The sequence below is a fragment of the Pseudomonas sp. BF-RE-25 genome (assembly GCF_019956105.1).
Classification (GTDB): Bacteria; Pseudomonadota; Gammaproteobacteria; order Pseudomonadales; family Pseudomonadaceae; genus Aquipseudomonas; species Aquipseudomonas migulae.
Window position 1 is genome coordinate 170,334 of record NZ_JAHBDB010000044.1, and the last position, 52,004, is coordinate 222,337.

The 52,004-nt window shown below is 61.3% G+C and carries 44 protein-coding genes (1 of these 44 only partly in view); 19 read left to right on the forward strand and 25 right to left on the reverse strand.

Annotation, left to right across the window (positions count from 1 at the left end; translation table 11 throughout):
* A protein-coding gene (locus tag KGB24_RS20280; protein ID WP_223415857.1) for a non-ribosomal peptide synthetase crosses the window boundary here: on the forward strand, window positions 1-10,200 show its 3' portion. The gene continues 2,799 nt to the left of window position 1, outside the view; 10,200 of the gene's 12,999 nt are visible here — the last part of the coding sequence; its start codon lies beyond the left edge, outside the window; the stop codon is at window positions 10,198-10,200.
* 182 nt (window positions 10,201-10,382) lie between these two features.
* Window positions 10,383-11,195 (forward strand): alpha/beta fold hydrolase, encoded by an 813-nt coding sequence (locus KGB24_RS20285; RefSeq protein ID WP_223415858.1) that lies wholly within the window; start codon window positions 10,383-10,385, stop codon window positions 11,193-11,195.
* Between the two features lie 121 nt (window positions 11,196-11,316).
* Here KGB24_RS20285 and dsbG read toward each other — a convergent pair whose 3' ends face one another.
* From dsbG to dsbD, 3 genes are read right to left on the reverse strand one after another with little or no spacing between them, the layout of a single operon-like run.
* A complete protein-coding gene (gene dsbG, locus KGB24_RS20290) occupies window positions 11,317-12,087 on the reverse strand; it encodes a thiol:disulfide interchange protein DsbG (protein WP_008033705.1) in 771 nt (256 codons plus the stop codon).
* Window positions 12,063-12,929, reverse strand: a complete 867-nt coding sequence (locus tag KGB24_RS20295; protein ID WP_223415859.1) for a TlpA disulfide reductase family protein — start codon at window positions 12,927-12,929, stop codon at window positions 12,063-12,065. Before KGB24_RS20295 ends, dsbG begins: the two co-directional genes overlap by 25 nt.
* Window positions 12,929-14,665 carry a protein-disulfide reductase DsbD gene (gene dsbD / locus KGB24_RS20300; RefSeq protein WP_223415860.1) on the reverse strand — a complete coding sequence of 579 codons (1,737 nt, stop codon included), beginning with the start codon at window positions 14,663-14,665 and terminating at the stop codon, window positions 12,929-12,931. The genes KGB24_RS20295 and dsbD overlap by 1 nt, the downstream gene beginning before the upstream one ends.
* 155 nt (window positions 14,666-14,820) lie before the next feature.
* Between dsbD and KGB24_RS20305 the strand changes: the two genes are divergently transcribed.
* The 5 genes from KGB24_RS20305 to KGB24_RS20325 all read left to right on the forward strand — a co-directional run bounded on the left by KGB24_RS20305 (window position 14,821) and on the right by KGB24_RS20325 (window position 19,328).
* Window positions 14,821-15,504, forward strand: a complete 684-nt coding sequence (locus KGB24_RS20305) for a response regulator (protein WP_008033711.1) — start codon at window positions 14,821-14,823, stop codon at window positions 15,502-15,504.
* Complete coding sequence (locus KGB24_RS20310) at window positions 15,501-16,826, forward strand: ATP-binding protein (protein WP_223415861.1); 1,326 nt, start codon at window positions 15,501-15,503, stop codon at window positions 16,824-16,826. Before KGB24_RS20305 ends, KGB24_RS20310 begins: the two co-directional genes overlap by 4 nt.
* A 216-nt stretch (window positions 16,827-17,042) precedes the next feature.
* On the forward strand, window positions 17,043-17,528 hold the full coding sequence (locus tag KGB24_RS20315; protein ID WP_223415862.1) for a GNAT family N-acetyltransferase: 486 nt from the start codon (window positions 17,043-17,045) through the stop codon (window positions 17,526-17,528).
* Window positions 17,529-17,605: 77 nt separating this feature from the next.
* The gene (locus KGB24_RS20320; RefSeq protein ID WP_223415863.1) at window positions 17,606-19,018 is read left to right on the forward strand and encodes an aspartate aminotransferase family protein; all 1,413 of its coding nucleotides are present in this window, start codon (window positions 17,606-17,608) and stop codon (window positions 19,016-19,018) included.
* An 82-nt stretch (window positions 19,019-19,100) separates the two neighbouring features.
* On the forward strand, window positions 19,101-19,328 hold the full coding sequence (locus tag KGB24_RS20325) for an MbtH family protein (protein WP_008033724.1): 228 nt from the start codon (window positions 19,101-19,103) through the stop codon (window positions 19,326-19,328).
* 1,162 nt (window positions 19,329-20,490) lie between these two features.
* Here the strand turns inward: KGB24_RS20325 and KGB24_RS20330 are convergent.
* Genes KGB24_RS20330 through KGB24_RS20365 form a run of 8 tightly spaced genes read right to left on the reverse strand, consistent with a single transcriptional unit; the run spans window position 20,491 to window position 26,724 of the window.
* Window positions 20,491-21,393 (reverse strand): metal ABC transporter substrate-binding protein, encoded by a 903-nt coding sequence (locus tag KGB24_RS20330; RefSeq protein ID WP_223415864.1) that lies wholly within the window; start codon window positions 21,391-21,393, stop codon window positions 20,491-20,493.
* Entirely contained in the window at window positions 21,394-22,293 is a 900-nt protein-coding gene (locus KGB24_RS20335) for a metal ABC transporter permease (RefSeq protein WP_003226663.1), read from the reverse strand.
* On the reverse strand, window positions 22,293-23,129 hold the full coding sequence (locus KGB24_RS20340) for a metal ABC transporter ATP-binding protein (RefSeq protein WP_223415865.1): 837 nt from the start codon (window positions 23,127-23,129) through the stop codon (window positions 22,293-22,295). The genes KGB24_RS20335 and KGB24_RS20340 overlap by 1 nt, the downstream gene beginning before the upstream one ends.
* On the reverse strand, window positions 23,126-24,052 hold the full coding sequence (locus KGB24_RS20345; protein ID WP_223415866.1) for a metal ABC transporter substrate-binding protein: 927 nt from the start codon (window positions 24,050-24,052) through the stop codon (window positions 23,126-23,128). Before KGB24_RS20345 ends, KGB24_RS20340 begins: the two co-directional genes overlap by 4 nt.
* Before the next feature lie 35 nt (window positions 24,053-24,087).
* On the reverse strand, window positions 24,088-24,660 hold the full coding sequence (locus KGB24_RS20350; RefSeq protein WP_223415867.1) for a DUF6162 family protein: 573 nt from the start codon (window positions 24,658-24,660) through the stop codon (window positions 24,088-24,090).
* Window positions 24,657-24,986, reverse strand: coding sequence for a hypothetical protein (locus tag KGB24_RS20355; protein WP_008032642.1), 330 nt, complete (start codon window positions 24,984-24,986; stop codon window positions 24,657-24,659). Before KGB24_RS20355 ends, KGB24_RS20350 begins: the two co-directional genes overlap by 4 nt.
* On the reverse strand, window positions 24,983-25,525 hold the full coding sequence (locus KGB24_RS20360) for a hypothetical protein (protein WP_008032641.1): 543 nt from the start codon (window positions 25,523-25,525) through the stop codon (window positions 24,983-24,985). Before KGB24_RS20360 ends, KGB24_RS20355 begins: the two co-directional genes overlap by 4 nt.
* Complete coding sequence (locus KGB24_RS20365; protein WP_008043032.1) at window positions 25,522-26,724, reverse strand: PepSY-associated TM helix domain-containing protein; 1,203 nt, start codon at window positions 26,722-26,724, stop codon at window positions 25,522-25,524. The genes KGB24_RS20360 and KGB24_RS20365 overlap by 4 nt, the downstream gene beginning before the upstream one ends.
* A 402-nt stretch (window positions 26,725-27,126) precedes the next feature.
* On the opposite strand from KGB24_RS20365, the gene leuC reads away from it, so the two are divergent.
* Window positions 27,127-28,548, forward strand: coding sequence for a 3-isopropylmalate dehydratase large subunit (gene leuC, locus KGB24_RS20370; RefSeq protein WP_223415868.1), 1,422 nt, complete (start codon window positions 27,127-27,129; stop codon window positions 28,546-28,548).
* Window positions 28,545-29,156, forward strand: coding sequence for a 3-isopropylmalate dehydratase small subunit (gene leuD, locus KGB24_RS20375; RefSeq protein WP_223415869.1), 612 nt, complete (start codon window positions 28,545-28,547; stop codon window positions 29,154-29,156). The genes leuC and leuD overlap by 4 nt, the downstream gene beginning before the upstream one ends.
* A gap of 97 nt (window positions 29,157-29,253) precedes the next feature.
* On the opposite strand, the gene KGB24_RS20380 is transcribed toward leuD, so the two are convergent.
* The 4 genes from KGB24_RS20380 to KGB24_RS20395 form a co-directional block, all read right to left on the reverse strand.
* Window positions 29,254-30,204 (reverse strand): LysR substrate-binding domain-containing protein, encoded by a 951-nt coding sequence (locus KGB24_RS20380; protein WP_317846488.1) that lies wholly within the window; start codon window positions 30,202-30,204, stop codon window positions 29,254-29,256.
* 21 nt (window positions 30,205-30,225) lie between these two features.
* Window positions 30,226-31,533 (reverse strand): C4-dicarboxylate transporter DctA, encoded by a 1,308-nt coding sequence (gene dctA, locus KGB24_RS20385; protein WP_032829031.1) that lies wholly within the window; start codon window positions 31,531-31,533, stop codon window positions 30,226-30,228.
* Between the two features lie 97 nt (window positions 31,534-31,630).
* Window positions 31,631-32,506, reverse strand: coding sequence for an alpha/beta fold hydrolase (locus KGB24_RS20390; RefSeq protein ID WP_008032629.1), 876 nt, complete (start codon window positions 32,504-32,506; stop codon window positions 31,631-31,633).
* A 200-nt stretch (window positions 32,507-32,706) separates the two neighbouring features.
* The gene (locus KGB24_RS20395; RefSeq protein ID WP_008032627.1) at window positions 32,707-33,165 is read right to left on the reverse strand and encodes a VOC family protein; all 459 of its coding nucleotides are present in this window, start codon (window positions 33,163-33,165) and stop codon (window positions 32,707-32,709) included.
* A 267-nt stretch (window positions 33,166-33,432) separates the two neighbouring features.
* Here KGB24_RS20395 and KGB24_RS20400 point away from each other — a divergent pair, with 267 nt between their 5' ends.
* From KGB24_RS20400 to KGB24_RS20410, 3 genes are all read left to right on the forward strand, one after another.
* Window positions 33,433-34,647 carry an SfnB family sulfur acquisition oxidoreductase gene (locus tag KGB24_RS20400; protein ID WP_223415871.1) on the forward strand — a complete coding sequence of 405 codons (1,215 nt, stop codon included), beginning with the start codon at window positions 33,433-33,435 and terminating at the stop codon, window positions 34,645-34,647.
* 2 nt (window positions 34,648-34,649) lie between these two features.
* On the forward strand, window positions 34,650-35,315 hold the full coding sequence (locus KGB24_RS20405; RefSeq protein ID WP_008032624.1) for a methionine ABC transporter permease: 666 nt from the start codon (window positions 34,650-34,652) through the stop codon (window positions 35,313-35,315).
* 75 nt (window positions 35,316-35,390) lie between these two features.
* Window positions 35,391-36,161 (forward strand): MetQ/NlpA family ABC transporter substrate-binding protein, encoded by a 771-nt coding sequence (locus KGB24_RS20410; RefSeq protein ID WP_008032622.1) that lies wholly within the window; start codon window positions 35,391-35,393, stop codon window positions 36,159-36,161.
* A gap of 116 nt (window positions 36,162-36,277) precedes the next feature.
* Here KGB24_RS20410 and soxR read toward each other — a convergent pair whose 3' ends face one another.
* Window positions 36,278-36,745, reverse strand: coding sequence for a redox-sensitive transcriptional activator SoxR (gene soxR / locus KGB24_RS20415; RefSeq protein WP_223415872.1), 468 nt, complete (start codon window positions 36,743-36,745; stop codon window positions 36,278-36,280).
* Between the two features lie 95 nt (window positions 36,746-36,840).
* Between soxR and KGB24_RS20420 the strand changes: the two genes are divergently transcribed.
* Window positions 36,841-37,206, forward strand: coding sequence for an antibiotic biosynthesis monooxygenase (locus KGB24_RS20420; protein WP_207286744.1), 366 nt, complete (start codon window positions 36,841-36,843; stop codon window positions 37,204-37,206).
* On the opposite strand, the gene KGB24_RS20425 is transcribed toward KGB24_RS20420, so the two are convergent.
* The 4 genes from KGB24_RS20425 to msuE form a co-directional block, all read right to left on the reverse strand.
* A complete protein-coding gene (locus KGB24_RS20425; RefSeq protein ID WP_008032617.1) occupies window positions 37,203-38,306 on the reverse strand; it encodes a sigma-54 interaction domain-containing protein in 1,104 nt (367 codons plus the stop codon). The two genes, KGB24_RS20420 and KGB24_RS20425, sit on opposite strands and share 4 nt — an antisense overlap.
* A 22-nt stretch (window positions 38,307-38,328) precedes the next feature.
* Window positions 38,329-39,516 (reverse strand): acyl-CoA dehydrogenase family protein, encoded by a 1,188-nt coding sequence (locus tag KGB24_RS20430; protein WP_032829030.1) that lies wholly within the window; start codon window positions 39,514-39,516, stop codon window positions 38,329-38,331.
* Between the two features lie 154 nt (window positions 39,517-39,670).
* A complete protein-coding gene (gene ssuD, locus KGB24_RS20435; RefSeq protein WP_008032614.1) occupies window positions 39,671-40,816 on the reverse strand; it encodes an FMNH2-dependent alkanesulfonate monooxygenase in 1,146 nt (381 codons plus the stop codon).
* A gap of 10 nt (window positions 40,817-40,826) precedes the next feature.
* Window positions 40,827-41,390: an FMN reductase gene (gene msuE, locus KGB24_RS20440; protein WP_008032612.1), complete on the reverse strand. Its 564-nt coding sequence runs from the start codon at window positions 41,388-41,390 to the stop codon at window positions 40,827-40,829.
* A 482-nt stretch (window positions 41,391-41,872) separates the two neighbouring features.
* On the opposite strand from msuE, the gene KGB24_RS20445 reads away from it, so the two are divergent.
* From KGB24_RS20445 to KGB24_RS20460, 4 genes are all read left to right on the forward strand, one after another.
* On the forward strand, window positions 41,873-42,142 hold the full coding sequence (locus KGB24_RS20445; RefSeq protein ID WP_008032610.1) for a hypothetical protein: 270 nt from the start codon (window positions 41,873-41,875) through the stop codon (window positions 42,140-42,142).
* A gap of 98 nt (window positions 42,143-42,240) precedes the next feature.
* Window positions 42,241-42,855, forward strand: a complete 615-nt coding sequence (locus KGB24_RS20450; RefSeq protein ID WP_008032608.1) for a LysE family translocator — start codon at window positions 42,241-42,243, stop codon at window positions 42,853-42,855.
* Window positions 42,856-43,016: 161 nt separating this feature from the next.
* On the forward strand, window positions 43,017-44,174 hold the full coding sequence (locus tag KGB24_RS20455) for a cysteine desulfurase family protein (RefSeq protein ID WP_008043024.1): 1,158 nt from the start codon (window positions 43,017-43,019) through the stop codon (window positions 44,172-44,174).
* Window positions 44,175-44,238: 64 nt separating this feature from the next.
* A complete protein-coding gene (locus KGB24_RS20460; RefSeq protein WP_223415873.1) occupies window positions 44,239-46,047 on the forward strand; it encodes an aminopeptidase P family protein in 1,809 nt (602 codons plus the stop codon).
* Here KGB24_RS20460 and KGB24_RS20465 read toward each other — a convergent pair.
* Entirely contained in the window at window positions 46,040-46,960 is a 921-nt protein-coding gene (locus tag KGB24_RS20465; protein WP_223415874.1) for a LysR family transcriptional regulator, read from the reverse strand. The genes KGB24_RS20460 and KGB24_RS20465 overlap by 8 nt on opposite strands.
* A gap of 104 nt (window positions 46,961-47,064) precedes the next feature.
* On the opposite strand from KGB24_RS20465, the gene KGB24_RS20470 reads away from it, so the two are divergent.
* On the forward strand, window positions 47,065-48,063 hold the full coding sequence (locus tag KGB24_RS20470) for a zinc-dependent alcohol dehydrogenase family protein (RefSeq protein WP_223415875.1): 999 nt from the start codon (window positions 47,065-47,067) through the stop codon (window positions 48,061-48,063).
* Here the strand turns inward: KGB24_RS20470 and KGB24_RS20475 are convergent.
* On the reverse strand, window positions 48,060-48,650 hold the full coding sequence (locus KGB24_RS20475) for a 2-hydroxychromene-2-carboxylate isomerase (RefSeq protein WP_223415876.1): 591 nt from the start codon (window positions 48,648-48,650) through the stop codon (window positions 48,060-48,062). The two genes, KGB24_RS20470 and KGB24_RS20475, sit on opposite strands and share 4 nt — an antisense overlap.
* Before the next feature lie 36 nt (window positions 48,651-48,686).
* Window positions 48,687-49,415 carry an SDR family oxidoreductase gene (locus KGB24_RS20480; RefSeq protein WP_223415877.1) on the reverse strand — a complete coding sequence of 243 codons (729 nt, stop codon included), beginning with the start codon at window positions 49,413-49,415 and terminating at the stop codon, window positions 48,687-48,689.
* Between the two features lie 92 nt (window positions 49,416-49,507).
* Between KGB24_RS20480 and KGB24_RS20485 the strand changes: the two genes are divergently transcribed.
* On the forward strand, window positions 49,508-50,068 hold the full coding sequence (locus KGB24_RS20485; protein WP_223415880.1) for a TetR/AcrR family transcriptional regulator: 561 nt from the start codon (window positions 49,508-49,510) through the stop codon (window positions 50,066-50,068).
* Window positions 50,069-50,077: 9 nt separating this feature from the next.
* On the opposite strand, the gene KGB24_RS20490 is transcribed toward KGB24_RS20485, so the two are convergent.
* The gene (locus tag KGB24_RS20490) at window positions 50,078-50,359 is read right to left on the reverse strand and encodes a hypothetical protein (protein WP_008032597.1); all 282 of its coding nucleotides are present in this window, start codon (window positions 50,357-50,359) and stop codon (window positions 50,078-50,080) included.
* A 169-nt stretch (window positions 50,360-50,528) separates the two neighbouring features.
* A complete protein-coding gene (gene rhtA, locus KGB24_RS20495) occupies window positions 50,529-51,416 on the reverse strand; it encodes a threonine/homoserine exporter RhtA (RefSeq protein ID WP_223415878.1) in 888 nt (295 codons plus the stop codon).
* Window positions 51,417-52,004: the final 588 nt, after the last annotated feature.

Consider the following 52,004-nt stretch of genomic DNA (forward strand, 5'->3'; position numbering starts at 1 on the left):
CAAACCGACATTCGCATCGGTGTACCAAACGCCAACCGTCCGCGCCTGGAAACCCAGGGCCTGATCGGCTTCTTCATCAACACCCAGGTGCTGCGTGCCGAGGTGGATCCGCGGTTGCCATTTGTTGAGCTGTTGGCGCAAACCCGCCAGACGGCCTTGGGCGCCCAGGCGCATCAGGACCTGCCGTTCGAACAACTGCTGGAAGTGTTCCCGAAGGCCCGCGAACAAGGCTTGTTCCAGGTCATGTTCAACCATCAGCAACGGGACCTGAGCGCACTGCGTCGCTTGCCAGGGTTGCTTGCCGAAGAACTGCCGTGGCACAGCCGCGAAGCCAAGTTCGATTTGCAATTGCACAGCGAGGAAGACCGTAACGGTCGCCTGAGCCTGTCGTTCGACTACGCCAGCGAGCTGTTTGATGCCACCACCATCGAGCGACTGGCCGAGCATTTCAGCAACCTGCTGCGGGCCATTTGCGAGCAGTCGACCATCACCGTCGGCGACCTGCAACTGTTGACCGCAAGCGAGCACGATCAGCAAGCCTCGTGGAGCGTCGCACCGTGCACACCGGCCAGCCAATGGCTGCCGGAACTGCTGAACGAACAGGCACGCCTGACCCCGGAGCGCACCGCGCTGCTGTGGGACGGCGGCAGCCTGGACTTCGCCGAACTGCACGCCCAGGCCAACCGCCTTGCGCATTACCTGCGCGACAAAGGCGTCGGCCCGGATGTTTGCGTGGCCATCGCCGCCGAGCGTTCGCCGCAACTGTTGATCGGCCTGTTGGCGATCATCAAGGCCGGTGGTGCCTACGTGCCGCTTGACCCGGATTACCCGACCGAGCGCCTGGCGTACATGCTCGGCAACAGCGGTGTCGAATTGCTGCTGACCCAAACCGAATTGCTCGACCGGCTGCCGGCCACCGATGGCGTCAGCGTGATCGCCATGGATGCACTGCACCTGGAGAACTGGCCAAGCCAGGCGCCGGGCCTGCATCTGCACGGCGACAACCTCGCTTACGTGATTTACACCTCCGGCTCCACCGGCCAGCCGAAGGGCGTCGGCAACACCCACGCGGCGCTCGCCGAACGTCTGCAATGGATGCAGAACACCTATCGCCTGAACGACACCGACGTGCTGATGCAAAAGGCGCCGATCAGTTTTGACGTGTCGGTGTGGGAGTGCTTCTGGCCGCTGATCACCGGGGCGCGTTTGCTGATTGCCGCGCCCGGCGAGCACCGTGATCCGCACCGCATTGCCCAACTGGTTCAGCAATACGGGGTGACCACGCTGCACTTTGTGCCGCCGCTGCTTTCGCTGTTCATTGACGAGCCGCTCACTGCCGAATGCACCAGCCTGCGTCGTGTGTTCTCGGGCGGCGAAGCCTTGCCGGCGGAACTGCGCAACCGCGTGCTGGAGCAACTGCCGGCCGTGCAACTGCACAACCGTTATGGCCCGACCGAAACCGCGATCAACGTCACTCATTGGCATTGCAGCACGGGCGATGGCGAGCGCTCGCCGATTGGCCGTCCGTTGGGCAACGTGATCTGCCGCGTGCTCGACAGCGAGCTCAACTCTGTGCCGGCCGGTGTGCCTGGTGAGTTGTGCATCAGCGGCATCGGCCTGGCCCGGGGGTATCTGGGGCGTCCGGCTCTGACGGCTGAACGTTTTGTCGTCGACCCGTTGGGCGAGCAGGGCGCACGTATGTATCGCACCGGCGACCGCGCTCGCTGGACCGCCGATGGCGTGATCGAATACCTCGGCCGTCTCGATCAGCAGGTCAAACTGCGGGGCTTTCGCGTCGAACCGGAAGAAATCGAAGCGCGTCTGCTGGCGCAGGACGGTGTCGCGCAAGCCGTGGTGCTGGTGCGCGAAACCGCCGCTGGCGGGCAGTTGATCGGTTACTACACGGCCAGCGAAACCAGTGAATCCGAAGACACTCAAACCGCTCGCCTGAAAGCCGCGCTGGCGGCCGAGCTGCCGGAATACATGGTCCCGGCGCAGCTGATGCGCCTTGACGAAATGCCCCTCAGCCCAAGCGGCAAACTCGATCGCCGTGCCTTGCCTGAACCGCAATGGCAGGTGCGCGAACACGTCGAGCCGGTCACTGAACTTGAACAGCAGATCGCCGCGATCTGGCGCGAAGTGCTGGGCTTGAAGCAGATCGGTCTGCGCGACGACTTCTTCGCCCTCGGCGGCCATTCGCTGCTGGCCACGCAAATCATCTCCCGCACCCGTCAGGCCTGCGACGTCGAATTGCCGCTGCGCGCGTTGTTCGAAAACAGTGAGCTGGGGGCATTCTCCCGGCAGGTTCAACAGATTCAGGCCAGCGGCAACACCAACAAACAACCGCCGATTGAAAAGGTCGACCGCAGCCAACCGGTGCCGCTGTCCTATTCCCAGCAGCGCATGTGGTTCCTTTGGCAGATGGAGCCGGACAGCCCGGCCTACAACGTCGGCGGCATGGCGCGGTTGCGCGGGGTGCTGGACATCGGGCGCTTCGAGACGGCGTTGCAAGCGCTGATCATGCGTCACGAAACCTTGCGCACCACGTTCCCGAGCATCGACGGCGTGGCGCAACAGCGCGTGCACCCGGAAACCGGGATGCGCATGGACTGGAAAGATCTTTCCGCGCTGGACGCCGACTTGCGCGAACAGCGGGTGCAGGCATTGGCCGACAGCGAAGCGCATCAACCCTTCGATCTGGAAACCGGGCCGCTGCTGCGCGCCTGCCTGGTCAAGACCGCCGAGCAGGAACATTACCTGGTGCTGACCCTGCACCACATCGTCACCGAAGGCTGGGCGATGGACATTTTCGCCCGGGAACTCAGTGCGCTTTACGAAGCGTTCGTCGATGACCGCGAATCGCCACTGGCGCCGCTGCCGGTGCAATACGTCGATTACAGCGTCTGGCAGCGTCAGTGGCTGGAGTCCGGCGAGCGTCAGCGCCAGCTCGATTACTGGACCGCGCAACTGGGCCGCGAACATCCGCTGCTGGAATTGCCCGCCGACCGTCCGCGTCCTGCGGTGCAAAGCCATCAGGGCGAGCTGTTCCGTTTCGACCTGAGCGATGATCTCGCGGCACGGGTCCGCGCCTTCAACGCGCAAAACGGCCTGACCCTGTTCATGACCATGACCGCCGCGCTGGCCGTGCTGCTTTACCGCTACAGCGGCCAGACCGACCTGCGCATCGGCGCGCCGGTGGCCAACCGCATTCGCCCGGAAAGCGAAGGGCTGATCGGTGCGTTCCTCAACACCCAAGTGCTGCGTTGCCAGCTCGACGGGCAGATGTCCGTTGGCGAATTGTTCGAGCAGGTGCGCCACACCGTGATCGAAGGCCAGTCCCATCAGGACCTGCCGTTCGATCATTTGGTTGAAGCGTTGCAGCCACCGCGCAGCGCTGCGTACAACCCGCTGTTCCAGGTGATGTGCAACGTGCAGCGCTGGGAATTCCAGCAGAGCCGCACGCTGGCCGGCATGACGGTCGAATACCTGGCGAACGATGCGCGAGCGACCAAATTCGACCTCAACCTGGAAGTGACCGACCTCGATCATCGGTTGGGTTGCTGCCTGACTTACAGCACCGATCTGTTCGATGAACCGCGCATTGCGCGCATGGCCGGGCACTGGCGCAATCTGCTGGAAGCGTTGCTGGCCGATCCGCAACAGCGCCTCAGTGAACTGCCGTTGCTCGAAACCATGGAACAGCAAAAGCTGCTCGACAGCCTGGGCATCGAACCGGGTGAACATCGACTGGATCAGTGCATTCATCACCTGTTCAGCGAACAGGCGCTGGTGCGCAAGGATGCGCCGGCGCTGACGTTCGCCGGGCAAACCCTGAGCTACGCCGAACTCGACAGCCGCGCCAATCGCCTGGCCTGGATGTTGCGCGAGCGGGGTGTCGGGCCGCAGGTTCGCGTCGGTCTGGCACTTGAGCGGTCGCTGGAAATGGTCATCGGCCTGCTGGCGATCCTCAAGGCGGGTGGCGCTTATGTGCCGCTTGATCCGGAATACCCGCTCGATCGCCTGCATTACATGATCGAAGACAGCGGCATCGGTTTGCTGCTCAGCGATGCGGCGATGTTCCAGGCACTGGGTGATCTGCCGACAACCGTCAGTCGCTGGTGCCTCGAAGATGACGCTGCCGAATTGGCCAACTACCCGGCCACCGAGCTACCGTTCATCAGCCTGCCGCAGCATCAGGCGTACCTGATTTACACCTCCGGTTCCACCGGCAAGCCGAAAGGCGTGGTGGTGTCCCACGGTGAAATTGCCATGCACTGCCAAGCGGTAATCGAACGCTTTGGCATGCGTGCGGACGACTGCGAACTGCACTTCTATTCGATCAATTTCGACGCCGCGACCGAGCGTCTGCTGGTGCCGTTGTTGAGCGGTGCGCAAGTGGTCTTGCGCGCTCAAGGGCAGTGGGACGCAGAAGAAATCTGCGGATTGATCCGTCGCCACCACATCAACATCCTCGGCTTCATCCCAAGTTACGGCAGCCAACTGGCGCAGTGGCTGGCGACTCAGGGCGAAACCTTGCCGGTGCGCATGTGCATCACCGGCGGCGAAGCCCTGACCGGCGAGCACTTGCAGCGCATTCGCGCAGCGTTCAAACCGAGCCTGTTCTTCAACGCCTACGGCCCGACGGAAACGGTGGTCATGCCGTTGGCCAGTCTTGCACCGCAGCAGCTTGAAGAAGGGTTGGGCAGTGTGCCGATCGGCAGCGTGATCGGTGCTCGCGTGGCGTACATCCTCGACGCCGATCTGGCACTGGTGCCGCAAGGCGCAACCGGTGAGTTGTACGTCGGCGGTGCCGGTCTGGCCCAGGGTTATCACGACCGTCCGGGCATCACGGCGGAACGCTTCGTGGCCAACCCGTTTGCAGCGGATGGCGGGCGGATTTATCGCACCGGCGACCTGGTGCGGCAGCGCGCCGACGGTCTGGTGGAATACCTCGGCCGCATCGACCATCAAGTGAAAATTCGCGGTTTCCGCATCGAACTGGGCGAGATCGAAACCCGTCTGCTGGACCATGATTCGATCCGTGAAGCCGTGGTGCTGGCGCTGGACGCCCCGAGCGGCAAACAACTGGTCGGCTATCTGGTCACCGACGTGGCTGAGCAGGACGAAACCCAACAAGCCCAATTGCGTGAAGCCCTAAAGGCTCACCTGAAATCGCAACTGCCGGAATACATGGTGCCGACGCACCTGATCCTGCTGGCGAGCATGCCGCTGACTGCCAACGGCAAACTCGACCGTCGTGCATTGCCGGCGCCGGACCCGGAGCTGAATCGTCAGGACTATGTGGCGCCAAGCAACGAGCTGGAACTGACGTTGGCGCAGATCTGGTGTGAGGTGCTGAACGTCGCGCAGGTCGGCCTCAACGACAACTTCTTCGAACTGGGTGGCGACTCGATCCTGTCGATCCAGGTGGTCAGCCGCGCGCGGCAGCAGGGCATTCACTTCAGCCCGCGTGACCTGTTCCAGCACCAGACTGTTCAAACACTCGCCGCCGTGGCCAGCCGCACCGAGCAGGTTACGGCCGAGCAGGGTTTGCTCACCGGCGAATCGCGTCTGACCCCGATCCAGCACTGGTTCTTCGACACCGACATGCCCGAGCGTCAGCACTGGAACCAGGCGTTGTTGCTGGAACCGACCGTTGCGCTGGAACCTCATCGCCTGGAGCAAGCGCTGCTGGCGGTGATCGAGCAGCACGACGCCTTGCGCCTGCGCTTCACCGAGGCCGGCGGCGCATGGACGGCGGCGCACCAGAAGGTGGGAGGTGCTCCCGTGTTGTGGCAAGTGCATGTGTCGGCGATGGATAAATGCGCGGCTTTGTTTGCCGATGCCCAGCGCAGCCTCGACCTCGAACAGGGGCCGTTGATGCGGGTGCTGCTGATCGATGGCCCCGAGGGCCAGCAACGGCTGTTCTTCGCGATCCATCACTTGGTGGTGGACGGCGTTTCCTGGCGTGTATTACTGGACGATCTGCAAACGGTGTATCGCCAACTGGCGGCTGGGCAGTCGGTGAAACTGCCGGCGAAAACCAGCGCCTTCAAGGATTGGGCGGCCCGCTTGCAGGCGTATGCCGGCAGTGAATCCCTGCGTGAAGAACTGAGCTGGTGGCAGTCGCAGCTGGCCGGGCCGGGCGTCGAATTGCCGTGCGATCGCCCTGAGGGCGGCCGGCAGAATCGTCATGCGCAAACCGTCAGCGTACGCCTCGACAGCGAGTTCTCTCGCCAGTTGCTGCAACAGGCACCGAGCGCCTATCGCACCCAGGTCAACGACCTGTTGCTGACGGCACTGGCCCGCGTGCTGTGCCGCTGGAGCGGTAATGAATCAGCGCTGATCCAACTTGAAGGCCACGGTCGCGAGGCGCTGTTCGACGAGATCGACCTGACCCGCACCGTCGGCTGGTTCACCAGCGCCTACCCGCTGCGCCTGACACCCTTCAACATTGAAGAAGCCGCCGGCCAGGGCGCCTCGATCAAGGCAATCAAGGAACAACTGCGCGGCGTCCCGCACAAGGGCCTGGGCTATGGCGTGTTGCGTTACCTCGCCGACGACCTGTGCCGCGAAGCCATGGCCGCGTTGCCGGTGGCGCCGATCACCTTCAACTACCTCGGCCAGTTCGACCAGAGCTTTGGTGCGGACGCGTTGTTCCGTCCACTGGATGAGCCGGTCGGTGCCGCCCACGATCCGAAAGCGCCGCTGCCTAACGAGTTGAGCGTTGATAGTCAGGTCTACGGCGGCGAATTGGTGCTGCGCTGGACCTTCAGCGCCGAGCGCCACGATCCGCAAACCATCAGCGAACTGGCGGACGCCTACCTCGGCGAATTGCAGAGCCTGATCGTGCATTGCCTGCATGACGAGGCGGGCGGCCTGACGCCGTCGGACTTCCCGCTGGCGAAGCTGACCCAGCCGCAACTCGATGCACTGCCGATTCCGGCCGCCGCCATCGAAGACGTCTACCCGCTGACCCCGATGCAGGAAGGCATGCTGCTGCACACCTTGCTCGAGCCGGGCACCGGCCTCTATTACATGCAGGACCGTTACCGCATCAACAGCGCGCTCGATCCGCAACGTTTTGCCGAGGCCTGGCAAGCGGTGATCGCCCGTCACGAAGCCTTGCGTGCATCGTTCTGCTGGAACGTTGGCGAAGACATGCTGCAGGTTATCCACAAGCCGGGCAGCACGCCGATCGAGTCCCTCGACTGGACGGCAATCGCCGAGGACGAGCAAGAACCCAAGTTGCAGGCGTTGCTGAAAAGCGAGCGTGAAGCCGGGTTCGATCTGCTGAATCAGGCACCGTTCCACCTGCGTTTGATCAAGGTTGGCGAAGCGCGCTACTGGTTCATGATGAGCAACCACCACATCCTCATCGATGCCTGGTGCCGCTCGTTGCTGATGAACGATTTCTTTGAGATCTACACCGCGTTGGGTGAAGGTCGAGACGCTCAGCTGCCTGTGCCGCCGCGCTATCGCGACTACATCGGCTGGCTGCAACGCCAGAGCCTGGCCGAAGCGCGGCAGTGGTGGAAAACCAACCTGCAAGGCTTCGAACGGACCACGCCGATTCCGAGCGACCGGCCGTTCCTGCGTGAACATGCCGGCGACAGCGGCGGGATGATCGTCGGCGACCGCTACACCCGACTCGATGCTCGCGACGGTGCGCAACTGCGTGAACTGGCGCAGGCCCATCAGTTGACCATCAACACCTTCGCGCAAGCGGCGTGGGCCTTGGTGCTGCGACGTTTGAGCGGTGATCGTGACGTGCTGTTCGGCGTCACGGTGGCCGGGCGCCCGGTGGAAATGCCGGAGATGCAACGCACCGTCGGGCTGTTCATCAACAGCATCGCGCTGCGGGTGAAGATGCCGGAAGACGATCAGCGTTGCAGCGTTCGCCAGTGGCTGAGCGGCTTGCTCGACAGCAACATGCAACTGCGCGAGTACGAATACCTGCCGCTGGTGAGCATTCAGGAAAACAGCGAATTGCCGAAGGGCCAACCGCTGTTCGACAGCTTGTTCGTGTTTGAAAACGCGCCGGTGGAAGTCTCGGTACTGGACCGTGCGCAGAGCCTCAACGCGACCTCGGATTCGGGCCGCACCCACACCAACTTCCCGCTGACGGCGGTGTGCTATCCGGGCGATGACCTGGGCTTGCACCTGTCTTACGACCAGCGCTATTTAGATGAGTCGACCGTTGAACGCATGCTCGGCGAGTTCAAGCGCCTGTTGCTGGCACTGGTCGAAGGTTTCCATGGCGACATGGCGGACTTGCCGCTGCTGGGTGCCGAGGAACAGGATTTCCTGATCCACGGCTGCAACCAGAGCGAACACGATTACCCGTTGGAGCAGAGCTACGTTGCGTTGTTTGAAGCGCAGGTTGCGCAGCATCCGCAACGGATCGCCGCCAGTTGCCTCGATCAGCAACACAGCTACGCCGAACTGAACCAGCGCAGCAACCGTCTCGGCCATGCGTTGATCGCGGCCGGTGTCGGGCTGGATCAGCCGGTGGCGTTGCTGGCCGAACGTAACCTCGATCTGCTCGGGATGATCATCGGCAGCTTCAAGGCCGGCGCGGGTTATCTGCCGCTGGATCCGGGGCTGCCAAGTCAGCGCCTGAGCCGGATCATCGACCTGAGCCGCACGCCGTTTCTGGTCTGCACCCAGGCCTGTCGCGAACAGGCGGTGGCGTTGCTGGAGGAATTCGGTTGCGCCAATCGGCCACGGTTGCTGGTGTGGGAGGAGGTGCAGGCGAGCGAATTTTCGGTGGCGAATCCGGGCATCTACAGCGGCCCGGACAACCTTGCCTACGTGATCTACACCTCGGGTTCGACCGGCCTGCCCAAAGGTGTGATGGTCGAACAGCGCGGCATGCTCAACAACCAATTGAGCAAGCTGCCGTACCTGAACCTCAGCGAGGCCGATGTGATCGCCCAGACCGCTTCGCAAAGCTTCGACATTTCGGTCTGGCAGTTCCTTGCCGCACCGTTGTTCGGCGCGCGGGTGGACATCGTGCCGAACACCATCGCCCACGATCCGCAAGGCTTGCTGGCGCATGTGTCAGCCCAGGGCATCACCGTGCTGGAAAGCGTGCCGTCGCTGATTCAGGGCATGCTCGCCCAGGAACGCATGAGCCTCGACGGCCTGCGCTGGATGCTGCCGACCGGTGAAGCGATGCCGCCGGAACTCGCGCACCAATGGTTGCTGCGCTACCCGGACATCGGGCTGGTGAATGCTTACGGGCCGGCGGAATGTTCGGACGATGTGGCGTTCTTCCGTGTCGACATGGCGTCGACTCGCGGCAGTTACTTGCCGATTGGCACGCCGACCGACAACAACCGTTTGTACCTGCTCGATGGCGCGCTGGACCTGGTGCCGTTGGGTGCGGTGGGCGAACTGTGCGTGGCCGGCACCGGTGTCGGGCGCGGTTATGTCAGCGATCCGTTGCGTACCGCGCAGGTGTTTGTGCCGAACCCGTTTGGCGCGCCAGGCGATCGTCTGTATCGCACCGGCGACCTTGCCCGTCGCCGCAGTGACGGCGTGCTGGAGTACGTTGGGCGCATCGACCATCAAGTGAAAATTCGCGGCTACCGCATCGAACTGGGTGAAATCGAAGCGCGTCTGCATGAGCAGCCGGAAGTGCGCGAAGCGGCGGTTGGTGTGCAGGAGGGCGTGAACGGCAAGCATCTGGTCGGCTATTTGGTCGCGACTGATTCTTCACTTAATCCGACTGAGCGCCTGGAGCGCATCAAGCAGCGCCTGCGCGCCGAGCTGCCGGAATACATGGTGCCGCTGCACTGGTTGTGGCTGGAGCGGATGCCGCTCAATGCCAACGGCAAACTGGACCGCAAGGCACTGCCGGCGCTGGAGATCGGTCAGTTGCAGAGCCAGGATTATCAGGCGCCGCGCAATGAACTGGAGCAGACGTTGGCGGGTATCTGGGCCGAGGTGTTGAAGGTCGAAAAGGTCGGTGTGCGCGACAACTTCTTCGAGTTGGGCGGGCATTCGCTGCTGGCGACGCAGATTGCGTCGCGGGTGCAGAAAGCCCTGCAACGGGACGTGCCGCTGCGGGCGATGTTCGAGTGCAGCACGGTGGAGGAGTTGGCTGAGTACATCGACGGGTTGGCGGCGAGTGACATCACCGAGGACAAGGTCGATCGGTTGAATGACTTGATGGCGGAGTTGGAGGGCCTGTAATTCTCTAGCGTCTGTAAGGGCCTATTCGCCAGCAGGCTGGCTCCCACATTTGAACTGTGTTCGCAGAACAAAATGTGGGAGCCAGCCTGCTGGCGATGGGGCCTCTTAAAGCACCACAAGGTTGACTGTGGAACCACAGCAGCACAGTCTCCCTGCTCCGGTTTTCACAAAGGAAACAGTCAATGCCCTTCGTTACGATTGACGGACAACCCCTTCACTACATCGATCAAGGCACCGGCCCTGCCGTACTACTCGCCGGCAGCTACCTCTGGGACCAAGCCATGTGGGCGCCGCAGATCGCCGCCCTGTCGCAGCAATACCGGGTCATCGCCCTGGACCTGTGGGGCCACGGTAAGTCAGGCTCGCTACCCGAAGGCACGCAATCGCTGGATGACATCGCACGTCAGGCGCTGGCCTTGCTCGATCATCTGCACATCGACCGTGTCACGCTGGTCGGTCTTTCCGTCGGTGGCATGTGGGGCGTGCGTCTGGCGCTGTCGGTTCCACAGCGGATCAACGGCCTAGTGCTGATGGACACCTACGTCGGCGTCGAACCTGAACCCACCCGCCAATACTATTTCTCGCTGTTCAAACAGATCGAAGACAGCGGCGTGATTGCACCGCAACTGCTCGACATCGTCGTGCCGATTTTCTTCCGTCCGGGCATAGACCCGCAGTCGGCGCTGTATCAGGATTTCCGCGCAAAACTGGCTGCGCTACCGCCAGAGCGTCTGCGCGAAAGTATCGTGCCGCTGGGGCGGATCACATTTGGGCGCGATGATGTGTTGCCGCGCCTGGGCGAGCTGGATGCTGAGGCCACGCTGGTGATGTGTGGTGATCAGGACAAACCGCGACCACCGTCGGAAACCATTGAAATGGCCGAGTTGATCGGTTGCCCGTATGTGCTGGTGCCGGAGGCGGGGCATATCTCCAATCTGGAGAATCCGCGGTTTGTGACCGAAGTGTTGCTGGAGTTTCTAGCCCGGAGAAATTAGTCGATCTTGCTGACGCCTTCGCGGGCAAGCCTCGCTTCTACAGAAGTTGTGTCGGTCGCGATTATTGTGAACGACACAACTTCTGTAGGAGCGAGGCTTGCCCGCGAAGAGGCCGGTGAATTCACTTCGGCCCGAGAATCTTCACCAGCTTGTCCGGCGACGGCGCGCCTTGTTGCTGTTGCAGCTCGCCCTTGTCGTCCATGTAGAAAATCGCTGGCGTGGCCTGCAACTCCAGGTCTTCCATCAACTGCATGTTCGCCGCCAGTTTCGCCTGAATCGCCGGCGGTACTTCTTTCAGCGCCTTGAGCGTACTGGCCTTGCCAGCCCCTTCGTGGTCTTGCAGGGCTTTTTGCGGATCCTTGGCGGCCAGCAATGCCGCGGATTTGCCCGGACTGTCTTCACGAATGATGCCGACCATGATGTGCCGCAACTGCACCTTGCCGGCCTTCACCCACGGCCGCGCCTGTTCCCAGAACACGTTGCAGTAAGGGCAGTTCGGGTCGCTGAACAGGTACACCACGCGCGGCGCATCCTTGTTGCCGTCACCGATCCAGTTGCTCGCTTCCATCTTGCCCCAGATTTCCTTGGCCATCGGCGCGTACACCAGTTTCTGCAACGGCGCGCTGCTCAGGTCTTTGCCGTCGGCGTCGTACAAATTGCCCAGCAACACATGTTTGCCATCCGGTGTCAGGTACAGCGCCATGCCACGGTTTTGGTACTGCGCGGCATAACCGCGCAAGCCATCGGGCGCATCGAACTGGCCGACGATTTTCGCGCCCTTGGCTTCGATCTTCTTGATCGCTTCGGGCAATTCTTCGGCAGCCTGTACCGACGGCAGGTGCAGCAGGGCGGCGCCCAGGGTCAGCGTCAGCAGGTGGCGGAGGCGGGGCATGGCAGTTTCCTTGAAGAAGTGGACGGTGTGGCCGGATTCGGGGTGTCAAAGTTTTCCAGGGCGCGGGCCAGGCTGGCGTCCGACAGTTCGCCCAGGTGACTGCCCAGCAAGCGACCGTCAGGGCTATAGAACAGCGTAGTCGGCAATGCCATCGAACCGACGGCCTGACCCAATCGACCGCTGCCGTCGAACAGTACGTTGGACAGGCTCAGGCCCTGGGTTTCCAGAAAGGTGCTGACGCTTTGCATGCTTTCCGCCTGATTGACGAACAGGAAGGTCAGGTCCGGGCGGTGTTGCTGAGCGTTTTCCAGCACCGGCATTTCCCGGCGGCACGGCGGGCACCAGGTGGCCCAGAGATTGATCACCAGCGGCCCGCCTTTGTAATCCGCCAGTTGCACCGTTTCACCGGCGGCATTGCGCAGGGTGATGTCTGGCAGGCGCGTGCCTTGTTCGTAAATGCTCAGGGAGAATGTCGCGAGCAGCCAGAACGCCAGGCCACTGGCCACGCCAAAGCCCAGTGGGCGACGTAAACCCGGTTGACGCCAGCCTCGATACACCGTGGCCAGCAGCAGCGCGATCACACCCGGCCAGGCGAGAAAACCACCGTCGCGCAGGTCGATGACTTGCCACGGATCGTCGCGATAGTGCTTCCAGTACAGCGCGACGAAACTGACTCGGGCCGCCAGCATGCCCAGCAGGAACAGGCTGAACAGCACCGACTCGGGATTTTCACCGCCACGCTTGGCCGCCCGCCAGCCGACAAACGTCGCCAGCGCCAGGGCACTGATCAGCAGCAGGTGGTTAAGCGCGATGGCAAACGTGCCGAGGGTAAAAGTCAGCATTAACGGGCGTCTCGGGTGGTGGTCCAGCGTTGCAGGAAGGTGTCGGCATCGACCTCGCCGGTGATGCGCTGGCTGCGACGTTCGATGCCATCGGCGCCGATCCACAGAAAACTCGGTGGCCCCGGCACTTTATAGCGGCCAAGCAGTTCGCGGCTGGCGGCATTGTCGGCGGTGACGTCCAGACGTAGCAAGCGCACATCGCTCAAGGCGTCGAGCACGCGGGGTTGGCCGAACACCTGTTTTTCCATGACCTTGCACGACACACACCAGTCGGCGTAGTAGTCCAGCAGCACCCATTGGCCCTGAGCTTGTGCGGCATCGAGCTCCCGTTGCAGAGCGGCCGGGTCCTTGATTGTGGTGAAAGCGTCGTGACCGACCGGGCGGGCGGCATTGCCCGCATTGGCAGCGCTATAGACCTGCAGCGGTTTCAACAGGTCATCACCGCCGCCCGCCGCACCGATCATCAACAGACTGCCCCACAAGCCGAGCAGCAATGAGCTGGCCCCGAACAGATGCGCGACTCGCCCGAAACCTTGCGACTGCTTCCAGGCGCTGTAGGCGGCAATCAGCAACAACGCACCGCACAGACCGATCCACAGCGATTCGTCCAGTACCGGGCGCAACATCAACAACGCGGTGGCGAGGAACAGGAAGCCGAACACGCCTTTGAGCAGGTTCATCCAGGCCCCGGGTTTGGGCAGGAAGCGGTTGCCGACGGTCACCAGCAACAACAGCGGCACACCGATGCCGATGCCCATGGCAAACAGAATCAACCCGCCGTGCAGTGCATTGCCGCTTTGCGCGATGTAGAGCAGGGCGCCGGCCAGCGGGGCGGTCATGCACGGACCGACCAGCAGGCCGGACAGCGCGCCCAGCACACCAGCGCCGATCAGGCTGCCACCGCGCTGATTGCGCGAGACGTTTTCCAGTCGATCGCGCACGGCGACCGGCAGTTGCAGCTCGAAGAAGCCGAACATCGGCAACGCCAGCAGCACAAACACGGCGGCGAAACTGCCCAGCAACCAAGGGTTTTGCAGCAGTGCCTGCAAATTCGCACCGAGCAGCGCCGCCAGAACGCCCATCGCCGCATACACCAGCGCCATGCTCACGACATAGCTGGTGGCCAAGGCAAATCCGCGTTTGGGCGTCGCGCCACTGCCGACGATCATACCGGCCAGAATCGGCAACATCGGCAACGAGCAAGGGGTGAAGGCCAGCAGCAGGCCCAAACCGAAGAACACCAACAAGCTCCAGCCCAACGCCCGTTGTTGCAGGCTGCTGGCCAAGGCTTGATCCGGCGCTTCATCGGCCGCCGAAGCGACAACACTGCCGCCCAGGTCCACGACCTGGGTTTGCGGCGGATAACACAATCCGGCATCGGCACAGCCCTGGAAGCCGACCTTGATCTGGCCGGTCGCGCCCGCCGGGATTTTCAGCTCCAGGCCCTGGCGATAAACCGGCTGTTCACCGAAGAATTCATCACTGTGAGACTCGCCTTCAGGTAACACAGGGTGCAGCTCAGCGGGCAACCCATCGAACTTCAGGCGTTTCTGATAAAGGTAATAACCGTCGGTGATCTGCCAATAGAGTTGCGTTTCACCCGACTCAAGGCGCTCGGACGTGAAGACGAACGCTTTTTCCACTGGCAGGAATTCAGGTTTGGTTTCGAACGGATTGGTTCCAGCCTGGGCCAGACCCGAGATCAAGAGAGCAAAAAACAAAAACAATCGACGCATTGGGTAAGCCTTGTCCCTGTGCAAGTGAGGTGCACAATGTGGGGCGGCGATTAACCGATGATTAACCGTGACGGCCTTGTGACAAAGGCACTTGCGGCATAATGTCCGCTTAATCGGCCACCGGCCTAATCACCTTTTTTTCAACAGGTCTCACCATGCACGTACTGGTTTGCGAAGACGATGAGCTGATCGCCAGCGGCATTGTCGCCGGCCTCACTGCCCAGGGCCTGACGGTGGAGCACGTCAACACTGCCTCGAAGGCCCGGGCCATGCTCAAGGTCGCCGAGTTCGACGTGATGGTGCTCGACCTCGGTCTGCCGGATGAAGACGGGCTCAAGCTATTGCAGCAGTTGCGCCATCATGGCCTGGAGATTCCGGTGCTGATCCTCACCGCCCGGGATTCGGTGACCGACCGCGTCGATGGCCTGCAAGCGGGGGCCGACGATTACCTGCTCAAGCCATTCGACCTGCGCGAACTCGCCGCACGCCTGCACACGTTGTTGCGACGGGTGGCGGGGCGCAGCGTCAACCTGATCGAACACGGCCGCTTGACGTACGACCCGAGCAGCCGCGAAACCATGCTTGGCGGTCAGCCAGTGGACCTTTCCCGTCGCGAACAGTCACTGTTGCAAGCCTTGCTGCACAACCGTGGCCGGGTGCTGTCCACCGAGCAGTTGAAAGACAGCGTCTATGGGTTCAACGACGAACTGGAAAGCAACGCCCTCAACGTGCATATCCATCACCTGCGGCGCAAACTGGGTAATGGCATTGTCGAGACCGTGCGCGGCCTGGGCTACCGCCTGGGGCCGGCCGATGATGGGGAGGAAGTGAAAAAGTGATGAGTCTGCGTTTGCGCCTGAGCCTGACGCTCGGCGCCGCATTTGCGCTGATCTGGGCCCTGGCAGCGGCCTGGATGCTCAGCGACCTGCGCAACCAGATGATGTTTTCCCTCGACCAGCGGCTGGTGGCATCGGCGCGCATGGTCGCCGGCCTGATGGAGCAACTGCCGCCGTTGCCGACCAAGGGCGAGGGCACCCATTTCAGTGCGGAACAACTGAATATTCCTGGTGGGATGGCGTGTCAGGTCAGCTCGTTGCGCGGCGAAATCCTCGCCCGCAGCCACACCGATCCACAACAAACACTGGAAGCCGAGAAAATGGGCTTCCACGATCAGATGATCGACGGCGCGCCGTGGCGCAGTTTCACCCTGGCCCGTGGCGATCTGCGCATCACCACGGCGGATCGGCAGATCGAACGTGAAGCGCTCAACATGTCGATCCTGCTGGCCGCTTCGGTGCCGGTGGGCGTGGCGTTGCTCGGTTGCCTGTGCCTGCTGTGGCTGGGGATCGGCCAGGGCCTGGCGCCGCTGAACCGCATGCGCGATGCCTTGATGCGACGCAGCGCCGACTCGCTGGAACCCTTGCAGATTCAGCCGCTGCCCAGTGAATTGCAACCGTTGCTGGACACTCAGAACCAGCTGTTCCAGCGCATCGGCAAGACTATCGAGCGCGAACGCCGATTAACCGGCGACGCGGCCCACGAATTGCGCAGCCCGCTGACGGCCATCAAGACCCACCTGCAAGTCGCGCGCATGACCGATGGCGCGGCACGGGATCAGTCCCTGGCGCGGGCCGAAGAGGGCGCCGACCGTCTGCACCGCACGCTTGAGCAATTGTTGTTGCTGGCAAGGGTCGAGGGCAGTCTGTCGTTCGACGACGGAGTGCAATGCAGCGCCGAGCAAGTGGCGAAACTGGCGATTCAGGATGCCGCCAGCGGTGATCGTCAGCGGATCAAATTCAAGCTGCCGCCGAAGCTCTCCCATGCGCCGGTACAAATGCCGGCGGTGCTGTCGATCGCGGCGCTGCGCAACCTGCTGGACAACGCCCTGCGCCATACCCCGAACGACGGTGCGGTAGAACTGAGCCTGGTAACCACCGGCAACCGCGTGCAGTTCGTCGTGCGCGACCATGGGCCAGGCATTGCCGAGGACGATATGCAACACCTGACCCAACGCTTCTGGCGCAACGGACAGAGCACCGGCTGCGGTCTGGGGTTGGCGATTGTCCAGGCGATTGTTCAGCGTTGTGGCTGCACGCTGCATTTCGACAGCCGACCGGATGGCTTGCGGGTTGAGCTGACGATGCCGTTGCAAACGGTCTAACAAACGACATACATCCTTGTAGGAGCAGAGCTTGCTCGCGAAGACGTCCGTACAGTTAACATCAACGTTGAATGTACGGACGTCTTCGCGAGCAAGCTCTGCTCCTACAGGGGGTGTGTTGCACATCAAATGTAACGTCTCGCCATTGGCGTTCTGACGGCCACCAGCGCTATCGTGCCCGGCAGCTTTTTCTCAATGGATTGAGGTTACAGCGCCATGGAAACTCCCCTACACATCTGCAAGGCAACCCCCGCCGACGCCGGTATCATCAGCCGGATCGTCGAGCGTTCCATTCGCGTCGGCTGCGCGCTCGATCATCGCAATGACCCGCAAACCGTCGCCACCTGGACCCACAACAAAACCGTCGAACACATTCAACCGTGGCTGACCGACCAACGGCTGTACCTGAACATCGCCCTGTTGCAGGACAAACCGGTCGGCGTCGCGATGGCGGCGATCAGCGGCAAGCTTGCGTTCTGTTACGTGCAGCCGGAATGGTTTCGTCGTGGCGTCGGGCAAGCGTTGGTGCGCGACCTTGAAGGCTGGCTGATCGATAACGGGCTGGCTCGGGTACGACTCAACAGCACCCGGACCAGCGAAGCCTTTTACCGGCATCTGGGTTATCAGCCCTGTGCCGAAACCTTCACCGTAGCCGGGCTTCGTGCCATCCCCATGCACAAGGGCCTGACCCCGCCTTCATAGAAAGCCGTGCAAGGGTCTAAATCCTCGGCGCCCTGATGCGTTTCCAGAACAGGAAAACCTTATTGAGGGGTCGAGAGATGTCAGTCGCTACCAGCCTTATGGAAGATCAGTCGGCCCGGATCGCTCCGGCGCCGGCCGAAACGCTTTATCAGTTCAACGAATCGCCATTGCTGGCGCGCCAGAGCCAGCAGGAGTCGAATGCCCGCAGCTACCCGCGACGCATTCCCCTGGCACTCAAGCGCGCGAAGGGCATTTATGTCGAAGACGTCGAAGGCCGCAGCTTCATCGACTGCCTTGCCGGCGCCGGAACGCTGGCCCTGGGGCATAACCATCCGGTGGTGATCGAAGCGATCCAGCAAGTGCTGACCGATGAACTGCCGCTGCACACCCTCGACCTGACCACCCCGGTCAAGGATCAATTCGTCCAGGACCTGTTCGGTCTGCTGCCGCCAGCCCTGGCTACGGAAGCAAAAATCCAGTTCTGCGGCCCGACCGGCACCGACGCCGTGGAAGCCGCGCTGAAACTGGTGCGCACCGCCACTGGTCGCAGCACCGTGCTGTCGTTCCAGGGCGGTTATCACGGCATGAGCCAGGGCGCGCTGAGCCTGATGGGCAGCCTGGGGCCGAAAAAACCGTTGGGCGCATTGCTCAGCAGTGGTGTGCAGTTCATGCCGTATCCCTACGATTACCGTTGCCCGTTCGGCCTCGGCGGCGCGCAGGGCGTGCAGGTCAACCTGAACTACCTGGAAAACCTGCTGAACGATCCCGAGGCGGGTGTGCAATTGCCGGCGGCAGTGATCGTCGAGGCCGTTCAGGGCGAGGGCGGGGTGATCCCGGCTGATCTCGATTGGTTGCGCGGTCTGCGTCGCATCACCGAAAAGGCGGGTGTGGCGTTGATCGTTGACGAAATCCAGAGCGGTTTCGCCCGCACCGGCAAGATGTTTGCCTTCGAGCACGCCGGGATCATTCCGGACGTGGTGGTGATGTCCAAGGCCATCGGCGGCAGCTTGCCGCTGGCGGTGGTGGTCTATCGCGACTGGCTCGACACCTGGTTGCCGGGCGCTCACGCCGGGACCTTCCGTGGCAACCAAATGGCCATGGCGGCGGGCTCCGCAGTGATGCGTTACCTGACCGAGCACAAGGTTTGCGAACACGCTGCCGCCATGGGCGAGCGCTTGAGCGAACACCTGCGCATTCTTCAGCGGGATTTCCCGCAACTGGGCGATATTCGCGGTCGCGGCTTGATGCTTGGCGTCGAACTGGTTGACCCGGCCGGCGTGCCGGATGTGCAGGGGCATCCACCGATCTTCGCTCGACTGGCGCCGCTGGTGCAGCGTGAATGCCTCAAGCGTGGGTTGATTCTTGAACTGGGCGGTCGGCATGGCGGTGTGGTGCGCTTCCTGCCGCCGCTGGTGATTACCGCTGCGGAAATCGATCGGGTGGCGGAGATTTTTGGCCGGGCGATGGCTGCTGCCACTGCCAGCCTCTAAATTTTCCGGGCCCCGCAACGTTCTTTCTACATAACGGCTGCGCACGCAGTGCAGCCCACCCTTACAGCGATGGAGAGACACCATGACGTCAGTATTCGACCGCGAGGACATCCTCTTTCAGGTCGTGGTCAACCACGAAGAGCAGTACTCGATCTGGCCCGACTACAAGGCCGTGCCGGAGGGCTGGCGCACCGTGGGCAAGAGTGGTCTGAAAAAGGAATGCCTGGCTTACATCGAAGAAACCTGGACCGATATGCGTCCGCTGAGTTTGCGCAAGAAGATGGAAGAGCAGGCGGCTGTGGCTCACTGAAGTCTTCGCACAAAAAGAAGCCCGCTGGACCGATAAGGTCAGCGGGCTTTTTTGCGCCTGCATGTTGTGACGTCGGGCACGAATTTGTAGGAGCCAGCTTGCTGGCGATGGCGGCCTAGTAGCCGACCTGTATTTTTGGGTCGAGTACATATCCATTCCTGCGGTAACGGCCGCTAATGGTTTCGCCCTTACGGCGAGTCCCTTTTTCAAACGCCAAAAAGGAACCAAAAGGCTTTGCCCCTGACGTGCGGCCCTTCGCCTAGGCTCAGGGTTCCCTCGCTCCGGTCCTGCTCCGTGGGCCCGCCGCCATCGGCCATCCCTGGCCGGGGGCGGCTACCGCGGCATCCTTGCCGCGGTGCCCACTGCGCAGAACCTCCACTCGGCCTCCCGACGGGGCAGATCAAAAGCCAAAGCAAAATCAAAAGCCAAAGCGAGGCGGCCTGCGAGCCGACCTGTCTCTATGACCCGACGCATTCCCCTGTAGGAGCCGGCTTGCTGGCGATGGCGTCCGTTCAGTCAACAAACTAGTGTCTGACCCACCGCTATCGTCGGAACGCCGCCCGCAGCAAGCCGGCTCCTACACGGGGATTGGGTTCACACGACTCAAAATTGTAGGAGCTGGCTTGCCAGCGATGGGCGTCAACGATAACGCGGGGTGTCTGAATGAACGCGGTGTCTGGGCGTTTTTCGCCGGCAAGCCGGCTCCTACAGGGAATCCCATACGCTTTTGATTTTCACCACTCATCAGGCCGAGCGTTAGCTCGCCTTCCGCTTTTGATCTGAGCGCCCCCTCGAGAGGCCGAGTGGAGGTTCTGCGCAGTGGGCAACCCGGCATGGATGCCGGGTTAGCCGCCCCCGGCCATGGATGGCCGATGGCGGCGGGCCCACGGAGCAGGACCGGAGCGAGGGTATGCCGAGCCTAGGCGAGGCACCGAACGAAAGGGGCAAGAGCCCTTGGTTACTTGGGGCTTTTCCAAGTGACTCGCCGTAAGGGCGAAACCAATATCAGCCGTTACCGCAGCAATGGATATGTACACCTGAAAGGAAATGGCCGGCTATCAGGCCGTCATCGCCGGCAAGCCGGCTCCTACAAGGGATTTGTGTAACGCCCATTGTAGGAGCCGGCTTGCCGGCGAAGAACGATAACGCGGTCCAACTGACGTCACGCCCCACTCAACCCCTTGATCACCAAATCCACATTCCCCTCCAGCTCAGCCACCGGATCCGCCGCGTCCACACTCAAAACGACCAACCGGCTCCCGGCCTCGGCAATCACCGCTTTCACTGCGTCCGACGGCTGCCGATGATGCAACACCACCGCCACGTCATTGTCCTTGAGCGTCACACCCAATTGCTTCAGCGCCTCCGGTGTCCACTCGGCGTCAGGCCGTGCATCGAGACCGATCAGTTCCAGATTGAGCCCGCCAATCAAGTAGCCAAAGTGATCGCTCAGGCTCATCACGCTCAGATTGTCAGCACTGGCCAGCCGCGCTTCGCTGTTGGCGCTGAACTTGAGCAAGCGCTGTTTCAGTGTCGCAAGGTTGGCCTCGATCACAGGCTTTGCAGCAGGTGCAAGACGCACCAGGTCCGCCGCCATCACATCCGCCATGCGCCCCATGTTGTTGCTGGAAAACCACGGCTGGCTGTTCAAGCCATCGACCTTGTTGCCCGGCTGCACGGCGATGCCGGGCAGGGCACCGTCCACCGGGCGAGCGGCGTCGACTTCGACGATGCGAATATTGCTGCGCCGGGCGATCGGGTACAGCGGATCATCCGCCCACAACGAACGCAGACCAATCACCGCATCGGCGTCAGTCGCCAGTTTGGCCAATGCCGGCGCGCCGCGCCCGGTGAAGTAAGCCGTCTGACGACTGCCGGGCAGGTTCGCCGGCGCCGCGCGTTCAAGGTTGACGTTGGTGCCCTTGAGCAATACTTCGCCCAGACCATAAGTGATCGGCAAGGACGCCAGCACATGCAACGGTTTGGCGCTGTCCGCCGCAAACGAGGTATTGACCAGCCCGCACAGGGCGACGGCCAGGGTCAGTTGACGCAGAGAAAAAGACATTTATCCGAGGTTCCCTTTCAGGCTGGGGACGACGCCGCGCGCAATGGCGGCGAGGGCGAAGGCGATACCGGCCACCAGAATGATCGCGGCGCCGGATGGGATCGGCAGGTCGAACACAATCGGCGCAAGAATCCCGCACAGCGTGCTGACCGTGGCGATCAGTACCGAGCACCAGAAGAATCCCTTGAGCGACTGGCTGAGCAATCGCGCTGCCGCTGCCGGAATCACCAACAGCGCACCCACCAGAATCGCCCCGATGACTTTCACTGCCGCCACAGTGATCAGCGTCACCAGAATCACGAACAGGTAATCCAGGGTCTTCACCGCGACGCCGCGCACCGCCGCCAGTTGCGGGTTGAAACTGGCGAGCATGATGCGGTTGTACAGCGGCAAGGCCAGCGCCATCACCAGCGAACCGACGATGGCCAGCACCAGCAAGTCATTTCCGTTGACGGTCAGCACCGAACCGAACAGCACGTTCTCCAGAATGTGCACGTTGATCTTGCCCGCCAGAATCAACAGCAGGCTCGCGCCCAGTGCCAGCGACACCGACAGGAACACGCCGATCAAGGTATCTGGCGCCAGCCCCGTACGGTTACGCAGGTAATTCAGCAATATCCCGAACAGCAGGCAGTAACCGAACAAGCTGCCATAGGGCCCGGTGTAGGGTTCGCCAAGCAGAATGCCAATGGCCACGCCAGTCAGCGCCGCGTGACCCACCGCTTCGGAGAAAAACGCGAAGCGCTTGACCACCACCAGCGTGCCCAAGCCGCCCAGCACAGGGCCGATCAGCAAACCGGCAAGCAGCGCGTTGACCACGAATCCATAGGCCAGCGCCTCAGGCAGATAACCCGAAGACGCCCAGCCCTGAACCATCAAGCGAAAGGCTTCGTAACTCATCAGACAGCGCTCCGTGGATGGGTCGAGAACAGGGTCAGCAAACGTTCCGGGGTCAGTGCCTGTTTCGGCGTGGCATCGAACAGTACCCGGCGATTGAGTCCGGTGACGCGATCCGCCAGACGCCCGACCGCTTCCAGATCATGCTCGATCCACAGCACGGTGATCCCGCTCTGACGCCAGTCGCCGAGCAGCCGTTCGAACACCTGAATGCCCGCCTCATCGAGGGCCGACATCGGCTCATCGAGCACCAGCAATTGCGGCGCCGGGATCAGTCCCTGTGCGAGCAACACGCGCTGACGTTCGCCACCGGACAAGGCGCCCATGCGCCGCTTGCGCTTGTCCTGCATGCCGACCCGTTCCAGCGCTTCGCCAATCGCTGCCGCGTAATGCTTGCTCAACCCGAGGAACGCCGGGCGTCGCTGGCACATCGCGGCCATGAAATCGTCGACGGTCATCGGCAAGCCGCGATCAAACTCCAGCGCTTGCGGCACGTAGCCGATGGTGCCGGGGGCGCCGGGCCATTGCAGGCTCAAGCGGCCCTGATGCGGCATCTGCCCGAGCAGGGTCTTGATCAACGAACTCTTGCCGCCACCGTTAGGGCCGACCAACGCATGCACACTGCCGGGCTGAACCTGGAAGGTGACCTGGTCAAGGATCGTCGTGCGCCCCAGGGTCAAACTGACCTCCGCAAAATCCAGCGTCGGCCCGGAAACCTGTAGGAGCCGGCTTGCCGGCGATAGCGGAATGTCATTCAACGATGATGTCGGCTGACCCGACGCCTTCGCGAGCAGGCTCGCTCCCACAGGGGATTCGCTGAGTGTTTCTTTAGCGGTCATTGCCCCGACTCCTGAATCGCCCGGACCACGGTGTTGAGGTTGCCGGTCATTTCCTTTTCATACTTGTCGGCGGTGTATTCGCCATAGGAAATGTGCGACAGCGGGTACAGCTTCACCCCGGATTCACGCTGGATGGTTTCGACGTAGGTGGACGGGAAATCCATCTCCGAGAAAATCACTTTCACGTCCAGTTCGCGCAGTTGATCGATGGTCTTTTTCAGCTGGCTCGGGCTCGGTTCGATGCCGTGGGCCGGTTCGACCACAGCGGTCACTTCCAGGCCGAACTCGCGCAGCAGGTAATCGTAAGCCGCATGAACCGTGGCCACGCGCAGTTCGGCGTTCGGCGCCTGGGTCAGTTTCGCCAGGGCGTCGGCGCGCATCTGCCGCAGGCGTTTGCCGTAGGCGCGGGCGTTTTGGGTGTAGGTCTTGGCGTTGGCCGGGTCGAGCTTGCCGAGTTCCCGCGCAATGTTATTGACCTGGGCAATGGAGGCGCTGATCGACAGGAAAGTGTGCGGGTTCACGACTTTGCCGGCACCGCGCGCGGCAACACCGGTGGCGGCCAGCAGCGGTACGTTTTCGTTGGCTTCGATCACGGCCACGTTCGGCGTTTCGCTGGCGGCGATCATGCGGTCGGCGAAGTCGTCATGACCGACGCCGTTGAGCACGATCACGTCCAGCCCGCTGATGCGCTTGATGTCTTCGGCGCGGGGCTCGTAGGCATGCGGGTTGAAACCCGCCGGAATCAGCGGCACCACTTCGGCCTTGTCGCCGACGATGTTGGCCACGTAGCTGTAATAAGGGTGCAGGGTGATGCCGATGCGCAGGCGCTTGGCTTCGTCGGCGCCGGCCAGTGGCGTCAGCAGCAAGGCAAGCAGGCCGATCAGCAGCGGCCGCAGGAATGAACGTGGAGATGAAATAGGCATGGGAAAGCGGTCTTCTCTCGGGTGAAGGCGAGGGTTCAGTGCCGGTGCTGGCGGGTCACGCCGGCATCGAATTGCGCGACGATCTGCTGCCAGCCGGCGCTTTCGAGCGCGGCGTCCGTGACGTCGGCCGGGGCTTTGAGGTCGGCGCCACGGTTGAGCCAGATGTCTGGCGCATCGTCGTCGGCAGTCAGGCGCATCAGAAACGAACCGGCCACGGCGGACGTCTGGCTCTGGCCGAAATACGCCTTGGCGTCGAGCAATTGCCAGGCATGCGCGCCACGGCTGACGGAACTGGCGTCCTGGGCAAACGGCGCAAAACCTTCGTCCGCCAGGGCTTCAGGTGTCGGCAGGGTTTGCTGTTCCTGACGCAGCAGGTGAATCTCGTCCAGCGTCACCCGCAGGTCGGCGTAGATGCCTTGCTCGGAGGCACTGAGGTCGCGGCGGGCATCCAGTTGATGGCTGCTGACGGTGCTGATTTCCTGGGACTCGTGACGCCAGGCGACAACCGAACCGGCGACCGCCAGGATCATCAGGCACAGCAACAATACATACAGGGTTTCATGGCCGGCACCGGCCGGGCGGACGACATGGGTAGTTGGCGTACTCATGGGGCTTGGATGTCCGCTTGGTCGATCTCGACGACGTGGCCGGGACCGGCATCGAACAGCACATAAAATTCGGCGCTGGGCTTCTTGAAGGTCAGTTTGGAATCGGCACCGAGCTTGCCCGGCACCAGGATGGTTTCGTCGTAGCCGATCACATCCAGGGTCACGCCCGGTGCGCCGCTGCCGTCGGAGAAACCGCCGGTGCACTGGATCTGCTCGGCGTCGATGGCCTTGCACTCGCACATCGGGTTGTGGGCCAGGGCGCTGGCGCTGAAGCCGGCGCACAGCACCAGCAAAACGGCGTGGAGAGGGCGAAATGCGTTGCTCATGGTTTGCCTCCTTGTTTGTTCAGCCACTCGAGGGTGGCGGGGGATGCCTGGCTCAGCGGGATGGACGCTTGATGCATCGCGCCGTCCCAGCCTTCCATGGTGATCCACAGCTCGGCGTCGGCCTTGGTTTTTTCCGGGATCGGCAGCATGGCGCCCATGCGGTAGGGCGTGCCGAAGAAAATCACCCCGGCGGCGCGCAGGCTGCGCGGTTTGCCGATGCGCAGGTAAGTCGCCTTGACCTGCTCGCGGCAGCTGTCGCACAGCGCCGCGTTGAAACTCTTCATGTAACCGGCCGGGCCATCGGGCCGCGGTGCTTCGTTGCGAAGTTCCGCCAGGCGCAGGCTCCACGGCCCGACCTGAACTTCACCGATTTCCCGCTCGCCCAGGCCGGTGTCCCCGCGAAACAGCGCGGCATCGGCAAAGTACTTGGGCATGAAACCCAGCGGCACCAGCAACAGCAAAACGTTGATGTGGAAGCGCCATTTGTGCCAGAAGCGGCTCAGTCTGGACCCCGGTTTTTCGGCGGCGAACAGGCTCATTGGCTGACCTCCGTGGTGTCGTGGCTCGTGACGTGAGTGGCATCGGCAGCGCGAGGACGTTTGTTGCTGCGCTTGAGGGCGTTAGCGGTGGCCAACGCAGTGCGCTTGGTCCAGATCAGCAGGCCGCTGAGGACCATCATGCTCAGGAGCAGGCCGAAGAAGAACCAGATCAGCTTGATCCAGAGCCCGCCGAAATCGCCGGTGTGCAGCGGCCGCATCGATTCGGTCACCAGCTCCAGCCCCGAGCGGTCCGAGAGCAGGCGGGTCACGGCGACGTCGCCGGTGTACGGGTTGATTTCGGCAGTCTGGAACATCAGCGGATACCAGCTGCGGCCACCCACCGAGAGGTAACTGTAGGCATTGGCGGGCAGGCTGATGAAGCTGTCTTCGAGGCCGGGAATGCGTGCCTTCGCTTCACGGATTGCCGTTTCCAGGCTGATCATCGGTGCCGGCGAGCCGTCGGCGGTGAGGGGCACGCTCTCACGCGGGACCACCGGCGCCACCGGGGCGGTGGAAATCGTGATCTGGTTATCGAACATGAACGCTTCGATCAGGAACCAGGTGCTGGTGACGGAAATCACCGCGATGAACCAGATCGACCAGATGCCGCTGAGGCGGTGAAAGTCGCCCCAGAAAATCCGCGCTCCGTGACGCAGGCGCAGGGTCGGTCGCAAAAAGCCTTTCCAGAAGCGCTTGTAGACCACCAGCCCGGTAATCAGCGAAGCCAGCAGCGGCAGGCTGAGAAACGACACCAAATACCAGCCCCAGCTGTAGCCATTGGTGAACGGCACCAGCCACCAACCGTGCAAGGCGCGGGTGAAGGCCCTGAAGTTGAATTGCGGAGCCGTGCCCTGGATCACGCCGCTGTACGGGTTGACGTAGACCACCACCGAACGGCCGTCGGGGTAGGTCACTTCCACGTCCAGGGCGAAATGCGTTTCGTCAGGTCGGCTGATGCTTTCGACCAGGATCTGCGGCTCGGCCTGCTTGATCGCGGCGATGAGCTGGTCATAGCTCAACAGCGGCGCATCATCGGAAGGTTGGCTGGCGCGCATTTGCGGGTTGGCCAGCCAGACGATTTCCTGGCTGATCACCGCCAGCGTGCCGGTCACACAGACGATCAGCACAAAAAACCAGATGGGCAGGGCCAGCCAGCTGTGGACCAGAAACCAGAGTTTTGAGCGGGATTTCTTCGACATGATTAAGGTCTTGTATCGATGAGAGGGCCTCTGCTGCGGGCTTCCCAGCGTGGGGTCCATGAAAAGTGCGGTCGTGGCTTTTGCCTACGCGAACCGCCTGCATCTATATAAGACGAATGAGAATCAGAAATCCCGAACCTCGATATGAAAGTAAATGTTTCGTATTCCTGTGAACGCAAAACCTTGTAGGAGTGAGCCTGCTCGCGATAGCGGTATTTCTGTCGATATCAATGTTGAATGACACACCGCTATCGCGAGCAGGCTCACTCCTACATACGGTGTTGCCTTGATCCAACACGAACCATGTTCCAAGGGATCACTCTGCGGCCATTGATGGGGCCGGGCGACTGCCTAAGATGGGGCGCAGACGCCTGAAACCCGCGAGCCTGAGCGAATATCCCCATGACTTCAGCAAGAACCCTTTACGACAAACACATCGATTCCCACACGGTGTGTCGCCTCGATGACCAGGGCCACGTCCTGTTGTACATCGACCGCCAGGTCATCAACGAATACACCAGCCCCCAGGCTTTCAGCGGTTTGCGCGAAGCCAAGCGCGGGGTCTGGCGCCCCGGCACCGCGCTGGCGGTGGTCGATCACGTCAACCCCACGGCACCCAACCGCATTGCGGCGATGTCGGACGCCGGCGGTGCGCGGCAAGTGTCGTACCTGGCGGAAAACTGCCGGGACTTCGGCATCGAATTGCTCGACATCCTCGACAAACGCCAGGGCATCGAGCACGTCATCGCCCCCGAACAGGGGTTCATCCTGCCGGGCATGGTGATTGCCGCAGGCGACAGCCACACCACGACTTACGGCGCCCTCGGCGCATTCGGTTTCGGTATCGGCACGTCGGAGATCGAACACCTGCTGGCGTCCCAGACCCTGGTCTACAAACGCTTGAAAACCCTGCGCGTGACGGTGGACGGCGAGCTGGCGCCGGGGCTGACATCCAAGGACGTGATCATGGCGCTGATCGGCCGGATCGGCGCGTCCGGGGCCACGGGCTACGCCATCGAGTTTCGCGGTTCGACCATCGATGCGCTGAGCGTCGAAGCGCGCATGACCATCTGCAACATGGCGGTGGAGGCGGGCGCACGGGGGGCGTTCATGGCGCCGGACGACAAAGTGTTCGCCTACCTCAAGGACAAACCCCGCGCGCCCAAAGGTGTGCTGTGGGAGCAAGCGGTGCAGACATGGCGCGCCTTGCACAGCGATGCCGACGCACTGTTCGACCGTGAAGTGTCGCTGGACGCCAGCGCGCTGGAGCCGATGGTCACCTGGGGCACCAGCCCGGATCAGGCCTCGCCGATCGGCGCCCGCGTGCCGGACCCGCAAGACATCAGCGACCTGATCCTGCGCCAGGACATGCGCCGCGCCCTGACTTACATGGGCCTCGAAGCGGGTATGCCGCTGAGCGACATCGTCATCAGCCACGCGTTTATCGGCTCCTGCACCAACGCCCGCATCGAAGACCTGCGCGACGCCGCCAGCGTGGTGCGCGGCAAACGCGTCGCCGAACACGTGCGGGCGATGATCGTGCCGGGTTCCACCGAAGTGCGCGATCAGGCCGAAGCCGAAGGCCTGGCAGCGATTTTTATCGATGCCGGTTTCGAGTGGCGTCAGTCCGGGTGCTCGATGTGCCTGGCGATGAACGACGACGTGCTGGCGCCGGGCGACCGCTGCGCCTCCAGCACCAACCGCAATTTCGAAGGCCGCCAGGGCGCCGGTGCCCGTACGCACTTGATGAGCCCGGCGATGGTCGCTGCGGCGGCGATCACTGGCCGCTTGACCGACATCCGTCATTTTGGAGCCCGCGCATGAGCCTGCAACCCTTCACTCAAGTCAGCGGCAAAGCCGCGCCAATGCTCGCGGCCAACATCGACACCGACGTGATCATGCCCAAACAGTTTCTCAAGGGCATCGACCGTTCCGGGCTGGATCGGGGTTTGTTTTTTGATCTGCGTTTTTTGCCTGACGGCCAAGCCAACCCTGCGTTCGTGCTCAATCAACCGGCCTGGCAGGGCGCGAGTTTCATGGTGGTCGGGCCGAATTTCGGCTGCGGGTCGAGCCGTGAACATGCGGTATGGGGATTAAAGCAGATGGGCATCCGCGCGCTGATCGGCAGCAGTTTTGCGGGGATTTTTTATGACAACTGCCAGCGTAATGGGGTGCTGCTGATTACGCTGGATGAGCCTGTGTTGCAGCGGCTCGGGCAAGTGGTCAGTCAGCCAGAGACGGCGCTGATCAACGTTGATCTGGAAACGCAGCAGATTCGTCTTCAAGGCGAGGTCATCCCCTTCGAAATCGACACCCTGCGCAAAACCGCGCTGGTGCTGGGCCTCGACGCCATCGGCAGCACCTTGCAGCGCAGCGAACAAATCAAAGCCTTCGAACACCAACACCTGACCGCCAACCCCTGGCTGAGCTGAAATCGCCTTCGCGGGCAAGCCTCGCTCCTACAGGGGATTGAGTCGCACCTGTAGGAGCGAGGCTTGCCCGCGAAGAGGCCCGCCCATACACCGCAAATCAAACCGACAACCCTTTGAAATGCTCCTGCAAAAACTCCACACACGCGCGCAACTTCCCGGAGTACGCCAGCCGCGTCGGGTACACCGCCCAGACGTTGGCGCTCTGGGTGTATCCGGGCAGCACCTGCACCAATCGCCCCTGCTCCAGCAACGGCTTCACATCCCACAGTGACCGCAACAACACCCCGCGCCCATCCAGTGCCCACTGCAAGACAATTTCGCCGTTATTGGACGACAACGGTCCGCTGACCCGCACACTCTCCTGGACCCCGTCGTGTTCCAGGTTCCAGATGCCGAAGGCGTTATCGCGCTCCTTGATCACCAGGCAATGATGCTGCTCCAGATCACCCAGCACCTGTGGTGTGCCATGGCGTTGCAGATAACCGGGCGCCGCGCACAACACCCGCCGATTGCTCACCAGTCGCCGGCCGATGTGCTGACCGGGGATGTCATCGCCGACACGGATCTCCAGGTCGAACCCTTCGCTGACGATGTCCACCACCCGATCAAACAGGTCGAGGCGAATCTCCAGGTCCGGGTAACGTTCGGCCAGCAGTGACAGGGCGGGCGCCACGTGATTGCGCCCGAAGCCGAAACTGCTGCACAAATGCAGACGCCCGCGAGGGCTGTCGTGGGCGTCGGAGAGTTCGTCGTGCAGTTGCTGGAAATCATCGAGAATCCGCAACGCCCAGCGCTGCACGCGCTCACCGTCCTCGGTCAGGGCGATGCGGCGACTGGTGCGGTGCAGCAGCCGCGTGCCGAGGGTGGTTTCGAGAATCTGGATGCGCTTGCTGACGTAGGCGGGCGACAGGCCCAGTTCATCCGCTGCGGCGGCGAAACCGCTTTTACGAATGACGGTAAGTAATACACGCAGGTCTTCGGGCAGGGGCACGGTGTCTTTCTTGGTGGTCATGACAGAACGGGCACTGGCGGCATGAGCCGCCAGCATAGCATCGGTGTGAACGTTGACTTACTCAGCAGACAGCTTGGCCGCCGCCGCTGCTGCCCGAGCGTGGCGCCCGCGTTTGAGGGCAATCGGCGCCATCTTGCTGCGGTCCAGTTCACCTTCCCAGGCGGCCACCACCAGCGCTGCGACGGCGTTGCCGATGATGTTGGTCAGGGATCGGCATTCGGCCATGAAACGGTCGACACCGAGGATCAGCACCATCGCCGCCACCGGCACGGTCGGCACTACGGCCAGGCTCGCCGCCAGCGCCACGAACCCCGCACCGACCACCGCACCCGCGCCTTTGGAGGTGAGCATCGCCACGGCCAGCAAGGTCAGTTGCTGCTCAAGGCTTAAGTCAATGTTGGTCGCCTGCGCCAAAAACAGCACCGCCAGCGTCATGTAAATGTTGGTGCCGTCCAGGTTGAAGGTGTAGCCGGTCGGCACGACAATCCCCACCACGCCTTTGGAGGCGCCCAGGCTTTCGAGTTTCTGGATCAACTGCGGCAGTGCCGATTCCGAAGAGCTGGTGCCGAGTACGATCAACAGTTCAGCCTTGATGTACGCCAGCAGTTTGAAAATGCTGAAGCCGGCATAACGGGCAATGCTGCCGAGCACGCACGCAATGAAAATCAACGCGGTCAGGTAGAACGTGCCGATCAGCTTCAACAGCGGCAGCAACGAGCCGAGTCCGTACTTGCCGATGGTGAACGCAATCGCGCCAAACGCCCCGATCGGTGCGACGCGGCTGATGATGCCGACGATGCGGAAAAACACTTCGCTAGCCTGATTGATCACGTTCACCAGTGGCCGGCCCTTTTCACCGACCATCACCAGCGCAATGCCGAACAGCACCGAGACGAACAGCACGGGCAAGATTTCACCCTTGGAGAAGGCATCAAAAAAAGTCGTCGGAATCACGTGCAGCAAAAAACCGGTGATGCCTTCGCCGTGTTCGGCCTGACCGACAAAACCGGCAATCGCCGACGAATCCAGCGTCTTCACATCAATGTTGAACCCCGCGCCCGGATGCAGCGCATGCGCCGCCAGCAGGCCGATCAACAGCGCAAGGCTGGAGACGATTTCGAAGTACAGCAGCGCCTTGCCACCGACCCGGCCGACCTGTTTCACATCGTGCATGCTGGTGATTCCGGAGACCACCGTGCAGAAGATGATCGGGCCGATGATCATCTTGATCAGCTTGATGAAACCGTCACCCAACGGCTTGAGGTCGATGCCGATCTGCGGCCAGAAATGGCCGATCACAATGCCCAGCGCGATGGCGATGAGCACCTGCACGTAGAGGGTTCCCAGCAGTTTCTTGATGGTCATTTTTATTATCTCGAGACGGTTTTTGGGCATGACGATCCCGCGCAGGCCAGTGACGGCCTGCGGCGGAAAGTGGATTCAGATCAGTACGGCGCGGCTGTCAGCGCAGGAAAGCCAGGACTTCGGCGAGCAGCAGCTCGGGGGCTTCTTCGGCGATGTAATGGCCGGCGGGCAGCGCTTTGCCGCGCACGTCGGTGGCCACGTGTTGCCATTCCTTGAGCGGTTCGAAGCAGCGGCCGACCGTGCCTTCGGCACCCCACAGCACCAGCAGCGGTAAGTTCAGATGATGGCCGGCGTCGATGTCGGCGCGGTCGTGATCCAGATCGATGCTGGCGCTGGCCCGGTAGTCCTCGCAGATCCCGCGTGCGGTGCCCGGCTGTTTCAGGCAGCGCAGGTATTCGCCAAAGGCCTCGGCAGTGAACGGCTTGAGCCCGGCACTGCGACTGCCCATCACGCTGCGCAGATAGGATTCGGGATCGGCCTCGATCAGGGTTTCCGGCAACGGAGCGGGGCGGATCAGGAAGAACCAGTGCCAATAGGCGCGGGCAAAGGCTTCATTGGTTTGCGTGTACATCGACAGCGTCGGCGCGATGTCGAGCAACACCATGCGTTGCACGGCCTGCGGATGATCCAGCGCCAGGCGATGGGCAACCCGGGCACCACGGTCGTGCGCAAGCACCGAGAACTGCTCGAAGCCCAGGGACTTCATCAGCTCGATGCTGTCCTTGGCCATTTCCCGTTTGGAATAGTTGGTGTGATGGTCGTTGGCCAGCGGTTTGCCGCTGTCGCCGTAACCGCGCAGGTCGGCAGCGACTACGGTGAAGTGCGCGGCCAGTTGTTCGGCAACCTTGTGCCAGATGACGTGGGTCTGCGGGTGACCGTGCAGCAACAGCAGGCCCGGCCCGCTGCCGCCGATGCGGTAGGCAATGTCCACACCGTTGACGTGGCGCTGGTCTTTGAGGAATCCGGCGAACATGGGATGACTCCTTGTTGTAGTTGCCTGCATCCTGAAATTGTTCGGCGACTACGGCAAGGCGCAAAGCGTGGTGCGCTTGTTCATGAAGTGTGTTGTCTCGGAGGCCGCCTTCGCGGGCAAGCCTCGCTCCTACAAAAGCACAACCGGACCTGTAGGAGCGAGGCTTGCCCGCGAAGAGGCCGGATCAAGCACTGAAAATCTCAACCCTGCTGAAACATCTCCTTGGCCCGCTGCTCAATCTGCGCCTGGGTCAAATCTTCCTTGCGCGTGGCCAGAAACCACAAATGCCCATACGGATCTTTCAACGTTCCCGAACGGTCGCCGTAAAACTGATCCTTGACCTCGGACACCACCGTGGCGCCTGCCGCAATCGCCTGTTTGTAGGACTTGTCCACATCGTTCACATACAGGTGCAAGCCCACGGACGGTGACTTGTCCGGATTGCTCAACGGCCCCTGATCGCACGGCGTGCCGAGCATGATCGGGCAGTCGCCGATGCGCAGTTCGGCGTGGCCGATGCTGCCGTCGGGCATGGACAGGCGCATGACTTCGGTCGCGCCGAAGGCTTTCTTGTAGAACTCGATGGCTTCGACCGCTTTTTGAATGCCCAGATAAGGGGTGATGCTGTGATAACCCTCTGGAATGGGTTTGACGCTCATGACGATTCTCCCTGTCTATTGTTGAATTGAAGGTAGTCCTTCGCCGGTTTCCGACCGGATAACTATAGGCCAGCGCCTTTTACACATCCGAGTGCCCGACGAGCAGCAGCGCCACTGTTCGGCCATAAACAGTGAAGCAGCAGAATGCTCGGGTTTCTCACTGAATAACCGTTGAAACCCCCCGAAACTGCCCGAAAACACAGGGCCGGGCGGTCAGGCACAGAAGCTGCAATGTCCTCCGGTAAACACTGTTGCCGAGAGACTTGTATGCCTGAATCTGCCGTTTATCCGATCAACCCGCCGGCCGCCCATCGGATCGCCGATGAAGCCGAAGCCTTGCGTGTGGCCGAGCGCGTCGCCGAGGTCTTGCTGGAGCAGGACGCCGAGCGCGACCGTACGCGCCAGGTGCCCGCCGAGATCGTCGACCTGTATTCCAACAGTGGCTTGTGGGGCATCAGCGTTCCAAAGGAATTTGGTGGCGCGCAGGTGTCCTACGCGGTGCTGGCGCAGGTCATTGCGATCATCTCGGCGGCCGATCCGTCCCTGGGGCAGATCCCGCAAAACCACTATTGCCTGCTGGAAGACATCCGCCTGCAAGGCACGCCCGAGCAGCAGGCACATTTCTTCGGCCTGGCGCTGCAAGGTCATCGCTTTGCCAATGCGCTGTCGGAAACCGGCGGCAAAAACGTGCAGGACATTCAGGCGACCGTTCGCCGTTATGGCGACGGGCATGTGATCAACGGTCGCAAGGGTTATTGCACCGGTTCGCTCTACGCCCATTGGCTGGCGGTGCTGGCGCTGGATGAAGAGCAGAGGGGCCAGTTGTCCTTCGTCGAACGCGGCACCCCAGGGCTGGTGATCGTCGACGACTGGGACAGCATCGGTCAGCGCACCACGTCCAGCGGCACGGTGCTGGCCGAGGACCTGCACGTCCCGGCATTCAACGTGTTCCCGACGTATCGTTCCTATGAAAGCCCGACTCTGGCCGGCCCGTTCGCGCAATTGACCACCGCCGCCATCGACGCCGGCATCGCCCGCGCAGCGCTGCGTGACACCATCGCCTTCGTGCAGCAATTCGCCCGGCCATGGATTGATGCGGGTGTTGAAAAGGCCAGTGAAGATCCGCTGACCATCATTCAGGTCGGTGGCCTGGAGATTCGCCTGGAAGCTGCCGAAGCCTTGCTGGAACGCGCCGGTTGGGCGCTGGATGCGGCGCGCCCGGCACCCAATGAAGACAACGTCGCCCGAGCGTCCCTCGCGGTGGCCAAAGCCAAAGTGCTGACCACCGAAATCGCCATCGAAGCCACCAACAAACTGTTCGAACTCGGTGGCACCCGTTCGACCTTGAAGAAGCACAACTTCGACCGGCACTGGCGCAACGCACGGGTGCACACCCTGCATGACCCGGTGCGCTGGAAATACCACGTGGTCGGCAACTGGCTGCTCAACGGCGTTAAACCGCCGCGTCACGACTGGTCCTGATCATGGCCGAATGGTTCAAAAACATTTACTGGGCGGACATTGGCCAGGCCTGTCTCGACACCTTGAGCATGCTCGGTGCCGCCCTCGGTTTTACCGTGCTGCTGGGGTTGCCGCTGGGGGTGGTGCTGTTCCTCACCGGCAAGCGCCAGTTGCACGAAGCCATCGGCGTTTACCGGGTGTTGTCGGTGATCGTGAACATGCTGCGTTCGCTGCCGTTCATCATTTTGCTGATTGTGTTGATTCCACTGACAACGCTGCTGGTCGGCACTTCGCTGGGCGTGCCGGGGACCATTCCGCCGCTGGTGGTTGGCTGCACGCCGTTCTTCGCGCGGCTGGTGGAAACCGCCTTGCGCGAAGTCGATCGCGGCGTCGTGGAGGCGACCCAGGCCATGGGCGGCACCACCTGGCAAATCATCCGCCACACCTTGTTGCCCGAGGCTCGTGGCGGGTTGCTGGCGGCGGTCACCGTCACCGCAATCGTGCTGGTGGATTACACGGCGATGGCCGGGGTGATTGGTGGCGGTGGCCTGGGCGACCTGGCGATCCGCTACGGCTACCAGCGATTCCAGACCGACGTGATGGTGGTCACCGTGGTGCTTTTGCTGATCCTGGTCCAGGCCCTGCAAATGACCGGCGACCGATTGGTGGCGCGCTACAGCCGACGATAAACATTCGACTCAACAAAAAAACTCAGGCCTTACGTCCGCCCCACGACGGCCACTCTATCTGCCTAGGAGCACAACATGAAAAAGACCTTGGCCATTCTGGCTGCCCTTGTGTCGTTGAGCGTTCACGCCAACGAAAAACTCACCGTCGGCGCCACGCCGGTGCCGCACGCGGAGATCCTCGAGTTCGTCAAACCCACCCTGGCCAAGGAAGGCGTGGACCTGGACATCAAGGTCTTCACTGACTTCATCCAGCCCAACCAGCAGCTTGCCCTGAAGAACCTCGACGCCAACTATTACCAGTACCGGCCGTTTCTCGATGACTACAACAAGACCCGTCACACCGATCTGGTGCCGGTGGTCGGTGTGCACATCGAACCGTTCGGGGCCTATTCGACCAAGATCAAAAACATCGCCGAACTGAAGGATGGTGCCACGGTTTCCATCCCCAACGACCCGGTGAACACTGGCCGCGCACTGGTGCTGCTGCACGAGGCCGGGCTGATCAAACTCAAGGACCCGAGCAACACCCTGGCGACTCAGCGCGACATCGCCGAAAACCCTAAGCATTTGAAAATTCGTGAACTGGAAGGTGCGTTGCTGGCGCGTTCGGTGAGTCAGGTGGACCTGGCGTTCGTGTTTGCCAACTACGCTCTGGAAGCGGGGATCGACACCAACAGCGCGTTGATCGTCGAGAAGGGCAAGAGCCTGTACATCGAATTCCTGGTGGCCCGCCCGGACAACATCAACGACCCGGGTTTGCAGAAACTGGCCAAAGCGTTGAATTCCGATGAAGTGCGGCAGTTCATCTTGACCCGTTATAAAGGGCAGATTGCGCCGGGGTTCTAATCTTCAGCCATTTTGAGGACGCCATCGCTGGCAAGCCAGCTCCTACAGGGGGCGCGTGTTATTCGAAAACTACGCAAATCCTGTAGGAGCCGGCTTGCCGGCGATGGCCGCGCCGCTTATTCCGGATCTGTCCCAGATTCCAACAGCTGCGCCCCCGGCCCCCGATCACCCAACACATCACCAAAATTACGCAACGGACACGCCTCCATCGACAAACACCCACAGCCGATGCAGCCGTTGAGCGTGTCCCGCAGCAAGGTCAACTGATTGATTCGCTCATCTAGCTCCCGGCGCCATTGCGCCGACAACACCTTCCAGTCCGCCGCCGTTGGCGCGCGGTTATCCGGCAGGGTTTTTAACGCCTCGCCAATCTCCGCCAGCGGAATCCCCAAGCGCTGCGCCACTTTGATCAACGCCACCCGCCGCAACACTTCACGCGGATAGCGCCGCTGGTTGCCCTGATTGCGCGTGCTTTTGATCAAACCCCTGGCTTCATAAAAATGCAGCGCCGTGACCGCCACGCCGCTGCGGGCGGCGACTTGGCCGACGGTGAGTTCTTTATGCAGTTGTTGCGAGGTGATCATGTGAAAAATGTCCCTTGACCTCTAGTTAACTCGAGGTTTTACCCTGCAGGCCTTCGGATCGCAAGATCCGGCTTACACGTCAGTGGGGACTCTTCATGCAAGCGCCAGAGAAAAATCGAAGCTTCACCCAATTGATCGAATTCGAGATCGAACCCCATCAACAGTCCGCCCTGGTGTCGGCGCTGTCGTTACAGACCGAACGCCTGGCCCAGCGTTACAGCGGTTTTCTCAGTGCGAGCATCCAGGCCAGCGACGATGGCCGGCGGGTGCTCAATTACCTGCAATGGCAAACGCGTGAGGCGGGGGAAGCCGCGTTTCAGGGTTTTGAAAGCGGCGAGCAGGATTTCTGGCAACTGATCCGCGCCCATCAGGCGAAAACCGTGACGTTCGGCTCGTTCCAGGTGCTGCACAGCCTGGAACGCAGCCACGACAACGCGCTGCATTGCAATTTAGTGGGCTAAATCGACAGCTGCATCAAGCGCTCGCCCTGCACGTTTTCCGTGGGCCGGCGCTTGTTCACCGCCAGTTCGCCGATCTTGATCAGGCGCGTGCGTGTGACGTTGCGGCTCAAACCCAGCAGTGCGGCGGTGTGCACCTGGTTGTAATGGCTGAAACGGTAAGCCGCGCGCAGCAAGGCGTCCTCGACTTTCTCGTGCAGCGCGCCGGCCTGTTCCTCGAACAGCTTTTGAAACGCGCGGTCGAGCAAGGCTTCCGGTGAATCGTCGAGCTGGCTGTGGTAATCGTCCTGACGCTCGATGCGCATGTTAGACAGACGCAGGTCATCGCGCTCGATCACGCCGTTACGGCAGATCAGCAAGGTGTGGTGAATGACGTTTTCCAGTTCGCGGATGTTGCCCGGCCAACTGTAACTGCGCAGTTTCAGTTCGGCTTCCTTGCTGATGGTGATGGTGCCGTAGCCGAGGCGCTGACTGTAGGCTTCGACGAAGTGACGGGTCAGCGGCAGGATGTCGCCGGGGCGATCACGCAGCGGGCTCAGTTCCAGGCTGACCACGTCGAGGCGGTAATACAGGTCCTCGCGGAAATGCCCGGCGTTGATGGCTTTTTCCAGTTGTACGTTGGTCGCCGCCAGCACGCGCACGTTGATTGGAATGCTTTTGCGCGAACCCAGGCGCACCACTTCGCGCTCCTGCAACACCCGCAGCAACTTCACCTGAATCGCCATCGGCAGATCACCGATTTCATCGAGGAACAAGGTGCCGCCGTCGGCCTCTTCGAACCAGCCGGCCTTGGCGCTCAAGGCACCGGTGAACGCACCTTTTTCGTGGCCGAACAACTCGGCCTCGACCAGGGATTCAGAGAACGCGCCGCAGTTGACGGCCACAAACGGGCGGTTGCGCCGGGCGCTGAGGTTGTGGATATGCCGCGCCACCAGCTCCTTGCCGGTGCCGGTTTCGCCGATGATCAGCACGCTGGCTTCACTCGGCGCGACCTGTTGCAAATGCGCGAGCAAGGCCTGGGATTTCGGGTCTTCGAACACTTGCGCGGTGGCGCGGATCGACGTGGCCAGGGCGGGCGAGGGCGGTAAGGTCAGCAGTTGCATGGGGGCAGGCTCCATGAGAAGGCTATGAATAGAAAGTCGGAATCGGCAGGGACTGGTTCAACGCCCAGTCGCCCAGTTCATGGAGTTTGTAATCCACCGGGTCGTGCAGGGTTTGCGTGCGCAGGTTGCGCCAGTGGCGGTCCAGGCGCAGTGAGGCGTGAGTCGAGCGCGCACCGGTCACTTCGAACAGCCGGCTACAGAGTTCGAGGCCGTTGCGCGTGGCGGCGACCTTGGCCGTGGCAATCGCGGTGGCGAGGTGTCCACGTTCTTCGGCGCTGAGGTTCGGGCCTTTCGCCCAAGCCTTGTCGAGCAAGTCGGCGGCGCGTTCCACCAGCAAGCGAACGCCTTCGAGCGCAACCCAGAATTCGCCGTAATGGCCGAGCACATACGGGTCCTGACGCACATCCTGAGCGCTGGATTTGTGCCACGGGCGGGTTTCGGTGAGGGTGTATTGCCGCGCTTCTTCGAAGGCACCTTCGGCGATGCCGAGGAACATGTGCGTGAATGTCAGCTGCGCGATCAATGGCCGCAGGCAGGCGAACGGTGTGCTCAGCGGACCCGGATCGAGCAGCAATTCCGATTCTTCCACGCGCACCCGCTCGAACGAAGCGCTGCCGCTGTCGGTCTGGCGCTGGCCCATGTTGTTCCAGTCGTTGTGCAGGGTGATGCCGCTGCGACCGCTGGGGATGGCCGCAATCAACAGCTTGCCGCCGGCGCTTTCATCCACCGCCGAGGCGATCAGCATTTCCGAATCGCTGGCGCCGGAGCAGAAACTTTTCTTGCCGGAAAACTCGCGCCAGCCACCGAGTTTTTTCACCACGGTGCGGGTGTCCAGCGGGTTGAGGGCATTGCCCCAGAACCAGTTCTTGCGTGCGGTCTGTTCGAACCACGGCTGCCACTGCTCGGGTCGGGCGAACAGGCGCACGGTGGCGAGCATCAGGTGATGAAAGCCGAAGACGTGGGCAATCGAACTGTCGACCTTGGCGAATTCGCGCACGATGGTCAGGGTTTCGCTCCAGCTGGCGCCGAGGCCGCCGTACTGGGTGGGAATGCTCAACGCGAGCAGACCGCTTTGGCGCAGGGCGTCACGCTCGGCTTTCGGCGTACCGCCACGTTCGTCGCGCTCGACCGCGGTCAAGGCAAACTCGGCGGCCAACTGGCGGGCGGTTTGCAGGGGGGATAACAGGGCGCTTAGCGGCTTGGCAGTCACGCGGGGTTCCTCAATAAATTCAACACCGATTCCCTGTAGGAGCGAGCGGTGCGGCGGTCCGACTTGCCCGCGAAAGCGTCGTATCAGCCAACATCCATTTTGAATGTCCGGACGCTTTCGCGGGCAAGCCTCGCTCCTACAGGTAGTAGGTGGGTCAGGCCGTGGCTTTGGCGGGCAGCACATCATTGGCGATCATTTCGCCAAACGGCCCGGTGAGGTTGGTCACGCCACGCCCCGCCAGGCTCGCGTACGGTTCAGGCAACAGCGGGAACACCAGCTCGGCAAAGCGATACGCCTCTTCAAGGTGCGGATAACCGGAGAAGATAAAGCTCTCGATCCCCAGGTCCGCGTATTCCTTGATCCGCGCCGCCACTTGCTGCGGGTCACCCACCAGCGCCGTGCCGGCACCGCCGCGCACCAGGCCGACACCGGCCCACAGGTTGGGGGCGATTTCCAGGTTGTCGCGACGTCCGTCATGCAGCGCCGCCATGCGCCGCTGGCCTTCGGAGTCAAAGCGCGAGAACGACTTTTGCGCGGCGGCGATGGTCTCGTCGCTGATGTGCTCGATCAGTTTGTCGGCGGCTTTCCACGCCTCTTCGGCCGTCTCGCGAACGATCACGTGCAAGCGAATCCCGAACTTCACCGTGCGCCCGTTGCGTGCTGCGCGCTCACGCACATCAGCGAGTTTTTCCGCGACGGCGGCCGGTGGTTCGCCCCAGGTCAGATAGACATCGACCTGCTCGGCGGCGAGTTCATGGGCGGCTTCAGAGGAACCACCGAAGTACAACGGTGGATAGGGTTTCTGCACCGGCGGATAAAGGGCCTTGGCGTTTTGCACTTGCAGGTGTTTGCCTTCGAAGTCCACCGCTTCGCCTTGCAGCACGCGACGCCAGATCTGCAGGAATTCGTCGGTGACTTCATAACGCTCGCTGTGGTCGAGGAAGATCCCGTCGCCACGGTTTTCGTCCGGGTCGCCACCGGTGACCACGTTGATCAGCAAGCGGCCGTTGGACAGACGATCCAGTGTCGCGGCCATACGCGCCGAGACCGTCGGCGAAATAATCCCCGGACGAATTGCCACCAGATAGCGCAGGCGTTCGGTCAGCGGCACCAGCGCCGAAGCGATGACCCAGGAATCCTCGCAGGAACGCCCGGTGGGAATCAGCACGCCGTGATAGCCGAGGCTGTCGGCGGCCTGCGCGACTTGTTTCAAATAGTTGAGCGTTACCGGGCGAGCGCCCTGGGTGGTGCCCAGGTAATGGCCATCGCCGTGGGTCGGCAGAAACCAGAAAACATCCATGAAAAGATCCTTAAGCGATTTTCAGCAGATTTTTGGGGTGCACGCCGAACAACGGCGCGGCGCGTTCTGCAGCAAGGCGAATGCGGGCCTTCAAGGGCTCACTGGTTATTTGGTAATTGGCGAAATCGGCCTCGGTGGCGTAGACACCGATCGGCAGGGTCAGCGCCTGGAAGAAACTGAACAGCGGGCGCAGTTGGTGATCGAGCACCAGCGCATGCCGTTCGCTGCCACCGGTGGCGGCGAGCAACACCGGCGTATTGATTAGCGCGTTCAAGTCGATCAGGTCGAAGAGGTGTTTAAGCAGGCCCGGATAGGAACCGCGATAAACCGGCGCGGCGACGATCAGCAGGTCAGCGTTTTCGATGGCTTGCAGCTCGGCTTCGATGTCGGCGCTCAGCTCCTGGCGCGACAGGGCTGCGCCCAGTGGCCGGGCGATGTCGCCCAGTTCGATCAGCTTGCTCTCGATCGGCAATTGCCCGGCCAGTTCGGCCAACAGCGCCTGGGTCAGCACCAACGTGCGGGACGGACGCCAGGTACCGCCGGAGAGGGCAACGACTTTCAATGGACGCGACATGATCAGTTCCTTTTTAAACAGTTGCTCAGCGAGCAGTGAGTAGTCACAGGGCTTGAGCAAGAGATGTACCAATCCTTCGAGCCCACGATTTACGTGGCTTGCAGCGCATTGATGACTGCGTGCTGTTCGATTTTAAGGACTGTTTGTTGAATGACTGTTGCCTGGCAAACAGTTGCGTGGGCAACAGTTGTGTAAGGCGATGGGGTTGTTATAAAGGCTGTTTGTTATTCCTCAAAAGATCATTGAAAGATATTTATAGATCATTAGGAAATATGCACGTCCCTTGTAGGAGCCGGCTTGCCGGCGATGAGGCCCGAGAGTCATACGGTGTTCTTACGGTCGTCATCGCCGGCAAGCCGGCTCCTACAAGGTGGGGCAATTCGGCTTCAATACCCACTATCGAGAGCGTTGATTTCTGCCCATTCAAAGGCGCGAGTAGCCTGTGTTCATTGCCCCGAACCCAGATGCCAGGACGCCAGACCATGAAACCTCTACTCGCCACTTTCCTGCTGCTCGCCGTCTCCGTTCTCGCCGGATGTGCCAGCCACGTATCCCCGGAACTGCGGCCCTACACCGCCGAGGAAACCCGTGAACTGGCACTGGAATCGCTGAATCGTCGCGGTTTGTCCTTCGATGAATACCACGCGAAAAAAGCTGAATTGCTCGGTCAGCCACAGAAATCCTTCAGCTTCGACAAACAAGGCGAAATGAACGCCGAGCGCACTGTTCAACTGCACGGTCGCCCAAGCTGAGCGACTGTACTGCTCGAAGTTTCACCCAACTGTCCATGGGTTTCCCGGCAGGCGTGCGATAGGGTCAATACCTGAATGACCCTGACGGACTGCCACCAATGACGCTCTCGCTCGATCTGCTGCTGGGCTTCGCCCTGTTCGCTCTCGTTACCTCGATCACCCCCGGCCCGAACAACACGATGTTGCTGGCATCGGGCGTGAACTTCGGCTTTAACCGCACCATCCCCCACATGCTTGGCATTACCTGCGGGTTCTTCGTCCTGGTGGTGGCGGTGGGTTTTGGTCTGGGTGCAGTGTTTCAAAGCTATCCGTTGCTCTACACCGTGCTGCGCTACGTTGGCGCGGCGTATTTGTTGTACCTGGCGTGGAAAATCGCGCATTCCGGGCCGGTATCCGACGGCGAGAACGGTGAAAGCAAACCGATCAGCTACCTCGGCGCGGCCGCATTCCAGTGGGTCAACCCCAAGGCCTGGATCATGGCCATCGGTGCCATCAGCACCTACACGCCGATGCAGGGCTATTTCACCAACGTCATCGTGATTGCGGCGGTTTTCGCCCTGATCAACCTGCCGAGCGTCGGCGTCTGGGCTGCGTGCGGCACGCTGCTGCGCAACGTGCTCAAGGACCGCCGCTGGTTGCGCGTGTTCAATTGGGGCATGGCCGCGTTGCTGGTGGTTTCGCTGTATCCGTTGATGCTGGAAAGCTTTAGCTGACGCATTGCTTCAACCGGTTGCCCGATGCCTGTTAAGCTCGACTTCAGGAGCGTTCCTACGCACTTTCAAGTGAAGTCGTACTTTCTTAACGCATCCGATCAGGTATTGCTGGCGCACGGGTTGCCAGCACCTGATCCCGGAACAAGCTCTGCGAGTCTTTTATGAATAAACGTCCGTTGTATTTCGACTACGCCGCCACCACGCCGGTGGACGAGCGGGTCATCAAGGTCATGGTCGAGTGTCTGGGGTTTGCCGGGAACTTCGGCAATCCTGCGTCCAGCTCCCATGCATTCGGCCAACAGGCCCGGCAATCGGTCGAGCAGGCGCGACAGCAAGTCGCCGGGCTGGTAGGGGCGCAAGCCGACCAGATCGTCTGGACCTCCGGCGCCACCGAATCGAATAACCTCGCCCTCAAGGGCGTGGCCCAGGCTCGCGGGGTGTCCGGCGGGCACATCATCACCAGCCAGATCGAACACAAGGCGATTCTCGACACCGCAAGGCAATTGCAGGATGCCGGTGTTGCCGTGACGTATCTGGTGCCCGACGCGCAAGGTCTGATTACCCCGCAAGCGGTCAGCGAAGCGATGCGCGAGGACACCTTTCTGGTGTCGCTGATGCTGGTCAACAACGAGTTGGGCACGGTCAATGACATCGCCGCCATCGGCGAGGTCGTGCGGGCCCGCGAGGCGTTGTTCCATGTCGATGCGGCCCAGGGCGCGGGGAAAGTGGCCATCGACCTGGCGCAATTGCCGGTGGACCTGATGTCGTTCTCGGCGCACAAGATCTACGGTCCCAAAGGCATCGGCGCGCTGTATGTCGGGCCTCGCGCGCAACAGCGTTTGCAGGCGCAGATTCACGGGGGCGGCCATGAAGGTGGCTTGCGTTCCGGGACCCTGGCGACTCACCAGATTGCCGCCATGGGCGTGGCGTTCGCCTTGGCCGCGCAACTGTTCGATGAAGAGAAAGCCACGATTGCGCGCCTGCGCGAGCGCTTGCTCGAACACCTGTCGGGCATTCCCGGCGTGCGCCTCAATGGCAGCGCGACCCAGCGCATCCCTCATACTTTGAGCCTGACCTTCAGTGAAGGCGAGTTCAACTCCGCGGCGTTGAGCGCATCGATTGCGTTTTCTGCGACCTCGGCCTGTAATTCCGCGAGCAATGCGCCGTCTCATGTGCTGCTGGCACTGGGGCATGACGCCCGCTCGGCGAGCCGCACCATTCGCTTGAGCCTGGGGCGTTTCACTACCGAGCAGGACATCGACCAGGCGGCACAACTGATTAAAGCGGCCTGCGCCAGTGCCCCGGCATTCTGGCAATAAGGCCTCAAGTGCCGACGTTGATCGGCACTCAACAATAATGATGAAGTGATTAGCAGGAGACATGATGAGTACGCAGCCTTCGATCAATGGATCGGTGCCCGAGCGCCTGGCGCACACCCGCAAGCTGATGAGCCGGGAGGGCATTCACGCCCTGCTGGTGCCGTCGGCCGATCCGCACCTGTCGGAATACCTGCCGGGCTACTGGCAAGGACGGCAATGGCTGTCGGGCTTTCATGGCTCGGTGGGCACGCTGATCGTCACGCCGGATTTTGCCGGCGTCTGGGCCGACAGCCGTTATTGGGAGCAAGCGACCAAGGAGCTTAAAGGCAGCGGCATCGAACTGGTCAAGCTGCAACCGGGTCAACCCAGCCCGCTGGACTGGCTGGCCGAGCAAACCCCTGAAGGCGGCGTCGTCGCGGTAGACGGTGCGGTGATGGCCGTGGCCTCGGCACGTACGTTGGGAAGCAAGCTCGAAGAGCGCGGCGCCCGTTTGCGCACTGACATCGATCTGTTGAGCGAAGTCTGGAGCGATCGTCCGACGTTGCCGAACGAGCCGATCTATCAGCACCTGCCGCCTCAGGCGACAGTCAGCCGTGGCGAAAAACTCGCCAACCTGCGCGAGGTGTTGAAAGAGCGTGGCGCCGACTGGCATTTCATTGCCACCCTCGACGACATCGCCTGGCTGTTCAACCTGCGCGGCGGCGATGTGTCGTTCAATCCGGTGTTCGTCTCTTTCGCCTTGATCAACCAACAACAGGCAACCCTGTTCGTGGCCTTGAGCAAAGTCAGCGCCGAGCTGCGCGCGGTCCTCGAAAAGGACGGCGTGACCCTGCGCGATTACAGCGAAGTGGCCGACGCCTTGCGCGCAGTGCCGAGCGGCTCGAGCCTGCAAGTCGATCCGGCACGCGTCACCGCCGGTTTGCTGGATAACCTGAACAGCGGCGTGAAACTGGTCGAAGGCCTGAACCCGACGACATTGGCCAAATCGCAGAAAAGCCTGGCCGATGCCGAGCATATCCGTAAGGCCATGGAGCAGGATGGCGCGGCGCTGTGCGAATTCTTCGCCTGGCTGGAGTCGGCGTGGGGCCGTGAACGCATCACCGAACTGACCATCGACGAACACCTGACCGCAGCGCGTACGCGTCGTCCGGATTACGTGTCGTTGAGTTTCAACACCATTGCCGCGTTCAACGCCAACGGGGCGATGCCGCATTACCACGCGACCGAAGAAGAGCACGCGGTGATCGAGGGCGACGGTCTGTTGCTGATCGACTCCGGCGGCCAATACCTGGGCGGCACCACCGACATCACGCGGATGGTGCCGGTCGGTACGCCAACCGCTGAGCAGAAGCGCGATTGCACGCGAGTGCTCAAGGGCGTCATTGCGCTGTCCCGTGCGCAATTCCCTCGGGGCATTTTGTCGCCGTTGCTGGACTCTATCGCCCGTGCGCCAATCTGGGCGGAAAACGTTGATTACGGTCACGGCACCGGGCACGGCGTCGGCTACTTCCTCAACGTTCACGAAGGCCCGCAAGTGATTGCCTATCAAGCTGCTGCTGCGCCGCAAACCGCGATGCAGCCGGGCATGATCACCTCCATCGAGCCGGGCACCTACCGTCCGGGTCGCTGGGGCGTGCGGATCGAGAACCTGGTGTTGAACCGTGAAGCGGGGAAGAGCGAATTCGGTGAGTTCCTGAAATTCGAAACCCTGACCCTGTGCCCGATCGACACGCGCTGCCTGGAACCGTCGTTGCTGACTCAGGACGAAAAACAGTGGTTCAACGCGTATCACGCCGAAGTGCGCGAACGCTTGAGCCCGCTGGTCGACGGTGCAGCCCTTGAGTGGCTGAACACTCGAACTGCTGCTATCTGATCGGCTTGAGTTCAGGCGCTGCTTCCAGCGCCTGGCTCATGTAGTCGACAAAGGCTTTGACCCTGGCGGATTGGCGACGATTCGCCGGGGACACAGCATGCATCGGCAGTGACTGCGCGGTGTAGTCCTGCAAAATCGCAGTCACCCGCCCGGCTTTCAAGTCTTCGCTGAACAGCCACACCGGCGACAACGCAATCCCCAGTCCCCCCAGCACCATCTCGCGGATTGCCTCCGAGTTGTTGCTTTGCGCATTGCCCTTGATCCGCACCTCGTGGCGTTGATTGTTTTTCTCGAAAACCCATAGATTCTGACTGTTCAACAGATTGAACTGCAGGCAGTTGTGCCCGCTCAGTTCTGCCGGTGTGTGCGGTTGGTCGTGTTTTTTGAGGTAGGCGGGCGCTGCGACAGTTACGCGGTGGGTGGTGCCGATGTGACGGGCGATCAGGCCGCTGTCATTCAGTTCGCCGATTCTGAAGGTGACGTCCAGTCCTTCGCTGACCAGGTCCTGGTTTTGATCACTCAGTTGCAGGTCGATTTCTATGTCGGGATGGCGCTCAAGGAATTGCGCCAGGCGCGGGGCAATCTGCAAACGCCCGAAGCTGACCGATGAGCCGATGCGCAGGTGACCGGCAATGCGCTCCCTGTCGGACTGGAAACTGTGCTCGGCCGCATCGACGGCTGCGAGGATTTGTCGACATTCGTCGTAGTACCGCTGACCTTCATCCGTCAGGGAAAGCTGGCGGGTGCTGCGTGCAATCAGTTTTCCGCCCAGTCCGGTCTCCAGCGCCTTGAGCACTTTGCTGATGGTGGGCTGGCTGGTCTGCATCTCTCGGGCAACGGCAGAAAAGCTGCCGCGTTCGACGACCCTTACGAAGATCGCCATTGCATTGAGTTTGTCCACGGGAGTTCTCATTGATGCCGGATAGGCATGGTCACTATAGCTATTTGGCGTCTTATCAGCATGAGTCGGTTGGCCGAAGATTTATCCCACAGCCACCTCTGACGGAAATATGCGAAATGACTGACTCACTTGAAATGCACGCTCTGATTGTCGACTCGGCCAACGCGCCGCTACGCTTGGTTTCCATTCAACGGCCGGTGCCGGAAGCAGGGCAGGTATTGGTCCGGATCAAAGCCAGCGGGGTAAATCCACTGGACGGAAAAATCCGTTCGGGCCAGGCCGCCCACGCGCGTCAGTCATTGCCGGCGGTGTTGGGCGTTGATCTGGCGGGAACTATCGAGGCGTTGGGGGAGGGGGTCAGTGGATGGCTGCCGGGCGATGAGGTTTATGCCATGGCCACCGGCATTGGCGGGGTGCAGGGTTCGTTGGCGGAGTACGCAGCAATCGATGCCAGACTGCTGGCGCGCAAGCCAGGCAATTTGAGTATGCGTGAGGCGGCGGGGTTGCCGTTGGTGTTGATTACGGCGTGGGAAGGGTTAGTGGACCGGGCGCGGGTGCGTGCGGGGCAGAAGGTGCTGATTCATGGCGGTGCGGGTGGTGTGGGGCATGTGGCGGTGCAAATAGCCCGCGCCTTCGGTGCCCAGGTGTTTGCCACCGGTTCTGCCAGGCATCAGGCAATCATCGAAGGCTTCGGTGCGACGTTTATCGACTATCGCCAGTCTTCGGTCGAGGAATATGTAGCGCAACACACGGATGGGGAGGGCTTCGATATCGTCTACGACACGGTGGGCGGTGAGACCCTGGATGCGTCATTCAAGGCTGTACGGGTTTATCACGGTCATGTGTTGAGTTGCCTCGGTTGGGGGCAGCACAGTTTGGCGCCGCTCTCGTTTCGTGGCGCAACCTATTCCGGCGTGTTTACGTTATTGCCGTTACTCACCGGCATGGGGCGCGAGCGTCACGGGGAGATTCTTCGTGAGGCGGCTCTCTTGATCGAGGCGGGCAAGCTGAAGCCGTTAATGGATCCTCGGGCGTTCACTCTGCAAACCGCCGAGGCCGCCCATGAGCTGCTGGTTTGCGGAGCGGCTCAGGGGCGGTTGGTCATCGAGATTTAACGCAGGGCTTCAATGACGAAGTCCAGTCGATCCTGGCCGAAAAACAGCTGGTTATCGACGAACATGCTGGGGGCGCCGAACACGCCGCGTTGCACCGCTTTCTCGGTGTTGTCCTTGAGCGCTGCCTTGACGTCTTCATCGGCGGTCAGGGCCAGCACTTCGTTGGGGTCAAAGCCGTTCTGCGTCAACACTGAAGCGACGGTCGCCGGGTCATCGAGGCTGCGTCCCTCGACCCAAAGCGCTTTAAACAGGCAGTCGATGAATGCCTGAAAGCGTTCGGGATGGCGTAACTGCATGCCAGTGACGGCGCGCATCAGCATCAATGTATTAATGGGAAAGTGCGGATTGAACTTCAGTGGCACGCCATAACGTTTGGCGTAGCGGTCCAGGTCCTGAAACATATAGAGGCCCTTGGCCGGAATGGTCGCGGGGGAGGCGTTGCCGGTGGCTTTGAAAACGCCGCCCAGCAGCATCGGGATGTACACCAGTTGGCTGTCTGTCTGCTCGCAGATTTTCGGCAGTTGGGTATAGGCCAGGTAGGTGGCAGGGCTGCCGAGGTCGAAGTAGAACTCAACGGTTTTGCTCATGTTCAATGCGCTCTGATTATTGTTATTGGGGAGGGCTTACCAGCGTTCGCTCCAGGGGCGCAGGTCCAGCTCGAAGGTCCAGGCGTCACGGGGCTGACTGTGCAGGTACCAGTAGTTCTCGGCGATGTGTTCGGGATTGAGGATGCCATCCTGATCCTTGGTGGCGTACTTCTCGGGAAAGGTGTCGCGGATAAAGTCGGTGTCGATAGCGCCGTCAACGACGACGTGGGCAACGTGGATATTCATCGGCCCCAGTTCGCGGGCCATGCTTTGAGCCAGTGCGCGAATGCCGTGCTTGGCACCGGCGAATGCTGCAAATCCGGCGGCACCCCGCAGGCCGGCGGTCGCGCCGGTAAACAGAATCGTGCCCCGCTGACGCTTGGCCATGCGCTTGGCCACTTCACGGGCATTGAGAAAGCCTGAGAAACAGGCCATTTCCCAAATCTTGAAATACTTGCGAGCGGTTTCTTCGAGAATGCTGCACGGCACATTGGCGCCGATGTTGAACACAAACGCTTCAATGGGGCCGATCTGGCTTTCAATCTGCTCGACCAGCGCAATCACGTCCTCTTCCTTGCGCGCATCACAGGCAAAACCATGGGCTTCACCGCCTTCTGCGTTGATGGCGTCCACCAATGGCTGGAGTTTGTCCGCACTGCGCCGGGTGACACAGGCGACAAATCCTTCTTCAGCAAAACGTTTGGCAATAGCTCCACCAGTAGCATCACCGGCGCCGACAACCAGTACGACCTTCTTATTATTCATGAGGTGCTCTCTTTGCTAAACGATCGTTAACTAAACGAACGTTATGCTACGATTCGGCAGGCGTCAAGATGATCAATACAGAGGGCAAGGCAATGCGTTACTCGGCCAATCACAAACTGGAAACCAAACAGAAGCTGCTGGAAAGCAGTGCGTTGTCGGCGAAGAAGTCGGGTTTCGCAACGGTCGGTGTCGATGCCTTGATGAAAGCGATCGGCTTGAGTGGCGGGGCTTTCTACAGCCACTTTTCGTCGAAGGATGAGCTGTTCGCTTCAATTGTCGAGCGTGAGCTGGTTCAAAGCCTGGAACGATTGGGGGCGGATCAGGACCGTGACAGGCTCGAGCGCTGCCTGAAGCATTATTTGAGCATGTCCCATGTCGAACACCCGGAGTCGGGGTGTGCCTTGCCGGCATTGGGCGCCGAAATAGCCCGTTCAGACGTGCTGGTCCGGCAGCAGGCGGAGAACTGGATTTGTCGGCTACAAGAGAGTTGGGCGCGGATTCTGGAGAGCGACAGCCTGGCATGGGCGGTTCTGTCGCAATGCATCGGTGCGTTGGTTGTGGCGCGAATGCTCGCCACCCCTGACATCCAGCGCACGGTACTGAAGTCCAGTTACGATGAGATCAGCCGTCAGATCGCCGGTCCACGGACCTGAAGAGGCGGCCTATTTGCAGATGACGATCATGCTGCGGCTGGTATAGCCGGCCGGGTTGAGACCAAACGGATAATCGCCAGGTTCTTCCACGCCATCCCCTGATTTCGCGATGACCTTGTATCCCTTGGGTGCACAGGAGTTAGCTGCGCTGGTGTAGCACTTGTCCCAGGATGACGACAGCCCGGAACAGTTGATATGCAATCCTTTCTTGCCACGTTTGGTATGAGTTTCCGAAGTCGCCGCGCAGCCCGCAATTGCAAGTATGGCGATCAGTATCAAAATTCGTTTCATTGCTGTCCTTATAGCGTCCCCGGATCTTTGCGCCCGGGTCTGGCCGTGTTCGCTTTAGCTTGAAGCGTTCTTATATCCCTATCGTGAAAAGTCCATGTCTGACACTGGGTTACGGGCCTAAACATGGCCTAATTGCGCGGCAAATACCAGACCTTCGTCAAATCCTGTATTAATCCGCCGCAACCGCAGGTTTTGTTGCACTGCCCATGGTCATGGTTGCACCGACGGAAGCCAGAATGATGCACATGATAGCCATCCACTGTGACAGTGAGAGGTATTCATGGAGGAACAACAGACCTGACAGGGCACCGAACGCAGGTTCAATACTCATCAGCGTGCCGAAGGTGCGGGCTGGCATTCGGGTCAGGGCGACCATTTCCAGCGTATAGGGCAGGGCAGTGGACAACAGGGCGACGCCGATCGCTATGGGAATCAGCGATGGCGTCAGCAGCGCGGCGCCGGCATGCACAATACCGATAGGCGCTACGAACAGTGCGGCAATCATGACGCCCAGTGCAGCAGTCTGTACGCCATTGTCTGCACCGGCCTTCTGGCCGAATAGAATGTACAACGCCCAGCAGACTCCGGCCCCCAAGGCATAACCCGCACCGACCAGATCGATACCGGCAGTCGTGGCTCCCGTGGGTATCAACAACAGCAACCCGGTGGCGGCCAGTGCGATCCATAAAAAGTCGATCGCGCGACGTGAGGCATAAATAGCGACCGCCAACGGCCCGGTGAACTCCAGCGCTACCGCGATTCCCAATGGGACAGTGCGTAGGGACATATAGAAGAGGAAGTTCATGCCGCCGAGTGCCATCCCGTAGACAATGACCGTGCGCAAGGATTTCGCTGTGAGCTTCGCCCGCCATGGGCGCAGCAGTATCAGCATGATTACGCTGGCGAAAATCAACCGCAGGGTCGTTGTCCCCTGCGCACCGATAACCGGGAACATGCTTTTGGCCAGGGAGGCTCCGGACTGGATCGACGCCATGGCTATCAATAGCAGGCCAACCGAGAACAGGGTCGAGGCAAGGCTGCGGGGGTGGTCATTCATTGCGTGGCATCGTCCAAGGCAGGAAACGAACGTATTGTTCTAGTGTTGGGCAATATACTGCGCATTCAAGGTGTTCGCGTCTATATATAAGCAGTGATTTTGAGCATCCTGATAGAAAGGCTAAATTAGGGGTTGACGGCAGATTCTGGAAGTCTATAATTCGCCCCACTTCCGGCGCAGTCGAAACGGAAAACTCCTTGGTAAACAAAGAGTTACGCAGTTTTCGACAGCGAGTTGCTTCAGGTCATCGAAGCGCAGAAGGAGTTGAAAGAGCGGTGTTGTTTGGCTCTTTTGACGGTTCGATCTTCTCGGTCGAAAGCGGAGAAAAAGAGGTGTTGACAGCAGCGAGTAACGCTGTAGAATTCGCCTCCCGCTAACGAGAGATCGGAAGCGCAAGTGGTTGAAGTTGCAAAGGAAACTTTGAAAACTTCTGAAAATAACCGCTTGACAGATATAGAGGACGCTGTAGAATGCGCGCCTCGGTTGAGACGAAAGATCTTAACCAACCGCTCTTTAACAACTGAATCAAGCAATTCGTGTGGGTGCTTGTGGAGTCAGACTGATAGTCAACAAGATTATCAGCATCAC

Excerpts from the sequence above, each read along its gene's own strand:
- KGB24_RS20410 (WP_008032622.1), top strand. The coding sequence starts at position 35,391 with ATGAAAAAGACCTTGGCCATTCTGGCTGCCCTTGTGTCGTTGAGCGTT.
- KGB24_RS20380 (WP_317846488.1), bottom strand. The coding sequence starts at position 30,204 with ATGCTGGCGGCTCATGCCGCCAGTGCCCGTTCTGTCATGACCACCAAG.
- dsbD (WP_223415860.1), bottom strand. The coding sequence starts at position 14,665 with ATGCGTCGATTGTTTTTGTTTTTTGCTCTCTTGATCTCGGGTCTGGCC.
- KGB24_RS20390 (WP_008032629.1), bottom strand. The coding sequence starts at position 32,506 with ATGTTCGCCGGATTCCTCAAAGACCAGCGCCACGTCAACGGTGTGGAC.
- KGB24_RS20320 (WP_223415863.1), top strand. The coding sequence starts at position 17,606 with ATGTCAGTCGCTACCAGCCTTATGGAAGATCAGTCGGCCCGGATCGCT.
- KGB24_RS20475 (WP_223415876.1), bottom strand. The coding sequence starts at position 48,650 with ATGAGCAAAACCGTTGAGTTCTACTTCGACCTCGGCAGCCCTGCCACC.
- rhtA (WP_223415878.1), bottom strand. The coding sequence starts at position 51,416 with ATGAATGACCACCCCCGCAGCCTTGCCTCGACCCTGTTCTCGGTTGGC.
- KGB24_RS20480 (WP_223415877.1), bottom strand. The coding sequence starts at position 49,415 with ATGAATAATAAGAAGGTCGTACTGGTTGTCGGCGCCGGTGATGCTACT.
- KGB24_RS20305 (WP_008033711.1), top strand. The coding sequence starts at position 14,821 with ATGCACGTACTGGTTTGCGAAGACGATGAGCTGATCGCCAGCGGCATT.
- ssuD (WP_008032614.1), bottom strand. The coding sequence starts at position 40,816 with ATGGATGTTTTCTGGTTTCTGCCGACCCACGGCGATGGCCATTACCTG.
- KGB24_RS20365 (WP_008043032.1), bottom strand. The coding sequence starts at position 26,724 with ATGTCGAAGAAATCCCGCTCAAAACTCTGGTTTCTGGTCCACAGCTGG.
- KGB24_RS20490 (WP_008032597.1), bottom strand. The coding sequence starts at position 50,359 with ATGAAACGAATTTTGATACTGATCGCCATACTTGCAATTGCGGGCTGC.
- msuE (WP_008032612.1), bottom strand. The coding sequence starts at position 41,390 with ATGTCGCGTCCATTGAAAGTCGTTGCCCTCTCCGGCGGTACCTGGCGT.
- KGB24_RS20470 (WP_223415875.1), top strand. The coding sequence starts at position 47,065 with ATGACTGACTCACTTGAAATGCACGCTCTGATTGTCGACTCGGCCAAC.
- leuD (WP_223415869.1), top strand. The coding sequence starts at position 28,545 with ATGAGCCTGCAACCCTTCACTCAAGTCAGCGGCAAAGCCGCGCCAATG.
- KGB24_RS20345 (WP_223415866.1), bottom strand. The coding sequence starts at position 24,052 with ATGCCTATTTCATCTCCACGTTCATTCCTGCGGCCGCTGCTGATCGGC.
- KGB24_RS20295 (WP_223415859.1), bottom strand. The coding sequence starts at position 12,929 with ATGCTGACTTTTACCCTCGGCACGTTTGCCATCGCGCTTAACCACCTG.
- KGB24_RS20400 (WP_223415871.1), top strand. The coding sequence starts at position 33,433 with ATGCCTGAATCTGCCGTTTATCCGATCAACCCGCCGGCCGCCCATCGG.
- KGB24_RS20340 (WP_223415865.1), bottom strand. The coding sequence starts at position 23,129 with ATGACCGCTAAAGAAACACTCAGCGAATCCCCTGTGGGAGCGAGCCTG.
- KGB24_RS20405 (WP_008032624.1), top strand. The coding sequence starts at position 34,650 with ATGGCCGAATGGTTCAAAAACATTTACTGGGCGGACATTGGCCAGGCC.
- soxR (WP_223415872.1), bottom strand. The coding sequence starts at position 36,745 with ATGATCACCTCGCAACAACTGCATAAAGAACTCACCGTCGGCCAAGTC.
- KGB24_RS20445 (WP_008032610.1), top strand. The coding sequence starts at position 41,873 with ATGAAACCTCTACTCGCCACTTTCCTGCTGCTCGCCGTCTCCGTTCTC.
- KGB24_RS20485 (WP_223415880.1), top strand. The coding sequence starts at position 49,508 with ATGCGTTACTCGGCCAATCACAAACTGGAAACCAAACAGAAGCTGCTG.
- KGB24_RS20460 (WP_223415873.1), top strand. The coding sequence starts at position 44,239 with ATGAGTACGCAGCCTTCGATCAATGGATCGGTGCCCGAGCGCCTGGCG.
- KGB24_RS20395 (WP_008032627.1), bottom strand. The coding sequence starts at position 33,165 with ATGAGCGTCAAACCCATTCCAGAGGGTTATCACAGCATCACCCCTTAT.
- dctA (WP_032829031.1), bottom strand. The coding sequence starts at position 31,533 with ATGACCATCAAGAAACTGCTGGGAACCCTCTACGTGCAGGTGCTCATC.
- KGB24_RS20425 (WP_008032617.1), bottom strand. The coding sequence starts at position 38,306 with ATGCAACTGCTGACCTTACCGCCCTCGCCCGCCCTGGCCACGTCGATC.
- leuC (WP_223415868.1), top strand. The coding sequence starts at position 27,127 with ATGACTTCAGCAAGAACCCTTTACGACAAACACATCGATTCCCACACG.
- KGB24_RS20455 (WP_008043024.1), top strand. The coding sequence starts at position 43,017 with ATGAATAAACGTCCGTTGTATTTCGACTACGCCGCCACCACGCCGGTG.
- KGB24_RS20450 (WP_008032608.1), top strand. The coding sequence starts at position 42,241 with ATGACGCTCTCGCTCGATCTGCTGCTGGGCTTCGCCCTGTTCGCTCTC.
- KGB24_RS20350 (WP_223415867.1), bottom strand. The coding sequence starts at position 24,660 with ATGAGTACGCCAACTACCCATGTCGTCCGCCCGGCCGGTGCCGGCCAT.
- KGB24_RS20325 (WP_008033724.1), top strand. The coding sequence starts at position 19,101 with ATGACGTCAGTATTCGACCGCGAGGACATCCTCTTTCAGGTCGTGGTC.
- dsbG (WP_008033705.1), bottom strand. The coding sequence starts at position 12,087 with ATGCCCCGCCTCCGCCACCTGCTGACGCTGACCCTGGGCGCCGCCCTG.
- KGB24_RS20420 (WP_207286744.1), top strand. The coding sequence starts at position 36,841 with ATGCAAGCGCCAGAGAAAAATCGAAGCTTCACCCAATTGATCGAATTC.
- KGB24_RS20465 (WP_223415874.1), bottom strand. The coding sequence starts at position 46,960 with ATGAGAACTCCCGTGGACAAACTCAATGCAATGGCGATCTTCGTAAGG.
- KGB24_RS20330 (WP_223415864.1), bottom strand. The coding sequence starts at position 21,393 with ATGTCTTTTTCTCTGCGTCAACTGACCCTGGCCGTCGCCCTGTGCGGG.
- KGB24_RS20315 (WP_223415862.1), top strand. The coding sequence starts at position 17,043 with ATGGAAACTCCCCTACACATCTGCAAGGCAACCCCCGCCGACGCCGGT.
- KGB24_RS20285 (WP_223415858.1), top strand. The coding sequence starts at position 10,383 with ATGCCCTTCGTTACGATTGACGGACAACCCCTTCACTACATCGATCAA.
- KGB24_RS20360 (WP_008032641.1), bottom strand. The coding sequence starts at position 25,525 with ATGAGCCTGTTCGCCGCCGAAAAACCGGGGTCCAGACTGAGCCGCTTC.
- KGB24_RS20335 (WP_003226663.1), bottom strand. The coding sequence starts at position 22,293 with ATGAGTTACGAAGCCTTTCGCTTGATGGTTCAGGGCTGGGCGTCTTCG.
- KGB24_RS20355 (WP_008032642.1), bottom strand. The coding sequence starts at position 24,986 with ATGAGCAACGCATTTCGCCCTCTCCACGCCGTTTTGCTGGTGCTGTGC.